The organism is Achromobacter sp. CSND-B12, from assembly GCF_052906545.1.
Map to the genome: position 1 here is coordinate 1127037 of NZ_JBREGJ010000001.1, position 55895 is coordinate 1182931.

51 protein-coding genes and 3 tRNA genes (1 of these 54 only partly in view) are annotated in these 55895 nt (G+C 68.6%); 35 read left to right on the forward strand and 19 right to left on the reverse strand.

Features of this window, described 5'->3' with window-relative positions:
• Nucleotides 1-1022, reverse strand: partial view of a GNVR domain-containing protein gene (locus tag ACUTAG_RS04990; RefSeq protein ID WP_054505768.1) — the beginning only. 1240 nt of this gene lie to the left of the window's left edge; the window shows 1022 of its 2262 coding nt (coding positions 1-1022); it begins with the start codon at nt 1020-1022; its stop codon lies off the left edge, out of view.
• A gap of 105 nt (nt 1023-1127) precedes the next feature.
• Nucleotides 1128-2264, reverse strand: coding sequence for a polysaccharide biosynthesis/export family protein (locus ACUTAG_RS04995; RefSeq protein WP_006387746.1), 1137 nt, complete (start codon nt 2262-2264; stop codon nt 1128-1130).
• Nucleotides 2265-2511: 247 nt separating this feature from the next.
• Between ACUTAG_RS04995 and ACUTAG_RS05000 the strand changes: the two genes are divergently transcribed.
• From ACUTAG_RS05000 to ACUTAG_RS05060, 13 genes are all read left to right on the forward strand, one after another.
• Entirely contained in the window at nt 2512-3921 is a 1410-nt protein-coding gene (locus ACUTAG_RS05000; protein WP_047991414.1) for an undecaprenyl-phosphate glucose phosphotransferase, read from the forward strand.
• Nucleotides 3922-3994: 73 nt separating this feature from the next.
• Nucleotides 3995-4456 (forward strand): GDP-mannose mannosyl hydrolase, encoded by a 462-nt coding sequence (locus ACUTAG_RS05005; RefSeq protein ID WP_202730709.1) that lies wholly within the window; start codon nt 3995-3997, stop codon nt 4454-4456.
• Entirely contained in the window at nt 4453-5883 is a 1431-nt protein-coding gene (locus ACUTAG_RS05010; protein ID WP_026384654.1) for a mannose-1-phosphate guanylyltransferase/mannose-6-phosphate isomerase, read from the forward strand. Before ACUTAG_RS05005 ends, ACUTAG_RS05010 begins: the two co-directional genes overlap by 4 nt.
• Entirely contained in the window at nt 5876-6283 is a 408-nt protein-coding gene (locus ACUTAG_RS05015; RefSeq protein ID WP_006387742.1) for a VanZ family protein, read from the forward strand. Before ACUTAG_RS05010 ends, ACUTAG_RS05015 begins: the two co-directional genes overlap by 8 nt.
• Nucleotides 6284-6293: 10 nt before the next feature.
• Nucleotides 6294-7403 carry a GDP-mannose 4,6-dehydratase gene (gene gmd / locus ACUTAG_RS05020; RefSeq protein ID WP_006387741.1) on the forward strand — a complete coding sequence of 370 codons (1110 nt, stop codon included), beginning with the start codon at nt 6294-6296 and terminating at the stop codon, nt 7401-7403.
• 6 nt (nt 7404-7409) lie between these two features.
• On the forward strand, nt 7410-8363 hold the full coding sequence (locus ACUTAG_RS05025) for a GDP-L-fucose synthase family protein (protein ID WP_026384655.1): 954 nt from the start codon (nt 7410-7412) through the stop codon (nt 8361-8363).
• Between the two features lie 29 nt (nt 8364-8392).
• Nucleotides 8393-9709: a lipopolysaccharide biosynthesis protein gene (locus ACUTAG_RS05030; protein ID WP_006387739.1), complete on the forward strand. Its 1317-nt coding sequence runs from the start codon at nt 8393-8395 to the stop codon at nt 9707-9709.
• Between the two features lie 20 nt (nt 9710-9729).
• Nucleotides 9730-10632: a glycosyltransferase family 2 protein gene (locus tag ACUTAG_RS05035; protein WP_446650009.1), complete on the forward strand. Its 903-nt coding sequence runs from the start codon at nt 9730-9732 to the stop codon at nt 10630-10632.
• 77 nt (nt 10633-10709) lie between these two features.
• Nucleotides 10710-12008, forward strand: coding sequence for an O-antigen ligase family protein (locus tag ACUTAG_RS05040; protein ID WP_446650010.1), 1299 nt, complete (start codon nt 10710-10712; stop codon nt 12006-12008).
• Nucleotides 12001-13131, forward strand: a complete 1131-nt coding sequence (locus tag ACUTAG_RS05045; protein WP_006387736.1) for a glycosyltransferase — start codon at nt 12001-12003, stop codon at nt 13129-13131. Before ACUTAG_RS05040 ends, ACUTAG_RS05045 begins: the two co-directional genes overlap by 8 nt.
• A gap of 13 nt (nt 13132-13144) precedes the next feature.
• Nucleotides 13145-14032 carry a glycosyltransferase family 2 protein gene (locus ACUTAG_RS05050; protein ID WP_026384657.1) on the forward strand — a complete coding sequence of 296 codons (888 nt, stop codon included), beginning with the start codon at nt 13145-13147 and terminating at the stop codon, nt 14030-14032.
• Nucleotides 14029-14589, forward strand: coding sequence for a putative colanic acid biosynthesis acetyltransferase (locus ACUTAG_RS05055; RefSeq protein WP_049053875.1), 561 nt, complete (start codon nt 14029-14031; stop codon nt 14587-14589). The genes ACUTAG_RS05050 and ACUTAG_RS05055 overlap by 4 nt, the downstream gene beginning before the upstream one ends.
• Nucleotides 14586-15860 carry a glycosyltransferase WbuB gene (locus tag ACUTAG_RS05060; protein WP_038504124.1) on the forward strand — a complete coding sequence of 425 codons (1275 nt, stop codon included), beginning with the start codon at nt 14586-14588 and terminating at the stop codon, nt 15858-15860. The genes ACUTAG_RS05055 and ACUTAG_RS05060 overlap by 4 nt, the downstream gene beginning before the upstream one ends.
• Before the next feature lie 12 nt (nt 15861-15872).
• Here the strand turns inward: ACUTAG_RS05060 and ACUTAG_RS05065 are convergent, their stop codons facing one another.
• The 3 genes from ACUTAG_RS05065 to ACUTAG_RS05075 all read right to left on the reverse strand — a co-directional run bounded on the left by ACUTAG_RS05065 (nt 15873) and on the right by ACUTAG_RS05075 (nt 19756).
• A complete protein-coding gene (locus ACUTAG_RS05065; protein ID WP_020928834.1) occupies nt 15873-16535 on the reverse strand; it encodes a response regulator transcription factor in 663 nt (220 codons plus the stop codon).
• A 308-nt stretch (nt 16536-16843) separates the two neighbouring features.
• Complete coding sequence (locus tag ACUTAG_RS05070; protein ID WP_026384896.1) at nt 16844-17590, reverse strand: response regulator transcription factor; 747 nt, start codon at nt 17588-17590, stop codon at nt 16844-16846.
• A 564-nt stretch (nt 17591-18154) separates the two neighbouring features.
• Nucleotides 18155-19756, reverse strand: coding sequence for a glucosamine inositolphosphorylceramide transferase family protein (locus ACUTAG_RS05075; RefSeq protein WP_076468142.1), 1602 nt, complete (start codon nt 19754-19756; stop codon nt 18155-18157).
• Between the two features lie 357 nt (nt 19757-20113).
• Between ACUTAG_RS05075 and ACUTAG_RS05080 the strand changes: the two genes are divergently transcribed.
• The 10 genes from ACUTAG_RS05080 to ACUTAG_RS05125 all read left to right on the forward strand — a co-directional run bounded on the left by ACUTAG_RS05080 (nt 20114) and on the right by ACUTAG_RS05125 (nt 34463).
• A complete protein-coding gene (locus tag ACUTAG_RS05080) occupies nt 20114-20785 on the forward strand; it encodes a TetR/AcrR family transcriptional regulator (protein WP_026384898.1) in 672 nt (223 codons plus the stop codon).
• Nucleotides 20786-20844: 59 nt separating this feature from the next.
• The gene (locus ACUTAG_RS05085) at nt 20845-23193 is read left to right on the forward strand and encodes an acyl-CoA dehydrogenase (RefSeq protein WP_446650011.1); all 2349 of its coding nucleotides are present in this window, start codon (nt 20845-20847) and stop codon (nt 23191-23193) included.
• 27 nt (nt 23194-23220) lie between these two features.
• The gene (locus tag ACUTAG_RS05090; protein WP_024069823.1) at nt 23221-24510 is read left to right on the forward strand and encodes an acetyl-CoA C-acetyltransferase; all 1290 of its coding nucleotides are present in this window, start codon (nt 23221-23223) and stop codon (nt 24508-24510) included.
• A complete protein-coding gene (locus tag ACUTAG_RS05095; protein WP_446650012.1) occupies nt 24510-26444 on the forward strand; it encodes a 3-hydroxyacyl-CoA dehydrogenase NAD-binding domain-containing protein in 1935 nt (644 codons plus the stop codon). Before ACUTAG_RS05090 ends, ACUTAG_RS05095 begins: the two co-directional genes overlap by 1 nt.
• Nucleotides 26445-26542: 98 nt before the next feature.
• Nucleotides 26543-27853, forward strand: coding sequence for an OmpP1/FadL family transporter (locus ACUTAG_RS05100; protein WP_024069825.1), 1311 nt, complete (start codon nt 26543-26545; stop codon nt 27851-27853).
• A gap of 60 nt (nt 27854-27913) precedes the next feature.
• The gene (locus ACUTAG_RS05105; RefSeq protein WP_054517113.1) at nt 27914-30304 is read left to right on the forward strand and encodes a 3-hydroxyacyl-CoA dehydrogenase/enoyl-CoA hydratase family protein; all 2391 of its coding nucleotides are present in this window, start codon (nt 27914-27916) and stop codon (nt 30302-30304) included.
• A 138-nt stretch (nt 30305-30442) separates the two neighbouring features.
• On the forward strand, nt 30443-31642 hold the full coding sequence (locus ACUTAG_RS05110) for an acetyl-CoA C-acyltransferase (RefSeq protein WP_054497599.1): 1200 nt from the start codon (nt 30443-30445) through the stop codon (nt 31640-31642).
• An 18-nt stretch (nt 31643-31660) separates the two neighbouring features.
• Nucleotides 31661-32209, forward strand: a complete 549-nt coding sequence (locus tag ACUTAG_RS05115; protein ID WP_006387720.1) for a DUF4442 domain-containing protein — start codon at nt 31661-31663, stop codon at nt 32207-32209.
• On the forward strand, nt 32170-32766 hold the full coding sequence (locus ACUTAG_RS05120; RefSeq protein ID WP_054448482.1) for a chalcone isomerase family protein: 597 nt from the start codon (nt 32170-32172) through the stop codon (nt 32764-32766). Before ACUTAG_RS05115 ends, ACUTAG_RS05120 begins: the two co-directional genes overlap by 40 nt.
• A gap of 2 nt (nt 32767-32768) precedes the next feature.
• Nucleotides 32769-34463, forward strand: a complete 1695-nt coding sequence (locus tag ACUTAG_RS05125; protein WP_024069828.1) for a long-chain-fatty-acid--CoA ligase — start codon at nt 32769-32771, stop codon at nt 34461-34463.
• A gap of 43 nt (nt 34464-34506) precedes the next feature.
• Here ACUTAG_RS05125 and ACUTAG_RS05130 read toward each other — a convergent pair whose 3' ends face one another.
• Nucleotides 34507-36075 (reverse strand): sulfatase-like hydrolase/transferase, encoded by a 1569-nt coding sequence (locus ACUTAG_RS05130; RefSeq protein ID WP_006387717.1) that lies wholly within the window; start codon nt 36073-36075, stop codon nt 34507-34509.
• A gap of 11 nt (nt 36076-36086) precedes the next feature.
• Nucleotides 36087-37049 carry a tripartite tricarboxylate transporter substrate-binding protein gene (locus ACUTAG_RS05135; protein ID WP_371318090.1) on the reverse strand — a complete coding sequence of 321 codons (963 nt, stop codon included), beginning with the start codon at nt 37047-37049 and terminating at the stop codon, nt 36087-36089.
• 141 nt (nt 37050-37190) lie between these two features.
• Here ACUTAG_RS05135 and ACUTAG_RS05140 point away from each other — a divergent pair, with 141 nt between their 5' ends.
• The 6 genes from ACUTAG_RS05140 (at nt 37191) to ACUTAG_RS05165 (ending at nt 43974) form a co-directional block, all read left to right on the forward strand.
• Complete coding sequence (locus ACUTAG_RS05140; protein WP_020928845.1) at nt 37191-37706, forward strand: MarR family winged helix-turn-helix transcriptional regulator; 516 nt, start codon at nt 37191-37193, stop codon at nt 37704-37706.
• A gap of 71 nt (nt 37707-37777) precedes the next feature.
• Nucleotides 37778-39631: an ABC transporter ATP-binding protein gene (locus tag ACUTAG_RS05145; RefSeq protein ID WP_006387714.1), complete on the forward strand. Its 1854-nt coding sequence runs from the start codon at nt 37778-37780 to the stop codon at nt 39629-39631.
• A gap of 150 nt (nt 39632-39781) precedes the next feature.
• Entirely contained in the window at nt 39782-40810 is a 1029-nt protein-coding gene (locus tag ACUTAG_RS05150; RefSeq protein WP_020928848.1) for a 2-keto-3-deoxygluconate permease, read from the forward strand.
• The gene (gene dtnK, locus ACUTAG_RS05155; RefSeq protein ID WP_053514683.1) at nt 40807-42027 is read left to right on the forward strand and encodes a D-threonate kinase; all 1221 of its coding nucleotides are present in this window, start codon (nt 40807-40809) and stop codon (nt 42025-42027) included. Before ACUTAG_RS05150 ends, dtnK begins: the two co-directional genes overlap by 4 nt.
• Nucleotides 42024-43076, forward strand: coding sequence for a 4-hydroxythreonine-4-phosphate dehydrogenase PdxA (gene pdxA / locus ACUTAG_RS05160; protein WP_020928850.1), 1053 nt, complete (start codon nt 42024-42026; stop codon nt 43074-43076). Before dtnK ends, pdxA begins: the two co-directional genes overlap by 4 nt.
• A gap of 4 nt (nt 43077-43080) precedes the next feature.
• Entirely contained in the window at nt 43081-43974 is an 894-nt protein-coding gene (locus ACUTAG_RS05165) for a GntR family transcriptional regulator (RefSeq protein WP_024069834.1), read from the forward strand.
• Nucleotides 43975-43984: 10 nt separating this feature from the next.
• Here the strand turns inward: ACUTAG_RS05165 and ACUTAG_RS05170 are convergent, their stop codons facing one another.
• From ACUTAG_RS05170 to ACUTAG_RS05195, 6 genes are all read right to left on the reverse strand, one after another.
• Entirely contained in the window at nt 43985-44755 is a 771-nt protein-coding gene (locus tag ACUTAG_RS05170) for a CoA-transferase subunit beta (protein WP_054482955.1), read from the reverse strand.
• Entirely contained in the window at nt 44748-45602 is an 855-nt protein-coding gene (locus ACUTAG_RS05175) for a CoA transferase subunit A (protein WP_026381997.1), read from the reverse strand. Before ACUTAG_RS05175 ends, ACUTAG_RS05170 begins: the two co-directional genes overlap by 8 nt.
• A 52-nt stretch (nt 45603-45654) precedes the next feature.
• Nucleotides 45655-46377, reverse strand: a complete 723-nt coding sequence (locus ACUTAG_RS05180; RefSeq protein WP_110135200.1) for an enoyl-CoA hydratase/isomerase family protein — start codon at nt 46375-46377, stop codon at nt 45655-45657.
• Nucleotides 46374-47537: a CaiB/BaiF CoA transferase family protein gene (locus ACUTAG_RS05185; protein WP_054445647.1), complete on the reverse strand. Its 1164-nt coding sequence runs from the start codon at nt 47535-47537 to the stop codon at nt 46374-46376. Before ACUTAG_RS05185 ends, ACUTAG_RS05180 begins: the two co-directional genes overlap by 4 nt.
• A gap of 131 nt (nt 47538-47668) precedes the next feature.
• Complete coding sequence (locus ACUTAG_RS05190) at nt 47669-48433, reverse strand: IclR family transcriptional regulator (protein WP_006387706.1); 765 nt, start codon at nt 48431-48433, stop codon at nt 47669-47671.
• Between the two features lie 62 nt (nt 48434-48495).
• The gene (locus ACUTAG_RS05195; protein WP_006387704.1) at nt 48496-49122 is read right to left on the reverse strand and encodes a cysteine dioxygenase family protein; all 627 of its coding nucleotides are present in this window, start codon (nt 49120-49122) and stop codon (nt 48496-48498) included.
• Nucleotides 49123-49319: 197 nt separating this feature from the next.
• Here ACUTAG_RS05195 and ACUTAG_RS05200 point away from each other — a divergent pair, with 197 nt between their 5' ends.
• The gene (locus tag ACUTAG_RS05200; protein ID WP_024069838.1) at nt 49320-50102 is read left to right on the forward strand and encodes an SIR2 family NAD-dependent protein deacylase; all 783 of its coding nucleotides are present in this window, start codon (nt 49320-49322) and stop codon (nt 50100-50102) included.
• Between the two features lie 114 nt (nt 50103-50216).
• On the opposite strand, the gene ACUTAG_RS05205 is transcribed toward ACUTAG_RS05200, so the two are convergent.
• A complete protein-coding gene (locus ACUTAG_RS05205; RefSeq protein ID WP_131727146.1) occupies nt 50217-50750 on the reverse strand; it encodes a hypothetical protein in 534 nt (177 codons plus the stop codon).
• Between the two features lie 364 nt (nt 50751-51114).
• Here ACUTAG_RS05205 and ACUTAG_RS05210 point away from each other — a divergent pair, with 364 nt between their 5' ends.
• Together ACUTAG_RS05210 and ACUTAG_RS05215 are read left to right on the forward strand one after the other, a co-directional pair.
• Nucleotides 51115-51714 carry a helix-turn-helix domain-containing protein gene (locus tag ACUTAG_RS05210; protein ID WP_006387701.1) on the forward strand — a complete coding sequence of 200 codons (600 nt, stop codon included), beginning with the start codon at nt 51115-51117 and terminating at the stop codon, nt 51712-51714.
• Nucleotides 51715-51825: 111 nt separating this feature from the next.
• On the forward strand, nt 51826-52053 hold the full coding sequence (locus ACUTAG_RS05215) for a hypothetical protein (RefSeq protein ID WP_020928858.1): 228 nt from the start codon (nt 51826-51828) through the stop codon (nt 52051-52053).
• Between the two features lie 36 nt (nt 52054-52089).
• Here the strand turns inward: ACUTAG_RS05215 and ACUTAG_RS05220 are convergent, their stop codons facing one another.
• Nucleotides 52090-53010: a LysR family transcriptional regulator gene (locus ACUTAG_RS05220; protein WP_035183235.1), complete on the reverse strand. Its 921-nt coding sequence runs from the start codon at nt 53008-53010 to the stop codon at nt 52090-52092.
• A 129-nt stretch (nt 53011-53139) separates the two neighbouring features.
• Between ACUTAG_RS05220 and ACUTAG_RS05225 the strand changes: the two genes are divergently transcribed.
• Nucleotides 53140-53736, forward strand: coding sequence for a short chain dehydrogenase (locus ACUTAG_RS05225; protein WP_446650013.1), 597 nt, complete (start codon nt 53140-53142; stop codon nt 53734-53736).
• 45 nt (nt 53737-53781) lie between these two features.
• Here the strand turns inward: ACUTAG_RS05225 and ACUTAG_RS05230 are convergent, their stop codons facing one another.
• Entirely contained in the window at nt 53782-54243 is a 462-nt protein-coding gene (locus ACUTAG_RS05230) for a GNAT family N-acetyltransferase (protein ID WP_045953281.1), read from the reverse strand.
• Between the two features lie 54 nt (nt 54244-54297).
• Between ACUTAG_RS05230 and ACUTAG_RS05235 the strand changes: the two genes are divergently transcribed.
• On the forward strand, nt 54298-54504 hold the full coding sequence (locus ACUTAG_RS05235) for a hypothetical protein (RefSeq protein WP_026385056.1): 207 nt from the start codon (nt 54298-54300) through the stop codon (nt 54502-54504).
• Between the two features lie 207 nt (nt 54505-54711).
• Here the strand turns inward: ACUTAG_RS05235 and ACUTAG_RS05240 are convergent.
• A tRNA-Arg gene (locus ACUTAG_RS05240) sits at nt 54712-54788 on the reverse strand.
• 311 nt (nt 54789-55099) lie between these two features.
• On the opposite strand from ACUTAG_RS05240, the gene ACUTAG_RS05245 reads away from it, so the two are divergent.
• Nucleotides 55100-55312: a DUF3079 domain-containing protein gene (locus ACUTAG_RS05245; protein WP_148318448.1), complete on the forward strand. Its 213-nt coding sequence runs from the start codon at nt 55100-55102 to the stop codon at nt 55310-55312.
• A gap of 165 nt (nt 55313-55477) precedes the next feature.
• Here ACUTAG_RS05245 and ACUTAG_RS05250 read toward each other — a convergent pair.
• Together ACUTAG_RS05250 and ACUTAG_RS05255 are read right to left on the reverse strand one after the other, a co-directional pair.
• Nucleotides 55478-55554: transfer RNA gene (locus ACUTAG_RS05250), tRNA-Arg, on the reverse strand.
• A 107-nt stretch (nt 55555-55661) separates the two neighbouring features.
• Nucleotides 55662-55738 (reverse strand) — tRNA-Arg (locus ACUTAG_RS05255).
• Nucleotides 55739-55895 lie beyond the last annotated feature (157 nt).

Below are 55895 nucleotides of genomic sequence, written 5' to 3' on the forward strand. Positions count from 1 at the left end.
TGGGCGTCGACCGACTGCGCCAGGATCAGCTTGGCCTCTTCGCTCAGGTCGATGGTGCCGCGCTTGTTGCGCAGCGAGTTGTACTTGGTCTCGGCCGCGTCCAGCTCGCGCTTGAGCTGCGGCAACTGCTCGTCCAGGAACGCCAGCGACTTCTCGGCCTGCGCCGATTTGCGGTTGACGTTCTGCTGCACGTATTCCTGGCCGATCTGGTTCAGCACCGCGGTGGTCAGCGCCGGATCGTTGCCTTCCAGCGTCACGCCGATCACGCCCGAGGTGCGGCCACGCTCGAAGATTCCCAGGCGCGACTGCACGTCCTCGATCGCGGCCAGACGCGAGGTGCGCGACACGGTGAACTCGGTGCCGGGCCGGCCGCTGAGCGCATCGATGTGCACGTCCAGCGCGCTGCCGCCAGGCAGCAGGAAATGTTCGGGCTTGCCGACCGTGCCCTTGAACGTGGCGCCGGTGATCTTGTCGCTCAGGGTATAGGCGCCATCACCCAGGGTGGTAATGCGAAAGGGCTTGCCCAGCCACTCGTTGGGCACGTCCAGCTGCGATACCTGGATGGTTTCGCCGCCCCAGGCATAGCCGCCGCGCGGCAGGCCCGACGGATACGGCAGGCTTTCGTAGCGCCGCGCCAGCCACTCGCCGAACACCGGGAAATAGCGCGGCTTGGCGTGGATGTACAGCATGAACTTGTCGACGGCGGGTCCCACCACCATGCGCGAACGCAGCACTTCCATTTCGCCCGAGGTCTCGGCCTTGGTGTCGAAGATGGCCGAGACGTCGCCCAGCAGGCTGCGGCTCTGGCCTTGCGGCATCTCCTCCTCCACCTGGACGATGATGTCGGCCGAATAGACCGAAGGCGTCACCATGACGTAGGTGACCGCGCCCAGCAGCGCGATAAGCGTGATGGCGATGATCAGCCAACGATTGGAGAAAATGGCGTCCACGTGCGAGGACAGCGGGGTTTCCTGCTGGCGAGCCGGGACGGAGGGCTCGAACGATTCGATAGGCAACGACATGCAGCTCTCCAAGAATAGGCGCCGCCGCGGTCGCGACGCCCCCAAAGGCGTGGGCCGGGACCCGCCGCGCGCGTCCAGCGACGCGAGGCGGGTTCCGAGGGTCGATTACTTGATTGAATGCACGGTCTGCACCGTTTGCGCGCTCGGGAACAGGTTGCTGATGAAGCGGTTCCACCGCACCAGCGCCGCCGTGTCCACGAAGACGACGTCCTTGGGTTGCAACTCGAACTTCTCCGCCACCGCGTATGCCTGCGGCGAAGCCGCGTTCAGATGGAACACCAGCGGCGTCGCCTGCTCGGTACTGCGCACCACAAACACCTGTGACGAGTCCGCGGTCAACTGGTTGGGGCCTCCCGCCTCGCCCAGCGCTTCGTTCAACGTCAGCCTTCCATCCCGCATCGTTATCGCGGCGGGCGTGGTCACTTCGCCCGTCACGAAAATCTTGCTTTCGTCGCGCGGCGTCACCCGGACGATGTCGCCCGACTTCAGCATCACCTGGTTCAGGTCCTGGCCACGCTCGATCAAGGCGGGCAGGTTGACGCGCGTCTTCCTGCCGTCGCGGATCACATAGACACTGCTGCGATCGCCGGTGGGCAGGATGCCGCCCGCGCGATTGATCGCTTCCAGCAGGGTCATGGGGATGTCGTTGATCGCGACGGTGCCCGGCGTTTTCACCTCGCCCTCGACGTAGACTCGCTTGCTGCGGTAACCCAGCACCCGCACCGTGATCTGCGGATCCTGGATGTACTTGCCTGAACTATTCACTATGAGATTGCGCGCCTGCAGTTCCGTCAACCCCGCCACTTTCAGCAATCCCGTATAGGGAAATTGGATGTATCCAGAGGATGAGACCGTATACCCCGGAATGCCCGAGGCGGTATCCCCGAAGGCTAGTTCGGTCACCCCGGTGCCGATGGCGTAGGTTTGCGTCGGAAGTACGAGTTCGGGGTGGTCCCAGACCACGATCGAAAGGATGTCCCCGGGGCCGATGCGGTAGGGCTCGGTCTTGTCGACCAGGCGCGAGACGCCATCATTGTCCAGCAGCGCCTGGCGGGCGCGGTGATCGGCAAGCACCAGCGAAGGCGTGATTTCCTTGATCTCGGCCACGGAATTCGGATCCAGCGGATCGACGAGATGCTTGGAATTGAAGGTCATGCCGGGAGAAAGGGCGCAAGCGCCCAGCGAGGACACGAGCGCGATGGCAGCGATGGCTCGGCTCAACGTTCCGAAAAATGTCGTCATGGCGGATCCACAGTGAATGACTTCGTTGCTTGGAAAGGAGCCCGATGCGTAACGGGTTGCGACATTCCACTCTCTTTTCACGCCCCCGCACATTCGACGGATGCCCTAAGCCTTCTCCTACATCGTTTGGAGGTTTCGGGTACGCCGGGCACTCAATAAGATTTCGACGGTAGCCACATGCTTTGCGGCGGTGCACCGCTGTTTTCCCCGCGGCCGCAGGGCGACTCCCCGAACAAAGGAGTACGCGATGGACCCGTCCCTTACGGACACGTCGGCGAGATCGAGCCGATCCAGCTATCTGTACCGCCTGCTGGATGCGGCGATCGTCATCATCTGCGGCCTGGCCGTGACCGAGCTGAAGTTCTCGGACGAGGCGATGATCGATCCGCCGCAGATCCACCTGTTCCTGATCTATCTCTGCGGCCTGGGCGTCATCGCCCTGTTCCCGGCGTTCAGCCTGTACGTGTCATGGCGCGGCCGCCGGCTGATGGACCTGGTCGTGCGCAGCCTGGCGGCATGGGCGCTGGTGTTCGCGCTCGGCATCCTGGTGAGTTTCCTCATGCACCAGAGCGCGTCGGTATCGCGCCTGTGGGCCGCGACCTGGTTCGGCTGCGCCGCCCTGGCGCTGGCCGGCGTGCGCCTGGCGGCCTACGCGGTGCTGGGCGCGGCGCGCGACCGCGGCCTGGACCGCAAGCGCGTGCTGCTGGTCGGCTTCGGCGCGCTGGGCCACGATCTGTGGCGCCGCGTGGAACGCTATCGCGAGGCCGGCTACGAAGTCGCCGGCATCTACGCCGAGCCCCACGAAAACCTGCCGCCGCAAGTGCGCCGGCTGCACGAGCTGGATGCCCTGCACGGCTTCGTGCGCGAACACAATGTGCGCGAGGTCTGGATCGTGCTGCCGATGGAGGCCGGCCAGGAATTGCGCGAAGTGCTCTATCACCTGCGCAACGACCTGGTGGACATCCGCTGGATTCCCGACGTGATGTCGATCCAGCTGCTGGGCCATCGCATCGGGGAATTCCTCGGCCTGCCCGCGATCCAGCTCAACAGCCTGCCCGCCGCCGGCGTGCGCGGCCTGGCCAAGGAAGCATTCGACCGCGCCTTCGCGCTGTGCGCGCTGGTGGGCCTGTCGCCGCTGATGCTGACCATCGCCTGCCTGGTCAAGCTGACCTCGCGCGGCCCGGTGCTGTTCACCCAGCCGCGCCTGGGCGTGGACGGCAAAGTCTTCCACGTCTACAAGTTCCGCACCATGACCGTGCACCAGGAGCACGGCGTGGTCACGCAGGCCACCCGCGACGATGCGCGCGTCACCCGCATCGGCGGCTTCCTGCGCCGCACCAGCCTGGACGAGTTGCCGCAATTCCTGAACGTGCTGCGCGGCGACATGTCGGTGGTCGGGCCGCGCCCGCACGCGCTGGAGCACAACGAGCTGTACAAGGACCTGGTGCAGCGCTACATGATGCGCCACCGGGTCAAGCCAGGCATCACCGGCTGGGCCCAGGTCAATGGCCTGCGCGGCCAGACCGATACGCTGCGCAAGATGAGCGACCGCGTCGAGCATGACATCTACTACATCCAGCACTGGACGTTCCGGATGGATCTGATGATCATCGCCCGCACGGCGATATCCGGATGGACGGGGCGAAATGTCTACTGAACCGCTGGGCTGGCCCCCCTTCGCCCCGCCACGCGCCCGCTGCGCGCCCGCGCCGGCGACCCAGCCGCCCGGCCTGCTGGCCGAGAACGATTTCCGCCGCGCGGTGGAGATGCTGCCGCTGGTGTCCATCGACCTGCTGCTGCGCGATGCCGCAGGCCGCTACCTGACTGGCTTGCGCAGCAATCCGCCGGCGCAGGGTTCGTGGTTCGTGCCGGGCGGCCGCATCCGCAAGAACGAGACGCTGCCGCGCGCGCTGCAACGCATCGTCCGCGAGGAACTGGGCCTGACGCTGCCGCCGCAGGCCTGGCGCCCCCGGGGCGTGTACGAACACTTCTATGGCACCAATTTTGCCGGCGAGGCCGGCCGCTCCACTCATTACATCGTCCTCGCCTATGAGGCGGAACTCACGCTGGACACCGCCAGCCTGCCGCTGGGCCAGCACCGCCGCTACCGCTGGCAGCCCGCGGCGGCCATCGCCGCCGATCCGGGCGCGCACCCCTACACCCAGGCCTACTTCAAGGAGTCAGCGCCATGACCAACCCCCATCCTCCGTACCGGGCCGTCATTCTCTGCGGCGGGTCCGGCTCGCGCCTGTGGCCGCTGTCGCGTGAGCTGCTGCCCAAGCAGTTCATCCGTTTGACCGATGACCGCAGCCTGCTGCAGAACACCCTGCTGCGGCTGGGATCCGCCGGCGCCCAGGCGCGCCCCATGCTGGTCTGCAACGACGCCCACCGCTACATCGCCGCCGAGCAGGCCCTGGAGCTGGACATCCACGACGCCGAGATCGTGCTGGAGCCGCATGCGCGCAATACCGCGCCCGCCATCGCCGCGGCCACGCTGCGGGCGATGCGCGACGGCGAGGATCCGGTCATGCTCATCATGCCTTCCGACCATGTGCTGGAGGACGGCCCGGTCCTGGCGGCGGCCTTCGCCGAGGCCTACCAGGCCGCGCGCCAGGGCGCGCTGGTGACCTTCGGCATCACCCCGACCGCGCCGCTCAGCGGCTACGGCTACATCCAGGCGGCCGAACCCGGCGCCATGGCGCCCGCCCGCAAGGTGCGCCGCTTCGTCGAAAAGCCCTCGCCCGAAGTGGCGCAGCGCTTCATCGAGGACGGCAGCTACTACTGGAACAGCGGCATGTTCGCCTTCCAGGCCTCGGTCTTCCTGGCCGAACTGGAACGGCTGGCGCCGCGCATCCTAGAACAGGTCCGGGCGGCGGTGGCCGCGGGACATGGCGAAAACGCGCTGTTCCAGCTGGACGGCCCGGCCTTCGAGGCCTGCCCGAGCGACTCGATGGACTACGCCATCATGGAACGCACCGACAGCGCGGTGGTGATTCCGCTGGCCGCGCCGTGGAGCGACGTCGGCGCCTGGGACGCGGTCTGGGGCATCGCCCGCAAGACCGCCGAGGGCAATTCCACCACCGGCGACGTGATGGTCGAGGACTCGCGCAACTGCCTCATCCATTCGACCAGCCGGCTGGTGGCCTCGGTGGGACTGGACGACATCGTGGTGATCGAAACGGCCGACGCCGTGCTGGTCGCCCACAAGACCCGCTCGCAGGACGTCAAGCGGCTGGTGGAGGCCTTCAAGGTGCAGCACCGCAGCGAACTGAACCACCACCGCGAGGTGCAGCGCCCGTGGGGCTCGTACGACTCGGTCGGGCAGGGCCCGCGCTACCAGGTCAAGCGCATCACGGTGAAGCCGGGCGCGCGCCTGTCGTCGCAGATGCACCACCACCGCGCCGAGCACTGGGTGGTGGTGTCGGGCACGGCGCGCATCTACAACGGCGACAAGCAGTACCTGCTGACCGAAAACCAGTCGACCTACATCCCGCTGGGCGAGGTCCACAGCCTGGAGAACCCCGGCAAGATCCCGCTGGAGATCATCGAGGTGCAATCCGGCGCCTATCTGGGCGAGGACGACATCGTCCGCTTCCAGGACATGTACGGCCGTGTCTGAGCCCCGGCGCGCGGCCTCATCCTTCTGGCGGCCGGGCCTGGCGCGCATCTGCCTACCGCTGGCGGCGCTGTTCTTCGCCACCCTGGTGACGGTGGGCAACCTGCCGGGCCTGGCCGCCGAGATGTCCGACGCCTTCGGTGACAAGCGCCTGCACCTGGCGGCCTACGCCTTCCTGACGGTGCTGGTCTACCTCTCGGTGCAGCGGCGGCCGGGCCTGACGGCGCTGCTGGCCGTTTCCGCCCTGGGCGCGCTGGATGAAGGAATCCAGTCCTTTTTTGCCTATCGACAGGCCGAACTCTTAGACCTTTTGGCCGATATCTCTGCGGCGGGTGCGACAGTAATCTCGTTGAACATCGGTTCCGCAGCCTTCGGCTCCTTTCGTGCAGTGACTAAGTCTTAAGGATAAAACCATGCCAAAACGGGCACTGATTACCGGCGTCACCGGCCAGGACGGCGCTTACCTGGCCGAGTTCCTGCTGGCCAAGGGCTATGAAGTCCACGGCATCAAGCGACGCGCGTCGCTGTTCAACACCGCGCGCATCGACCACCTGTACCAGGATCCGCATGACCAGCCGCGCAACTTCGTGCTGCACCACGGCGACATGACGGACTCGTGCAGCCTCATCCGCATCGTGCAATCGGTCCAGCCCGACGAGATCTACAACCTGGCGGCGCAGAGCCACGTCGGGGTGTCGTTCGAAGAGCCGGAGTACACCGCCAACGCCGACGGCCTGGGCACCCTGCGCCTGCTGGAAGCCATCCGCATCCTCAAGCTGGAGGACAAGGCGCGCTTCTACCAGGCCTCGACCTCGGAGCTGTACGGCCTGGTCCAGGAAACCCCGCAGAAGGAAACCACGCCGTTCTATCCGCGCAGCCCCTACGCCGCCGCCAAGCTGTACGCCTACTGGATCAGCGTGAACTACCGCGAGGCCTACGGCATGTATGCCTGCAACGGCATCCTGTTCAACCATGAATCGCCCAAGCGCGGCGAAACCTTCGTGACGCGCAAGATCACCCGCGGCCTGGCGCGTATCGTGCTCGGCCTGCAGGAATGCCTGTACCTGGGCAACCTGTCGGCGCTGCGCGACTGGGGCCATGCGCGCGACTACGTCGAAATGCAGTGGCTGATGCTGCAACAGGACACGCCGGAGGACTACGTCATCGCCACCGGCATGCAATACAGCGTGCGTGAATTCATCAATACGGCGGCGCGCGAGCTGGGCATCCTGCTGGCGTGGGAGGGCGAAGGGCTGGAGGAAACCGCCACGGTGCTGTTCAGCCCGGTGCACGACATCAAGCCGGGCCAGGTCATTGTGCGGGTCGACCCGCGCTACTTCCGCCCCACCGAGGTCGAGACCCTGCTGGGCGATCCGACCAAGGCGCGCGAAAAGCTCGGCTGGTCGCCGCGCACCAGTTTCGCCCAGCTGGTCAAGGAAATGGTGGAAAGCGACCTGAAGGACGCCCGGCGCGATGCGCTGGTGGAACAGAACGGCTACGAAATCTACGCCTACAAGGAGTAGTCCGCCATGAGCAACCTGGACCAACGCGTGTTCGTGGCGGGCCATCGCGGCATGGTGGGCGCCGCCCTGGTGCGCGAACTGCAGGAGCGCGGCTACCGCGACATCATCACGCGCAGCCACAGCGAACTGGATCTGGAAAACCAGAACCAGGTGCACCGCTTCTTCTCGACCACGCCGGTCGACGTGGTGTACCTGGCCGCCGCCAAGGTCGGCGGCATCCTGGCCAACCAGAACCATCCGGTGGATTTCCTGTACCGCAACCTGATGATCCAGTGCAACGTGATCCGCGCCGCCTACGCGGCCGGCGTGCGCAAGCTGCTGTTCCTGGGTTCGTCCTGCATCTATCCGCGCGAGGCGCCGCAGCCGATCCGCGAGGACGCGCTGCTGACCGGGCCCCTGGAAGCCACCAACGAGCCCTACGCCATCGCCAAGATCGCCGGATTGAAGCTGTGCGAAGCCTACCAGCGGCAATATGGCGCGCGCTTCATCTGCGCCATGCCGACCAATCTGTACGGGCCGCACGACAACTACGACCTGCACAGCAGCCATGTGCTGCCGGCCCTGATCCGCAAGTTCCATGAAGGCCGCGAGGCCGGCCAGGACAGCGTCACCCTGTGGGGCAGCGGCAAGCCGCTGCGCGAGTTCCTGTACGTGGACGACCTGGCGCGGGCCTGCGTAATGCTGATGGAAACGCCCGCCGCCGAGGGCATCTACAACATCGGCGCCGGCGAGGACCTGTCGATCGCCGAACTGGCCCGGGTCGTGGCACAGGTAGTGGGCTACCAGGGCCGCGTGGACTACGACGCCAGCAAGCCCGACGGCACGCCGCGCAAGCTGATGGATTCGTCGCGGGTGCGCGCGCTGGGCTGGAAGCCGGAGATATCGCTGATCCATGGCGTGACGCTGGCCTACGGCCACTTCCTGCGCGAGCAGGCGCGCCAACCGCTGCCCGTGGCCTGAGGCCACGCCTATCGAGAACAGGCATTCCGATGTACCGACTCATCAGGAAGCACGTCGCCGGCAATGCCTCGTTCTGGGGGCTGGTGGAATACGGCATCGGCCCGGTCGCGGCGCTGGTGGCGCTGCCCATCCTGTTCCGCCAGCTGGGCACGGTGGGTTTCGGCCAGTACTCGATGATCATCGCGCTGGCCGGCTTCGGCAATGCCGCCAACCTGGGCGCCGCCGTCACCGCCACCAAGCTGGTGTCCGAACGCATGCACGAGCCGGGCGGCGCCTACCGCGCGGCCGGCGTGGCCATGTCGCTGATCGGCTGCGCGCTCGGCGTGGTAACGCTGGCGGCGGCATTGCTGTGGCTGGCGGTGCGCTGGGGCTGGCCCGCCGCCACCTTCGGCGGCGTGGCGGTGACGCTGCTGGCGATGCCGGCGCTGGCGGTCTACCTGACCCAGCAGTACGACCAGTTGATGTCCGGCTGCCTGAAGGGCCGCGAGGATTTCCGCGCCACCGCGCTGTGCGAAGTCTTCAGCCGCAGCGGCACCATGGGACTGGCCTGCGTCGCCGCCTGGCTCACCGCCTCGCCCACCTGGACCGGCCTGGCCCAGGCCGCCGGCCTGCTGCTGGCCGGGTCGGTCAAGATGCGGGTGTTCGCGCGCCGCTATGGCCACGTGCTGGTGCGGCCGGTGCGCGACCGCGGCGCGATGCTGGACGCCTTCCGCTTCTCGCGCTGGTCCTGGCTCAACAGCCTGAGCGCGCTGGCCTTCGGCTCGGTCGACCGGGTGCTGGTGGGCAGCCTGATGGGACCCGCCGCGCTGGCCATCTACACCGTCGGCGTGCAGGTCGGCCAGATGATCCACACGGCGTCGGTGGCGATTTTCCAGAAAGCCATGCCGCGCGTCAGCCGCCTGTCCGCCGCGCCGCCGCATCCGGGCGCGGCCGAAGAGGAAATCCGCCGCCTGATGCTGTGGAACCTGGCGCTGTCGGCCGGCGCCACGGTCGCGGTGCTGGCGGTCAGCCGGCCCCTGCTGGACCTGCTGCTGGGCCACGCCCTGGCCGACGGACACCTGGGCACCTTCCGGCTGCTGATCGCGGCGTCGGGGCTGCTGTCACTGAACGCCGCGGCCCATTTTTCGCTGCTCGGGCTGGGGAACTCCCGCGCCGTGGCGATTCTCAATGGCCTGGGCGGCCTGGCCATGCTGTGCATCATGGCCGCCCTGGTGCAGGCGGCGGGCGAGCATGCCGCGGCCTGGGGCCGCATGGCCTACGCGGCGATCACGCTGGCCGGCGTGGCGCTCGCCATCCGTCAATCCCGGCCAGACTACCCCGGCGCCCTGCCTGCGGCCACCCGGTAGCCACCATGTTGAGGTCATATATGCGCAAGCGTCACACCGAATACTCGCGCCAGCTCATCGATTTCGTGCGCGAGTTGCGCCCGCCCGCCCCCATTGCCGCTGGCCTGCTGCCCAAGCTGACCATCGTGACCCCCTCGTACAACCAGGCTCGCTTCCTGGAGCGAACCATCATCTCGGTGCTGAACCAGGGCTATCCGCGGCTGGAGTACATCATCATCGACGGCGGCTCGACCGACGGCAGCGTCGACATCATCCGCAAATACGAACGCCATCTGACCTATTGGGAAAGCGTGCCGGACCGCGGCCAGTCGCACGCCATCAACAAGGGCTTCGAGCGCGCCACCGGCGACTACGTCGGCTGGCAGAACTCCGACGACCTGTACTATCCGGGCGCGCTGCGCAAGCTGGGCGCGGCGGCGGCCCGCGGCCGGGCGCCGATCGTCAGCGGCAACCTGTTCGTGGCCGACGCCGACAACCACATCTTCCGCAAGATCCACTACACCCCGGTCAACCGCGGCACGCTGACCGTGGTCAAGGCCTCGATCCCGAACCAGTCGGCCATCTTCCGCCGCGACCTGCTGCGCAAGCACGGCCTGCTGCAGGAGAGCATGCGCTACTGCATGGACCTGGAATTGTGGAGCCGGCTGCTGCGCGAAGGCAGGAACCTGATCGTGCCCGACGCCATGGGCGTCTACACCGCCCACGACGAGACCAAGACCGCGCTGATGCAGGACGTGCTGCTGGAGGAACGCGAACAGATCGTCGACCGCATCCGCCGCACCGAGCCGGGCATGGGCAAACTGTACGGCCTGTCGTGCCGCGCCTCGCAGGTGGCGGCGCATGCGCGCCAGGGCGACCTGTCCTACCTGGTGGAGAAACTGGCGATCAAGCTGTTCGGGCGCGACGACTGGGCCGCGCACTAGGGCCCGTTGGCACTGAAAGGAGCCTCGCGCAAGCCCGCGACATCCCCGACCCAGCCTCTTCCCGCCATGGAGCCGTCATGCATCCGCACCGCCGCCTTTCCACGCTGCACCTGCTGGGCCTGTTCGCGTTCACCGCGCTGGCGCTGAACGACGACCATTTCATCCTGGGCGTGGGCAGTTTCAAGCTGTCGCCCTTCGACCTGCTGTTCGTGGCCATCCTGGTGGTCAAGGCGCTGCGGCTGGCGGACCCCGCCGCCTATGCCCTGCCGCGCGGCGCGCTCGGCATGCTGCTGGGCCTGCAGGTGCTGTCGGTGATTTACCTGGTGCTGGTGTCGCTGCACCATCCGGGCATCGAGACCGGCGACGTCGCGCGCGACCTGCGCATCGTGTTCTATTTCCTGTGCACGCCGTTCCTTTGCTACAAGGACATCGACGGGCCCGCCGCCTACGCCGTGTTGCAGAAGTACATCGTGGCGGCCTGCCTGGCGGTCGCCACCCTGATGCTGCTGGAACAGTTGCAGGGCTTCAGCGTCGCCAACCCGTTGCGCAACGTCCGGCTGGGGGTATGGGCGATTCCGTTCGGCGTGGTGTCGCTGCTGTACTTCCGCAAGACCCTCAACGTGTCCGGGCCCAAGGCCTATGCGCTTACGGTCTACATGCTGCTGGCGCTGGTGTTCTCGCTGAACCGCAGCCAATACCTGCAGCTGATGGTGGCGGTGCTGATGGCGGTGATGCTGGCCTCGGGTTCCGAGGTGCGCCGCCGGGTGGTGCTGATCTTCGCCCCGGCGGCGGTCGCCGGCATCCTGGTGTTCGCCAGCATCGGCTACCTGGACGTACTGACCAACCGCGTCTTCAGCGTCGAGCGCCTGGACGAGGATTCCAGCTACGGCGCCCGCATCCAGGAAATGCAGGGCCAGATGGATTCCTTCGCCGAGAGCCCCGTGTTCGGCAAGGGCGCCGGCTTTCGCAGCTGGGTGATGGGCGAGAACGGCTTCGAACTCAGCACGTTCGCGCACAACTCCTGGGCCTTCTACCTGATGAAGTTCGGCATCGTCGGCACCGTGATGATCATGCTGCCGCCGCTGCTGATCCTGCTGCTTTCGCTGTTCCGGCGCTACGCGCACCCGGGGCTGGAGCTGCATCGCCGCTACCTGCTGGCCACCGCGCCGATCTATATCTTCGTCGACTCGCTGTCCGGCGGCCTGGCCTACGCGCCCAAGACCGCCTTTACCGGCTTCCTGCTGTGCTACTGCCTGTCGCTGATACGCAATGCCCGGGCGCTGCCCGTGCCCCGGCCCGCGGCCGCGGCCGCGGCCTCCAGCCAACGCCCGGTCGCCGCGCGCCGGGCTCCACCGCGAGTAATTCCCCATGCCTGATGTCCTGTTTGTCGCGCCCGACCTGCATGGCGGCGTCGGAAGATGCGTCGCCTTCATCGCCGACGCCTTGCCCGAACGCGGCGTCGACGCCTCGCTGTTCCTGCTGCGCTCGCGCAACCGCGAATATCCGGTCGCCAACCCGCGCGTGACGCGGGCGCTGCCCGTGGTGGAGTCGCCCGCCTCGCTGCGGCTGATGCTGCCGCTGGCGTTTGCGCGGCTGCTGGCGCAGATCCGCCGCGAGCGGCCGGCCATCGTCTGCTCGCACGGCCTGCTGTGCAACATGCTGGTGGTGCTGGCCAGGAAGATCCTGCGCGGCAACTTCGCCACCGTCGCCTTCGAGCACAGCAGTCCGGCGATCCACTATGGCGCCTCGCGCATGCGGCGCCTGAAGTGCTTTCTGGTGAGCCAGACCTATCGCCGCCATGACGCCGTCGTCGGCGTTTCGCGCGGGGTCAAGGAAGACCTGGTCAGCATGTTCCCGCCGCTGCGCGGCAAGGTGCGCACCATCTACAACGGCGTGCCGCTGGACGACGTGCGCGAGCAGGGCGCGGCGCGGCCGGCCCCGGCATCCGACGCGGCGCCGTATCACGTCGTCGCGGTCGGTCGGCTGGAGGCGGTCAAGGACTACGCCACCCTGATCGACGCGGCCGCGTTGCTGGACGATCCCGGCATCCGCTTCACCATCCTGGGCGAAGGCTCGGAACATGCCGCCCTGCAACGGCGCATCGACGCGCGCCCCTCGCGCAGCCCGGTGACCCTGGCCGGCCATATCGACAACCCGTTTCCGGTGATCGCCGGCGCCGGCGCCTTCGCCCTGACCTCGGTGCGCGAGAGTTTCGGCAATGTGCTGGTGGAGGCCCTGTGCCTGGGCATCCCGGTCATTTCCACAGATTGTCCGCACGGGCCGGCGGAGATCCTCGACGCCGGCCGCTACGGGCTGCTGGTGCCGGTGGGCGACGCGGCGGCCCTGGCCGCGGCGGTGCGCCGCCTGGCTTACGACGGCGACATGCGCGCCAGGCTGGCGGCCGACGGCCCCGGCCGCGCCGACGCCTTTTCACTAGAACGGCATTGCCGCGACGTCATCGAGCTGTTCCAGCCGCTGATGCAGCGCGGCGCGTCCTGAACAGGAAAGCATCATGTCCAAGATACCGGTATCCGTGGTCGTCATGACCAAGAACGAAGAACGCAACATCGTCAAGTGCCTGAAGGCGCTGGCCGACTTCGACGAAGTCTTCGTGGTCGACTCCGACAGCACCGACGCCACCTGCGCCCTGGCCACCGCGCTGGGCGCCAGGATCAGCCATTTCCAGTGGAATGGCAAATACCCCAAGAAAAAGCAATGGTGCCTGGAACAGCTGCCCTTCACGCATCCGGTGGTGCTGTACGTGGACGCCGACGAAGAGATGACGCCCGAGCTGGCCGCGGAGATCCGCGCCACGCTGCCGCGCTTTGCGGCCGGCGCCGGCGGCGCCTTCGTGCCGTTCGACTACGTCTTCTGCGGCCGCAAGCTGCGCCATGGCCATCGCGTCTACAAGCTGGCGCTGCTGGCGCGCGAGCGCTCGCGCTTCCTGGACTACGATGACCTGGACGTGGCCCACATGTGGGAGGTCGAGGGCCACTACCAGCCCCAGGTGCAGGGCGAGACCTTCGCGCTGCGGGCGCGCATGGTGCACAACGACCATGATTCGCTCTACCACTACTTCGACAAGCACAACCGCTACTCTGACTGGGAAGCCAATCTGCGGACAAAGGGCCTGATGAACGATCCGCGCGAGGCCAACGTGGGCGCGCGGGCGCTGCTCAAGCGCCTGTTCCAGGCCATGCCGTTCAAGGCGCCGGTGTCGTTCCTGCATTCCTACCTGCTGCGCCTGGGCTTTCTCGATGGCCGCGCCGGTTTCGACTACGCCGTGGCGCGCGCCATGTACTACTGGCAGATCCGCATCAAGACCGAGGAAATCCAGCAGGCGCGGCGCGCCGCCGCCGAAGACTCGCAAGGCGACGCCCTGCCCGGAGCCGCCAAATGAGCGCGCTGCAGCGGCTCGACCGGTTTTCCCTGGCGCCCGGCCAGCGCGGCCGGTCCGCGCTCACGGTGCAACTGTGGTGGCTGGTGCAGGGCACGCTGTTCCGCTGGTCGCCGCAGGTCGCCTATGGCTTCCGGCGCTGGCTGCTGCGCTGCTTCGGCGCGCAGGTCGGCCGCAAGGTGCTGATACGGCCCAGCGCCACCGTGACCTATCCCTGGAAAGTGGACATCGGCGACTACGCCTGGATCGGCGACGACGCGGTGCTCTACAGCCTGGGCCCCATCCATGTCGGCGCGCACGCGGTGGTCTCGCAACGCAGCTACCTGTGCGCGGCCGACCACGACGCGGCGCAACCGGATTTTCCGCTGCGCGAGCGCGCCGTGCGCATCGAGGACGGCGCCTGGGTCGCGACCGACGTGTTCGTCGGCCCGGGCGTCACGGTGGGCCGCGAGGCGGTGGTGGGCGCGCGCAGCTCGGTATTCCGCAGCCTGCCGCCCGCCATGGTGTGCCTGGGCAACCCCTGCCGCCCCGTCAAACCACGCGTGGCGCCGCCGGCATGAAGATCCTCCTGTACGGCATCAACTACGCGCCGGAACTGACCGGCATCGGCAAATACAGCGCCGAACTGGCCGAGTGGCTGGCGGCCCGCGGCCATGACGTCAGCGTGGTCACGGCGCCGCCCTACTATCCGCAATGGCGCGTGCATGACGGCTACCGCGCGGGCCGCTACCGCAAGGAAACCCGCGCCGGCGTCACGGTCAGGCGCGCGCCCCTGTGGGTGCCGGCCCGGCCCGGCGGCGCCAAACGCCTGCTGCACCTGGCCAGCTTCGCCCTTTCCAGCCTGCCGTCGCTGTTGCGCGCGGCCGCCGGCCGGCCCGACCTGATCCTGGTGGTCGAGCCCGCCCTGTTCTGCGCGCCGGCCGCCTGGCTCGCCGCGCGCCTGTGCGGGGCGCGCGCCTGGCTGCACATCCAGGACTACGAGGTCGACGCCGCCTTCGACCTGGGGCTGCTCAAGGGCGCCTGGCTGCGCGCCGCCGTGCGGCGCGCGGAACGTTGGCTGATGCGGCGCTTCGATCGCGTGTCGACCATTTCGGGGCGCATGCTCGACCTGGCCTTGTACAAGGGCGTCGAACCGGACAAGGCGGTGCTGCTGCCCAACTGGATCGATGTCCACGCCATCGCGCCGGACCGCGCCGGCGACCTGCGCGCCGAACTCGGCATCCCGGCCGATGCGGTGGTGGCGCTGTATTCCGGCAACATGGGTGGCAAACAGGGCCTGGAGACCTTGGCGCAGGTGGCCCGACTGCTGGAAGGCGACGAACGCCTCTGGTTCGTCTTCTGCGGCCAGGGCCCGGCGCGGGCGCCGCTGCAGGCGCAGTGCCAGGGACTGGCGCGGGTGCGCTTCCTGGACCTGCAACCCGCCGAGCGCCTGGCGGCGCTGCTGAACACCGCCGACATCCATCTGCTGCCGCAACGCGCCGGCGCCGCGGACCTGGTGATGCCGTCCAAGCTCACCGGCATGCTGGCCAGCGGCCGTCCGGTGGTATGCGGCGCGGCGCGCGGCACCGAGCTGGCGGGGGTGGTGGCGCACTGCGGCCTGGTGACGCCGCCGGAGGACGCCGTGGCCATGGCCGAGGCGGTGCGCAAGCTGGCCGGCAATGCCCAGGTCCGCGAAACGCTGGGCGCCGCGGCCCGCCGCCATGCGCTCGATCACCTGCACGTGGACGCGGTGCTGGCGGCCGCCGAACGCGAATTCGCCGCGGTCATCGGCCCCCGCGCGGCGCCCGCGCCGCAAGCGGCCGACGCCGCGCGCCGCGACGCCGGCCGCTGAAACCGCGGCCCGCTACGGCGTGTCGTCGCGCTTGCCCGCCGCCGCGTCGTTGCCGCGCACCAGGCCCATCTGTACGGCGATGTAGGCCGCTTCGGCCTGATTGCGCGCATTCAGTTTCCAGTACAGCGTGCGCGCGTGGCTCTTCACGGTGGCCACGGAAATTCCCACCTGCTGGCCGATTTCGCGCATGGTCTTGCCCTGCACCAGCAATTGCAGGATCTCTTCCTGCCGCTGGGTCAGCTCGCGCAGTTCCTGCAGCGGCGCATGCGCGGTCGCCAGCGGGCGCGCGGTGGGTTGCGGATAGCACTCGCCTCCCGCCAGCACCAGGCTGACCGCGGCGGCCAGCGCGTCGGGGCTGGAAGCCTTGGGCAGATAGCCGGCCACTCCCGCGCGGGCGCAGGCCGCCATCACGCTCTGGTCCAGCACCGAGTACAGGGCCAGCACCAGGCGCGGCATGAACAGCGCCATGGCCTGCGACAGCAGGCCGATGTCGGGTTCGGCCACGCCGCTGCAGCCGATCACCAGCAATTCCACCGGCCGGTTGATCGAACCGGGCATGTTCACAAGATGGGCTGGCGAGATCGCCAGAATGTCCTCGGCGTTCCGTACCCGCTCCAGCACATGCTGGATGGCGACACGAAGCAGAGCGTAGTCTTCGATTAGAACGGTTGTCATCCCGGGGGGAACCTTGTGACGCAGGGCCCAGACACGGTTCCCATGGCCGGGCTGCGCACGGCTGCGACGCTGGTTCCAGCGCGTCGCCAGGCTCACGGGAATCTCGTCCGCCGCGCGGCATCGTCAGGGCGGGCATTGTGATTCGCCATTTCGATCCATGCTTGCGGACACGACCCATGCTATCAGCGGCTACGTTCGCTGAATCTCGTTCAGGAGGATGATTGGAGGAGGAATGCTGCGGCACGGCGACCGCCGATGCTGCAGGATCTACGCCCTAGGCGGGATGGCGGGGCCGGCCCGCCAGGCCCCTATCCCAGCTTGCGCCCGTAAAGCTGGCCCGCGTCGACTTCGCGGCCGTTGGGCTCGTGCCATTCCAGCGTGGCGCCGCGTTGCAGGGCCGCGTACACGGCTTCGCCCTTGTTCTTGACGTGCAGGCGCTGATACAGCGTGCAGGCATGCGTCTTGGCCGTTGCGACCGAGATATTGAGCATGCGGCTGACCGTCTTGATCGGATAGCCCCGTGCCAGCAGCACCAGCACTTCGTACTGGCGCGGCGTGATCTGCAGCAGCTGGGCGCCGGCGCTGACCGGCATGGTGCCCTTGGCGCCCTCGTCGACATCGCGCGCCGGCAAGGCGCACGCCGCCTGCGAAGGCGACTGCAAGGCCTGTTCGCTTGGAAAGCACTGGCCGCCCGCCATGACCAGGCGGATCGCCGCTTCCAGGATTTCCACCGATGCCGTTTTCATCAGGCAGCCGTAGACGCTGGCGCCGGGCAAGCCCTGCACCGGCATCGGCAACGGCATGACATCGGTCAGCAGCAGAATGCGCTTCGGGCTGAGTTCGCGCTGGATTTCATGCAAGGTGCTCCAGGCTTCCTCGCTGTCCACGGGCAGGCCGTAGATCAACAGATCGGCGCCCGCATGCGCGCCGTTGGCCTTGGAAACATCGGCCAACCCCATCCCCTCGATTTCCCACACATCGTCCAACTTGCTCAGAATCTGCCATAACCCCAGCCGCAAGAGCGGATGGGCTTCAATCAGGACCATCTTGGCCATGGTGTCCTCCCGGTTGTTCAACAGGCCTAGAAGGGATCTTCGCTGTGCTGAAGACTATTTTTTTCCAGCCCTCGCGGGGGTGGTCCGCAATATCCCGGAATATCTAATGACGCTGCACCGGGCCATTTGGGCTGGGAGACTTTCGTAGCCAACATAACGGATGGCATGAACCCATCTTATGGTTCGAAATTGGCAAAATCAAGACGCTTGCAGGCGATATAATCCGACAAAAACAGAAATCATTCGTTAGCCTTAATCACCCTCGTAAATCAGGATGAGGAACCGCCATCATCCTTTCATCCGCTAGGGTTTTTACCGAGATTCCCGGGCAGACCACGGCGCCCCGCCCTCTGTGCCGCCGGGCAAAGGCCCCGCCGGGACGCCGCGCTCAGGCCGGCGCGCGGCGCCGGCAGGCGCCATCGCCGCGGACCGCGGGAACGGCGGGAAGAGGTGGAATTCGCCGGCAGGCTTGTCGATATGTTTCCGCTGACACATTAAGCCCGGACATCGCCATCGCAATCGAAATATAGGTAACACTTTTATTTTCGCCCATCACGACGTCATTTACTCCATATAGGCGAAGTCGAATACCGTATGACCGCCCTGGTGGTGCCAATGGTGCATTGAAGCATGGCGTTTTCTCAAAAAGCTGGCGTAATGGATTTCGCCATCCGTCTCGACGTAGGTGGACGGCGACAGCTCCTCGATCCGGTTCAGCGAGACGCCCTTGCCGTAGTGGCAGAAGCCTTGGTACTGGGCGCAGCGGATCACCTCTCCGCCAGGCGAGACAACGATTCCCGCGTTGCGGGCCCGCATGGGGTTGCGCACGATGGGGTTGCAGGCGTGCGGCGTCCAATGGCTGGACCGCGGCGAGTCGGCGAAAAAGGCGAACAATTCGTCGCAGTGGCTCTGGCCGTCCGTGCGATCGATATTGGTTAACAGCCACCAATATTCGCCGCGCTTGAAAATAATGGTATCGACGGCGGAAATATTCGTCATCAGGGTTAAGTCCAACTCCCATTTCAACGGAAAATCGGTGCATTTCCATAATTCTATGCTGCGATTTCCGCAGGTTTCCGGAACCATGTAGGTCACGCCATCGTATTCAAAAATATACGGAAACGATAAATGGTAGGGCAGATTCAAAGCCGTCCCCAACAGCCGGAAAGCCCCGTCCGAGTAGGTCGCGACCGAAATCGTGCCCTTGCGGGAATTGAAATCGTAATCCTCGAAAAATATATATGGATTCTTGTCCTTGGTATATACAAAGGGATCCGCGAAAAATCGGCCCTTCGGTGGCTGCAATACCATCGCTTCGGAAATCACCGCCTGCTGCCGGGTCGAGGGAAACATACCAATGCGCCAGCGCACATTGCGTTTCATGACGCGCCGCACAATCAAATCGCCCATTAACCAGGCCTGGCGCGCGATGTAGGCGGCGCTGTCCCATTCGGCCGGATCGTCGCGGCGTTCGCCGCTCATGATCTGCATGCCGGGCGGCGCGGCGCCCGGCCGCGCCCGCGCCAACGCCTGCAAGGCGTCGTAGATCATGAAGTTGCCCAGGCTGAAGGCGCGGGTCTGGTTCTTGAGCCAGAACACTTCGGTATTGAAGCTGCGCTGGTCCAGCAACGCGTCCTCCTCGGCGCTGGCCCCCATGCGCCACAGTTTCACCGTGGTGTGGTCCGCGCGCTGGTAGACCTCCCAGAATCCCGCATAGCGGCTGGTGGACACGGCGATATCGGAATAGCTCAGCTGCCATACCCCCAGCCGCGCCCAGCCGGCCATGCGGGCGCGCAGCGATGGCAGGCCGCCCAGCATGATCACCAGGTCCAGGCCGAGCGCGGCCACGCCGTCATCGCGTCCGCCGTCGTCGGGATCGGCCGGCAGGGTCAGCAACGCCGTTGACGGCGGCAAGCCGTCGCGCATGTCGTGGCAGGCCAGCATCTGCCGTTGCCGGACGGGTAGCAGCCGCGACTCGAGCCGCGACAAGGTGCCGAACAGCGCCTTGGCGCTCAGGCGCGGCGCGGGACCGGTGGTCGCCTTTTCCAATACCAGCAAGGCCGAGAAATCGAAATCCTGGCTGCGCGCGAGCCACTCAGCCATGTCGTGGATCCAGCCGGGCTGGTCGGTCCCGTCCACCAACAGCCCCACTCTGTAGGTCGTCATGTCTCCTGCTCCTGTGTCAGGGCGATCTGGCCTGCGCCACCGGAACGGCGATCGGGCTCGCCAGCCGCATCCACGGTGCAACGCTCTCAAGTCCTCGCGCTGATACTGCGGCGTTTCGGCGAGGTCTTCCAGACGGCTTTCAACCTAGGGCGCTCGTCCGAGGACAAACGGCGCAGTGCCGTTTGGGCGAGGCCCGGCGCCCGTCCTCGGCCAACGGAACGGCCTCTCGTGCAAAGGAACGAGGCGGGTCGTCCGGGCCGCCTCGGGATTCAGGCGCACCAGCTAGGGATAACCACTATCGCCTGCCGGCACCGGGGCGCGCATACTCCTTTCAAACGAACGTTTGAATTCAACCTAATGCAAGAACTCAGATCCTCCAGCACCCGCGAATCGATCCTCGACACCGCCGAAGCGCTGTTCGCGCAGCAGGGCCACGACGGCACGTCCATGCGACAGATCACCGGCGCGGCCGGCGTCAACCTGGCATCGGTCAACTATCACTTCGGCTCCAAGGAGTCGCTGGTGCAGGCCGTGCTCAAGCGCCGCCTGGAAGTCCTGAACCGCGAACGGCTGCGCCTGCTCGACGAACTTGAAGCCCAGGCCCAGGGCAAACCGCTCAAGCCGTCGCAGATCGTCGACGCCTTCTTCGGCACGCTGCTGCGCCTGGCGGCCGATCCGGAGCAGGCCGGCAGCACTTTCCTGCCGCTGCTCGAGCGCACCATGACCGACCCGGCCGGCTTCATTCGCGCCCTGTTCGCCGAGGAATACGCCGACGTGCTCGAGCGCTACCGCAATGCCCTCTTCGCCGCGCTGCCCGACGTGCCGCGCGCCGAGATCGTGTGGCGTTTCCAGTTCATGCTGGGCGCAACCTCCTACGCCATCATCGGCACCGACCTGCTGCGCTCGGTGACCGGCTGGACGCTGGACGAAGCCGAGCAACCCGACAACCCCGAGCTGCTGCTGCCCCGCCTGATGAGCTTCCTGCTCGGCGGCCTGCGCGCTCCCCTGCCGCAGCATCCCGCCACTTAGGCCCCAGGGGTCAGCGCGGTGCGGCGGTTCCAGAAGATATCGAGAAAGGAGACAAGGAAATGAACGCAGTCATCGTCGCGCTGGTCGTCATCGCGCTGCTGGCCGTCGTCCTGCTGGGCGTGCGCCCGGTCAGGCGGGCCTTGCTGTCGGCGCCGATCTTCAATCTCTACCGCAAGGTGCTGCCGCAGATGTCGGACACCGAGCGCGACGCGCTCGAGGCCGGCACGGTGTGGTGGGAAGGCGAGCTGTTCCGCGGCCGCCCCGACTGGAAGCGCATGCTGGCCTATCCGCGCCCGCGCCTGACCGAAGAAGAACAGCATTTCCTCGACCACCAGGCCGAAGAAGCCTGCCGCATGGTCAACGACTGGAACATCACGCAGGAACGCTTCGACCTGCCGCCCGAGGTCTGGGACTATCTCAAGCGCAGCGGCTTCCTGGGCATGATCATCCCCAAGGAATACGGCGGCCTGGCCTTCTCGGCCTATGCCCACTCCGAGATCGTGACCAAGCTGTCGACGCGCTCGTCGGCGCTGGCGGTGTCGGTGATGGTGCCCAACTCGCTCGGCCCCGCCGAGCTGCTGCTGCACTACGGCACCGAGGAACAGAAGAACCACTACCTGCCGCGCCTGGCGCGCGGCGAGGAAGTGCCGGCCTTCGCGCTGACCAGCCCCTGGGCCGGTTCCGATGCCGCCGCCATCCCCGACAGCGGCATCGTCTGCAAGGGCGAATGGCAGGGCCGGGAAGTGATCGGCATGCGCGTCAGCTGGGACAAGCGCTACATCACGCTGGCGCCCGTCTGCACGCTGCTGGGCCTGGCCTTCCGCCTGTACGACCCGGACGGCCTGCTGGGCGGCAGGAAGGACATCGGCATCACCTGCGCGCTGGTGCCGCACGACCATCCGGGCGTGGACACCGGCCGCCGCCACTTCCCGCTGAACGCCATGTTCATGAACGGCCCGACCCGCGGCCAGGACGTGTTCATGCCGCTGGACTTCATCATCGGCGGCCCGGCCATGGCCGGCCAGGGCTGGCGCATGCTGATGGAATGCCTGGCGGCCGGCCGCTCGATCTCGCTGCCGTCTTCCAACACCGGCATGTCCAAGCTGACGGCCCGCGCGGTCGGCGGCTACGCCCGCGTGCGCAGCCAGTTCCGCACCCCGGTCGGCAAGTTCGAGGGGGTCGAGGAAGCGCTGGCCCGCATCGGCGGCCACACCTACATGATGGACGCCGCGCGCAGCATGACCGCCGGCGCCGTCGACCTGGGCGAGAAGCCCTCGGTGGTGTCGGCCATCGTCAAGTACCACGTCACCGAACGCGCGCGCCAGGTCGTCAACGACGGCATGGACGTGATCGGCGGCAAGGGCATCTGCCTGGGGCCGTCCAACTTCCTGGGCCGCGCCTACCAGCAGATCCCCATCGGCATCACCGTGGAAGGCGCCAACATCCTGACCCGCAGCCTGATCATCTTCGGCCAGGGCGCTATCCGCTGCCATCCGTACGTGCTGGCCGAGATGCGCGCGGCGCAGTCGCCCGACCGCAGGCAGGGGCTGGATGATTTCGACCGCGCCTTCTGGGGCCACGTCGGCTTTGTCGCGCGCAACAAGCTGCGCGCGCTGGGCACCGCCCTGACCGGCGGCCGCTTCGTCGGCATCGACGCCGACGTCGCGCCCGAAATGAAGCGCTACTACCAGTTGCTGAGCCGCTATTCGGCCGCCTTCGCGCTGCTGGCCGACACTTCGATGCTGGTGCTGGGCGGCAGCCTCAAGCGCCGCGAGCGCCTGTCGGCGCGCCTGGGCGACATCCTGTCGCAGATGTACCTGGCCAGCGCCGCGCTCAAGCGCTTCGAGGACGAAGGCCGCCAGAGCGCCGACGCGCCGCTGGCGCACTGGTCGGTGCAGGATGCGCTGTTCCGCCTGCAGGACGCCATCGACGGCGTGCTGGAAAACTATCCCAACCGCCTGGTGGCGTGGAGCCTGCGCCGCATCGTCTTCCCCTGGGGCCGGCCGCAGTCGCTGCCGTCCGATCAGCTGGGCCAGGACGTGGCGCGATTGCTCATCAACCCCGGCGCGACCCGCGACCGCCTGACCGCCGGCTGCCACCTGCCCGCGACCGCCGACGAACCGGTCGGCGCGATCGAACAGGCGCTGGCCGCCACGCTCGAAGCCGAACCGATCGAATCGAAGATCCGCGAATTCGAGAAAAGCGGCGCGCTCGAAGGCAACCCGCAGGCCAACGTGCGCGACCTGGCCGACGCCGTCTTTGCCGCCGGCGGCATCACCGCCGAAGAATATGCGGTGGTCAAGCGCCGGAATACCTTGCGCGACACCGTGGTGAAAGTGGATGATTTCCCTTTTGATCTCGGCATCACCGGCGCGGTCAAGCCCGTGGCCGAACGCAAGGCGGCCTGAGGCCCGTCCTCATACCAAGGAGATCGGATGGCATTCAAACCGGTATATGTGGTCGACGGCGCCCGCACCCCCTTCCTGAAGGCGCGCTCGGGCCCCGGCCCATTCGCGGCCGGCGACCTGGCGGTGCAGGCCGGACGCGGCCTGTTGTTGCGCCAGCCCTATGCGCCCACGGACCTGGACGAGGTCATCGTGGGCTGCGCCGCGCCCTCGGCCGACGAAGTCAACATCGGCCGCGTGATCGCCCTGCGCCTGGGTTGCGGCAACAAGGTGCCGGGCTGGACGGTGATGCGCAACTGCGCATCCGGCATGCAGGCCCTGGATTCCGCCATCGCCAACATCCAGACCGGCCGCTCGCAGCTGGTGCTGGCCGGCGGCACCGACGCCCTGTCGCACGCGCCGGTGCTGTTCTCGGACGACATGGTGCGCTGGCTGGCCAGCTGGTACGCGGCCCGCGGCATCGGCGCCAGGCTGGCGACCCTCGGTCGCCTGCGCCTGCGCCACCTGGCGCCGGTGATCGGCCTGCTCAAGGGCCTGACCGACCCCGTGGTGGGCCTGTCCATGGGCCAGACCGCCGAGAACGTCGCCACCCGCTTCGGCATCAGCCGCCAGGCCATGGACGCCTATTCGGCGCAGAGCCACGCGCGCGCGCTGGCCGGGCGCGCCAACGGCGCCTTCGCCGAGATCACGCCGCTGATCGACACCCAGGGCAAGCTGTACCCGGACGACGACGGCGTGCGCGAGGACTCCACGCCCGAAAAGCTGGCCAGGCTCAAGCCGGTGTTCGACAAGCCCTGGGGCAACATCACCGCCGGCAACAGCTCGCAGGTCACCGACGGCGCCGCGATGCTGGTGCTGGCCTCCGAGGAAGCGGTGCGGCGCTGGAACCTGCGACCGCTGGGCCGCATCGTCGACAGCCAGTGGGCCGGCCTGGATCCGGCCATGATGGGCCTGGGGCCGGTGCATGCCGCCACGCCGATCCTGCAACGCCACGGCCTGGGCCTGAATGACCTGGACTTGTGGGAGATCAACGAAGCCTTCGCCGCGCAGGTGCTAGGCTGCCTGGCCGCCTGGCAGGACGAGGCCTATTGCCAGGAACACTTCGGCACGCCGGCCTGGGGCGCGCTCGACCCGGCCCGCCTGAACGTGGACGGCGGCGCCATCGCCATCGGCCATCCGGTCGGCGCCTCGGGCGCCCGCATCGTGCTGCACCTGCTGGAGGCGCTCAAGCGCCGCGGCGCGCGGCGCGGCATGGCCGCCATCTGCATCGGCGGCGGCCTGGGTGGCGCGATGCTGGTCGAAACCTTGGAGAACCGCTAATGAACGCGCTGGAGACGCTCTCGCACTGGCGCCTGGAGCGCGACCCCGACGGCCTGGCGTGGCTGACGTTCGACCGCGCCGGCAGCGCCGTCAACGCCCTGTCGGCCGACACCATGGCGGAACTGGCGACGGTGCTGGACGCGCTCGACGCCCAGCCGCCCAAGGGCCTGGTGATCCGTTCCGGCAAGGCCACCGGCTTCATCGTCGGCGCCGACGTCAATGAATTCGCCGAACTGAACACGCCGGAACAGGGCCGCGCCCTGGTGGCGCGCGGCTGGAACCTGTTCAACCGCCTGGCGGCGGTGCGCTACCCGACGCTGGCGCTGATCCAGGGCCACTGCCTGGGCGGCGGCCTGGAGCTGGCGCTGGCCTGCCGCTACCGCCTGGTGGAAGACACGCCTGGCGCCTCGCTGGCGCTGCCGGAAGTCATGCTGGGCATCTTCCCCGGCTGGGGCGGCATGCTGCGCCTGCCCGCCGTGATCGGCGCGCCGGCCGCGCTCGACATGATGCTGACCGGCCGCGGCGCCGATGCGCGCCGCGCGGCGGCGCTGGGCCTGGTGGATGCGCGCGTGCCGACCCGCCTGCTGCAGGCGGCGGCGCGCGGCATGGTGCTGTCGGGCAAGCCGCCGCGGCGCGCGCGCGGCCTGGGCGCCTGGCTGAACCGCTGGCCGCTCAAGGCGGTGGCCGCCAACCGCGCCCGCAAGCAGGTCGCCGCCAAGGACCCGCTGGGCCACTACCCGGCCGCGCCGGCCATCATCGAACTCTGGGAAAAGCACGGCGGCAACGCCTTGCAGGCGCCCGCGCTGATCGACACCATCATCGCTTCGGACACCGCCCGCAACCTGCTGCGCGTGTTCCGGCTGCAGGAACGCCTGAAGGCCAACGGCCGCCAGGCCGGCATCGCCCCGGTGCGCCACGTGCACGTGGTCGGCGCCGGCGTGATGGGCGGCGACATCGCCGCCTGGTGCGCGCTCAAGGGCCTGACCGTGACACTGCAGGACCAGGACATGACCCGCATCGCGCCCGCCATCAAACGCGCCGCGTCCCTGTTCTCGCGCCGCCTGAAGGACCGCCGCGCGGCCCGCGCCGCCTTCGACCGGCTGGTGCCCGATCCCGCCGGCGGCGGCGTGCCGCTGGCCGACGTGGTGATCGAGGCCATCAGCGAGAGCCCCGAGGCCAAGCGCGGCTTGTACCAGTCGCTGGAGCCGCGCATGAAGGCCGACGCGCTGCTGGCCACCAACACCTCCAGCCTGTCGCTGGAAACGCTGGGCGCCGGCCTGGCGCGGCCCGAGCGGCTGGTCGGCATCCACTTCTTCAACCCCGTGGCCAAAATGCCGCTGGTGGAAGTGGTGCATGCGGACGGCACCGCCGCCGACACGCTGGCGCGCGCCAGCGCCTTCGTCGGCCAGATCGGCAAGCTGGCCCTGCCGGTGCGCAGCGCGCCCGGCTTCCTGGTCAACGCCGTGCTGGCGCCCTACATGCTGCAGGCCATGCGCAGCGTCGACGAAGGCGTGTCGCCCGCCGCCGTGGACGCGGCCATGGTGGCGTTCGGCATGCCCATGGGGCCGCTGGAACTGGCCGACACCGTCGGCCTGGACATCGCCCGCGCGGCGGGCCAGGAACTGGCCGGCGGTGCCGAGCCGCCGCGCTGCCTGGCCGAGAAGCTGGCGCGCGGCGACCTGGGCAAGAAGAGCGGCCGCGGCTTCTACACCTGGCGCGACGGCAAACCGGTAAAGGACGGCCAGGGCGCCGCCCGCGCGCCGGCCGGCCTGGCCGAACGCCTGATCCAGCCCTTGGTGGACGCCACCCGCGAGCGGGTCGAGGCCGGCGTGGTGGCCGATGCCGACCTGGCCGACGCCGGCGTGATTTTCGGGACCGGGTTCGCGCCGTTCACGGGCGGACCCCTGCATTACCAGAGCAGTCGCAGTGCGTAGCGCAGTAGAGAACCGGCGTATGCCGAGAGATTAGACCGGGCCGACGAGACCGGCAGTGCCATAGAGACACACATATCCAACATCGAGGAGGCAGTACCATGAGCAGACGTTCATTGTCCCTGAGCACCCTGTCCGCCATTGTGGTCGGCCTGGGCGCCACCAGCGCCGCCCACGGCGCCGGCTTTCAGCTCCTGGAGCAGAATGCCAGCGGCCTGGGCAACGCTTATGCGGGCTCGGCGGCAAATCCGGAAAACGCCAGCATCATCTACTACAACCCCGCAGGCATGACCTACCTGCCCGGCATCAATGTCTCGGGCGGCGTCAACCTGATCAAGCCGTCGTTCAAGTTCTCGGACAACGGTGACAGCCGCAATCCCACCGCGCTGGGCGGCACCCGCCCCACCGGCGGCGACGGCGGCGACGCCGGCAACCTGGGGGTCGTGCCCAACCTCTACGGCTCGTGGCAGCTGAGCGAAAAGTGGTTCATCGGCCTGGGCATCGGCGCGCCGTTCGGCCTCATGACCGAATACGACGACGGCTGGGCCGGCCAATACCACTCGAACAAGTTCGAGATCAAGACGATCAACATCAATCCCTCGATCGCCTACAAGGTCAACGAGAAATTCTCGATGGGCTTCGGCGTGAACTGGCAGCACATCGACGCCAACTACAAGAAGAAGACCGTGGTGCCCGTGGCCCTGCCCGGCGGCCGCACGGTCTTCACCAATGGCGACGCCGACCTCAACCTGAAGGGCGATGCCTGGGGCTGGAACGTGGGCTTCATGCTGCAACCCACCGAAGACACCCGCATCGGCCTGTCGTACCGTTCCAAGATCAAGCACACCGCCAAGGGCGACACCGATATCGACCACATCGGCCCCACCGGCCAGTCGGTCTCGTTCGACGCCAAGGCCTCGGTCGACCTGCCCGATACGCTGATCCTGAGCGCCACCCATCAGCTCAACGAGAAGTGGGAACTGCTGGGCGACATCTCGTGGACCGGCTGGAGCAGCATCCCCGACCTGAAGATCCGCAACTCCGGCACCGGCGCGCGCGATGACGACCTGCCGCTGAACTTCCGCGACACCTGGCGCATCGCCGTGGGCACGACCTACAAGTTCGCGCCGGACTGGAAGTGGAAGTTCGGCCTGGCCTACGATCAATCGCCGGTCCACAAGGCCGAGGACCGGCCCACCTCGCTGCCCGACAACGACCGCTACTGGTTCTCGACGGGCGTGCAGTGGCAGGCCACCAAGAGCACCACGCTGGACCTGGGCTATACCTATCTGTACCTGCGCAAGACGGATATCGACACCACGTCCGGCAACGCGCTGACGAAGGGCCGCGTCGCGGGCACCTATGACAGCAGCGGCCACATCTTCGGCCTGCAGCTGTCGTCCCGCTTCTAGCCTTGCCGGGGCGGATGACGGGCCGGTCCCGTCTTCCGCCCGCATTTTCAGGAGACTTCCTTGAGCAAGTTCGTCGTCAAACACGTCGCCGTGCTGGGTGCCGGCGTCATGGGCGCGCAGATCGCCGCCCACCTGGCCAACGCCGGCGTGCCCGTCACGCTGTTCGACCTTGCGGCGCCCGAAGGCGACCGCAACGGCATCGTCAAGAAGGCGCTGGCCGGCCTGAAGAAGCTCGAGCCCGCGCCGCTGGCCAGCCCCGCCCGCCTGGCCCTGATCACCCCGGCCAACTACGACGACCATATCGAACAGCTGCGCGGCTGCGACCTGATCATCGAAGCCATCGCCGAGCGCATGGACTGGAAGACGGCGCTGTACGAGCGCATCGCGCCGCACGTCGCGCCCGGCGCCATCATCGCCTCCAATACCTCCGGCCTGTCGATCGACGCGCTGGCCAACGCCCTGCCGGCCGCGCTGCGCGACCGCTTCTGCGGCATCCATTTCTTCAATCCGCCGCGCTACATGCGCCTGGTGGAAATCATCGCCACCTCGCACACCCAGGCGCCGGTGCTGGACCAGCTCGAGACCTGGCTGACCTCCACCCTGGGCAAGGGCGTGATCCGCGCGCTCGACACGCCCAACTTCGTGGCCAACCGCATCGGCGTGTTCTCGATCCTGGCGGCGATGCACCACACCCAGCGCCTCGGGTTGGGCTTCGACGAAGTCGACGCCCTCACCGGCCCCAGGATCGGCCGCCCCAAGAGCGCCACCTACCGCACCGCCGACGTGGTCGGCCTGGACACGCTGGCCCACGTGGTCGGCACCATGGACAAGAACCTGCCCGACGATCCCTGGCACCGCTATTTCACGCTGCCCGCCTGGCTGTCGGCCCTGATCGCCAAGGGCGCGCTGGGCCAGAAGAGCGGCGCCGGCGTCTACCGCAAGGCCGGCCGCGAAATCCAGGTACTGGACCTGCAGGCGCAGGACTACCGCCCCAGCGCCGGCAAGCTGGCCGACGAGGTCGCCGCCCTGCTCAAGGAACGCGATCCGGCCAGGCGCTTCGCCGCGCTGCGCGCCAGCGACCATCCGCAGGCCCAGTTCCTGTGGAGCCTGTTCCGCGACATCTTCCACTACAGCGCGGCGCAGCTCGGCCAGGTGGCCGACAACGCCCGCGACCTGGACCTGGCCATGCGCTGGGGCTTCGGCTGGGCCCAGGGCCCGTTCGAGACCTGGCAGGCCGCCGGCTGGCAGGCCATCGCCCGCGCCGTGGCCGAGGACATTGCCGCCGGCCGCGCCATGAGCGACGCGCCGCTGCCGGCCTGGGCCCTGGAACCGGACCGCCAGGGCGTGCACACGCCCGCCGGCTCGTATTCGGCGCGCAGCGGCAAGCTGCACCCGCGCTCGGCGCTGCCGGTCTACCGGCGCCAGCTGTTCCCCGAGCGCGTGTTCGGCGAAGGCCCCGACGACCGCGGCACCACGGTGTGGGAAAACGAAGGCGTGCGCCTGTGGAACCTGCCCGAGGTCGACGCCGGCATCGCCATCCTGTCGGTCACGTCCAAGAACCACACGCTGGGCGCCGAGGTGCTGGAAGGCATCCTGCAGGCCGTGGCGCGCGCCGAGCGCGAGTTCGATGGCCTGGTGATCTGGCATGACGCCCCGTTCGCCGTGGGCGCCAACCTGCAGCAGGTGTCCGAAGCCTGCGCCGCCGGCCAATGGGACATGCTGGAAGCCACCGTCGAGAAGTTCCAGCGCACCTCGCAGGCCTTCAAGTACGCGCAGATCCCCACCGTGGCGGCCGTGCAGGGCATGGCGCTGGGCGGCGGCTGCGAATTCCTGATGCATGCCTCGCACCGCGTGCTGGCGCTGGAAAGCTATATCGGCCTGGTCGAGGCCGGCGTCGGCCTGATTCCGGCCGGCGGCGGCAGCAAGGAATTCGCCGGCCGCGCCGCGGCGCTGGCGGCGAAGACCGCCACGCCCGGCGAGGTGTTCCCGTTCCTGCAACCGGTGTTCCAGACCATCGCCATGGCGCGGGTCGCCAAGAGCGCCATCGAGGCCGTGGACCTGGGCTTCGCGCGCGAGCAGGACATCGTGCTGTTCCATCCGGGCGAGCTGCTGTTCGTGGCCATCGGCCAGGCGCGCGCCGCCGCCACCGCCGGCTACGCGCCGCCGCCGCGCCTGCAGGACGTGCCCGTGGCCGGCCGCAACGGCATCGCCAACTTCGAGATGGTGCTGGTCAACATGCGCGAAGGCGGCATGATCAGCGCCCACGATTACCGCGTGGCCCGCAGCGCCGCCGTCGCGCTTTGCGGCGGCGAGGTCGAGACCGGCGCCAAGGTCGACGAGGAATGGCTGCTGGCGGTCGAACGCAAGGAGTTCGTGGCGCTGCTGCGCACGCCCGAGACCCAGGCCCGCATCCGACACACGCTCGACACGGGCAAGCCATTGCGGAACTGACTCCCCCCCGAGGCGCCTTGCGGCGCTTCCCCCCAGGGGGCGCCGGTGGCGGACCGGCAAAGCCGGATCCGCGCGGCCCCGCTTGTGGGGGACCGTGGTGTGCATAGAGGGTGATCGTTATGGATACGAGGAAATGATATGAGCAAGCAGATTCAAGAGGCTTACATCGTTGCGGCGACGCGGCTGCCGGTGGGCAAGCGCAATGGGGTGTATGCCACCACCCGGCCCGACGACATGCTGGCGGCGGCGCTGCAGGGCGTGTTGAAGCAGACGCCGTGGCTGGATCCGGCGCGCATCGACGACGTCATCACCGGTTGCGCCATGCCGGAAGCCGAACAGGGCATGAACGTGGCGCGCATCGGGCTGTTGCTGGCCGGCCTGCCGCAAAGCGTGGCCGGCGTCACCGTCAACCGCTTCTGCGCGTCGGGCCTGCAGGCGGTGGCCGACGCCGCCGCCCGCATCCGCAGCGGCGAGGTCGACATCATGATCGGCTCGGGCACCGAGTCCATGAGCGCCATGCCGCAGATCATGGGCAACAAGGTGTCGCTCAACCCGGCCATCTTTTCGCATCCCGAGAACGTCGGCATGGCCTTCGGCATGGGCCTGACCGGCGAGAAAGTGGCCGAGCAATGGAAGGTGTCGCGCGAAGACCAGGACGCCTTCGCGCTGGCCTCGCAGCAGAAGGCCAACGCCGCCATCGCCGCCGGCCACTTCCGCGCCGAGACCACGCCGTTCGAGGTGGTGACGCGCCTGCCCGGCGGCTCCAAGGGCGACGTGCGCGAAACCCGCCGCCTGGTCGAGGTCGATGAAGGCCCGCGCCCCGACAGCAGCGCCGAGGGACTGGCGCGGCTCAAGCCCGTGTTCGCCGCGCGCGGCAGCGTCACCGCCGGCAACAGCTCGCAGATGTCGGACGGCGCCGCCGCCGTGGTGCTGGTGTCCGAGCGCGTGCTGCGCGAGTTCAACCTCAGCCCGATGGCGCGCTTCGTCAGCTACTCGGTGGCCGGCGTGCCGCCGGAAATCATGGGCATCGGCCCCATGGCCGCCATCCCCAAGGTGCTGGCGCGCGCCGGCATCGCCCAGGACGACCTGGACTGGATCGAACTGAACGAGGCCTTCGCCGCGCAGTCGCTGGCGGTGATCCGCGAACTCAAGCTCGATCCAGCCAAGATCAACCCGCTGGGCGGCGCCATCGCGCTGGGCCACCCGCTGGGCGCGACCGGCGCGATCCGCACCGCCACGCTGATGCACGGCCTGCGCCGCACCGGCGGCAAGTACGGCATGGTGACGATGTGCATCGGCACCGGCATGGGCGCGGCCGGCCTGTTCGAGGCCATGTGACCGAGGCGATGTAAAGCGGTGAAGCCCTATTGGTTCAAACGCCTGTCGCCGGCCTGGCGCGCGCGCCTGATGCGGGTGGGATTCAACCTGCATCCGGCGTTCCGCGCCACCGGCGGCCGGGTGCTGCACGTGTCGCACGATTTCCAGCACATCCGCATCAAGCTGCCCCTGCTGCGGCGCACGCGCAACATCGTGGGCTCGATGTACGGCGGCTCGCTGTTCGCGGTGACCGACGGCGCCCATCCCACCATGCTGATGGCGGCGCTGGGCGCGGACCACATCGTGTGGGACAAGGCGGCATCCATCCGCTACCGCAAGCCCGCCTATACCACGCTGTATGTGGACTTCCGGCTGCCGCCGGGAGAAATCGCGGACATACGCAAGATCCTTGCGCGCGACCACGAGACCACCCGGACCTACACCGTGGAATTGAAAGACAAGGACGGCGTCGTCTACGCCGTCGTGGAACGCACGATCTACATCGCCGACAAGAAGTACTACAAGCAGAAAACCACTGGAGGAGACCCATGCGTGACATCATCCCCGGAGGGCGCGCCGCCGCCCTGAGCCTGGTCCTGGCCGCCTGCCTGGCGGCCGCCCCCGCGCTGGCCGCCGACGTGGAAGTGGCCGGCGTGCGCGTCCCCGCGCAGTTGTCCGAAGGCGGCCAGGCGCTGGTGCTGAACGGCGCCGGCCTGCGCACCAAGTTCGTCGTCAAGGTCTACGTGGCGGCGCTGTATGCCGGCGCCAAAAGCCAGGACGCCGCGGCCTTGATCAACAGCAACGCGCCGCGCCGCATGCGCCTGCAACTCTTGCGCGATGTCGACAGCAAGAGCCTGGACGCGGCGCTGCAGGAAGGATTGCGCGACAATACGTCCAAACAGGAACTCGCCGTCCTGCAATCGTCCGCCGCGCGCCTGTCCGCCCTGATGGCCGAGATCGGCTCGGCCCGCGAAGGCGACGTGATCGACCTGGACTTCGATGCCCGCGGCGTGACGATCACCGACAACGGCAGGCAGCGCGGGCGCATCGACGACCCCGCCTTCGGCCGCGCGCTGCTGCGTGTCTGGCTGGGCGACAATCCGGCGCAATCCTCCCTGAAAAAAGCCCTGTTGGGAGCCCCGTAAAGATGGAACGAATCTGGCAAAAGAGCTACCCCGCGGGCGTGCCCAGGGACATCGAGCTCGACAGCGCCACCACGCTGGTCTCGATCGCGCGTGACAGCTGCCGGCGGTTCGCGGACAAGCCCGCGTACCTGAGCATGGGCAAGACCATGACCTACGCCGAACTCGACCGCCTGACGCGCGACTTCGCCGCCTGGCTGCACGCCAACGGCCTGCGCAAGGGCGACCGGGTGGCGCTGATGATGCCCAACCTGCTGCAATATCCGGTCTGCCTGTTCGGCACGCTGCGCGCCGGCTGCGTCGTGGTCAACTGCAACCCGCTGTACACCGCCCACGAACTGGAGCACCAGCTGGCCGACGCCGGCGCGCGCGCCATCGTGGTGGCCGACAACTTCGCCGCCACGCTGCAGAAGGCGTTGCCCAACACACCCGTCGAAAAGGTGCTGGTGACCTCGATCGGCGAACTGCTCAGTCCGCTCAAGGGCCGCCTGGTGGACTTCGTGGTACGGCGCGTCAAGCGCATGGTGCCGGCCTGGTCGATCCCCGGCGCCCTGCGCCTGGGCCAGGCGCTGCGGGCCGGCCGCGACGCGCCCTTCGAGGAAGTCGCGCTGACCCAGGACGACCTGGCCTGCCTGCAATACACGGGCGGCACCACCGGCGTGGCCAAGGCCGCCATGCTGACCCACCGCAACCTGGCCGCCAACGTCACCCAGGCCCACGCCTGGATCAAGCCGCTGGTCAAGGATGGCGAGGAATGCATCGTCACGGCGTTGCCGCTCTACCATATCTTCGCGCTCACGGCGAACTGCCTGGCCTTCATGAAGATCGGCGCCAGCAACCTCCTCATCATCAATCCGCGCGACATCCCCGGGCTGATCAAGGAGATGGCCAAGGTGCCCTTCAGCGCCTTCACCGGCGTCAACACACTGTTCAACGCCCTGCTCAACCATCCCGACTTCGCCAAACTGGATTTCTCGCGCCTGCGGCTGACCATGGGCGGCGGCATGGCGGTGCAGCGCGCCGTGGCCGAGCGCTGGCTGGCCGTCACCGGCCGCTCGCTGGCGCAGGCCTATGGCCTGACCGAGACCTCGCCGGCGGTGACCATCAACCCGCTCGACGTCAAGGCCTTCACCGGCTCCATCGGCCTGCCGGTGCCATCGACCGACCTGTCGATCCGCGACGATGACGGACGCGAACTGGGCGTGGGCGAACGCGGCGAGATCTGCGTGCGCGGCCCCCAGGTGACGCAGGGCTACTGGAACCGGCCCGACGAGACCGCGCTGGTGATGACGCCCGATGGCTACCTGCGCACCGGCGACATCGGCTACGTCGACGAAACCGGCTACGTTTTCCTGGTCGACCGCAAGAAGGACATGATCCTGGTGTCCGGCTTCAACGTCTATCCCAACGAGGTCGAGGATGCCGCGGCGCTGCATCCCGGCGTGCGCGAAGTGGCGGCCATCGGCGTGCCCGACGAACGCTCGGGCGAGGCGGTCAAGCTGTACGTGATCCGCAAGGATCCGAACCTGGACGCCGAAACGCTGATCGCGCATTGCCGCACCCAGCTCACCGGCTACAAGGTGCCGCGCTACATCGAGTTCCGCGACGACCTGCCGCGCACCAACGTCGGCAAGATCCTGCGGCGCGAACTCAAGCCGGCCACGGCCGACGCGCCGCACAAGGATACGGCCGGCGCCTGACGCCGGCCCGGGCGCGGCGGCGGGCGCCGCCGCCCCTGCCCGCTCACCACTGCCCGAAGAACACCCCGGCGCGCTTGTGCGCATTGGTGCCCTGCTCGACCGCCGCGTCGCTCATGGTGGTGCGGCGCTTGCCACGCAGCATCCAGTCCAGCAGGCGCTCGCGCAGCTGCGCCCGCACCGGCGCATGCGCTGCGCTGGCGCCCAGGTCCTGGAACTCGTCGGGATCGGCCTGCAGGTCATACAACTGCTCGGGCTCGTCCAGCCAGTACACGTAGCGCCAGCGGTCGGTGCGCACCGACCAGGCGCGCGCGTTCTGTGGGGTCTTGCCGCGCAGGATGCGGGCCTGGCGGAAACTGTAGTCCAGCTCCGAGAACACGCAGTCGCGCCACGGCTCGTCCGCGCCGCGGCCATGCAGAACGGTCTGCAATTCGCGCCCTTCCAGCCGGTGCCAGGGCCGCGGCGCCTCCAGCGCGCGCAGCACCGTGGGCACCAGGTCCACGCTTTCCACCATGTCCGCCAGCGCCTGGCCGCGGGTGGCGTCGGCCGCCGCCGACGGGTCCATGACGATGAAGGGCACCCGTTGCACGGTGTCGTAGAACAGTTCCTTCTCGCCCAGCCAATGGTCGCCCAGGAAATCGCCATGGTCCGCCGTGAACACGATGAGCGTATTACGCATCAGGCCCGCGCCTTCCATGTAGTCGAACAGCCGCCCCAGGTGGTCGTCGAGCTGGCGGATCAGGCCCTGGTAGGCCGGGCGCACCACGCGCACGCACTCGTCGGTCGAGAAGCTGACACTTTCCTCGTGCTGGCGATAGGCCGCCACCACCGGATGCGCGCCGGCCAGTTCCTCGCGATTGCGCCGCACCGGCAGGCATTGGTCGGCCGTGTAGCGCTGGTGGTAGGGCGCCGGCGCCATGTAGGGCCAGTGCGGCTTGACGTAGCTCAGGTGCAGCACCCAGGGCTGGCCGCCGCGCTGCTGCATGAAGCGCAGCGCCTGGTCGGTCATGTAGGCGGTTTCGGAGTGCGGCTCGGCCACGCGCGACGGCAGGTGCGCGTTGCGCATGTTCCAGCCGCTGACCACCTGGCCGCGCGCGTCGACGCCGGCGATGACGTAGTCGGTCCAGGGGTCGGCGCTGTCGTAGCCCTGGCTGCGCAGGAAGGCGGGGTAGCCGCTTTCCTTGCCCGGCTCGTGGTGGCCGTCGTAGCGGTCGACCTCGATGAAGCCGCCGCGCGACAGCAGCGCGCCCAGCTCTGAGCCGCCGTCGATCGACAGGCGCTCCATGCCGGCGCGGTCGGGAATGACGTGGGTCTTGCCCGCCAGCGCCAGGTCGCGCCCCTGCCCCGCCAGGTATTCGCCCAGCGTGATCTCGTTGACCGACAGCGGCACCCGGTTCCAGGTGGCGCCGTGGCGCGAGGGGTAGCGCCCCGTGTAATAGCTCATGCGCGACGGGCCGCACACGCCGGAATTGACGAAGGCGCGGTCGAAGCGCGCGCCGCGCGCGGCCAGCGCGTCCAGGCTGGGCGTCCGCAAATAGGGATGGCCATAGCAGCTCAGGTGGTCCGCCCGCAGCTGGTCGGCCATGATGAACAGCACATTCTGCACGGTACTCATCGTCGCCCGCCCTATTGCGTCGCGGTGAAGCCGGAGGCCTTCACCACCGGTTCCCATTGGGCCCGGTAGGCATCCAGGTCGCGTCCGGTGGCCGCCGCATCGGCCGCCACCGGCTCCAGGTACGAGTCGCGCACCGCCTGCTGCATGGCGGGCTCGCGCATCACGGCCGCGATATCCTCGCCCAGCCGGACGGCCTTGGCCGGCGCCATCGCGGACGAGGCGAAGAAGGCATTCCAGCCATCGGCCGCCAGGTCCACGCCGGCCTCGCGGAAGGTGGGCACGTCGGCCAGCTCCGGGGCGCGCGCCTCGCCCGAGGTCGCCAGGATGCGGATCTTGCCGGCGCGGTGTTGCGGCAACAGCGTGTCCAGGGTGTCGACGGCCTGCGGCAGGATGCCGCCGATGAGCTCGGAAATCAGCGGCGCCGAACCGCGATAGCCCACCACCTCGGGTTCCTGCTTGAGCTCGCGGCCCAGCATCAACGCGAAGAAATGCGGCAGGCTGCCGGTGGCGGGCACGCCCACCGTGAACTGGCGCGGGTGGTCGCGCAGCCACTGGCGCAATCCGGCCACATCGTGGATCGGCGAATTGGCCGCCACCGCCAGCGCGAACTTGTAGCGGCTGACCAGCGACACCGGCTGGAAATCGCGGCGGGCATCGTAGCCCGGCTCGGCATAGACCAGCGGCGCCACCACCATCACCGCCGGATTGGCCAGCATCAGCACGTTCTGGCGCGCGGCCAGCGCATGCAGGCCCTGGGCCGCGATGCGGCCGCCGGCGCCGGTCTTGTTCTCGACCACCACCGTCACGCCGAGCCGGTCCTTCAGGCGGTCGGCCACCAGCCGCGCGACGCGGTCGGAACTGCCGCCCGGCGGATAGCCCACCACGATGGTCAAGGCGCCGTCCAGCGGCGCCTGCTGGGCACAGGCCGGCGCGGCCGAAGCCGCCGCAAGCGCCGCGAATGCGACGCGGGATATCCAATTACGCACGCTAGTCTCCCTGGTGACAACGGCCCGCTGTCGGTTATGTTTGTGCTTGCCGGGCCTGGGCCTGGATAGGCGAGACGACTGTAGCGCCGCGAAGATTGCTTGATCTAATCCAGTACTTGCCATAACGATATGACCCACCCCGTCGAACACCCCCTGGCCGAGATGCTGATGTACCAGCTGTACCAGGCCTGGGCGCAGTCCAACCCCGTTTTCGTGCGCCTGTGCGAAGGCCGTTTCGGCATCACCCGGCGCGAATGGCGCCTGCTGGCCTGTGCGATCGAGGGCGGCATCATGACCTCGGCCGAACTGGCGGCCGCCGCCAAGCTCGACCTGGCCCGCACCTCGCGCACGCTGGGTTCGCTGTGTGAAAAGGGCTGGCTGCGGCGCCTGCCCGACAGCGCCGACCGGCGCGTGGTGCGCATCGAGGCCACCGCCGAGGGCCTGGACCGCTACCGCGCCCTGCTGCCGGAGGTCCTGCGCCTGAACGACCTGCTGGTGCAGGACCTGGACGCCGCCGAGATCGCCCTGCTGCGCGACCTGCTGACCCGTATCGCCGGGCGCGGCCAGCGCATGGCGCAGGACAACCTCATCACCGACAAGGCGAGCCGGCGCGAAGGCGGAACGCGGCGCGCGCAATACGGATGACGGCACCCAGCCCCTTTATTTTTAAGGGGTTACCCTGATACGCTTGGGCGGCCTCCTTCTACGGACCTGCCATGCCCGGCGCAAAATCGAACCCCGTCTTTCGCTACTTCGAAAACCTGATCGACCCGTTCCGCGACGCCCCCGACATCACCCCGCCGGGACGCGTGCTGCGCTTCTACGCCTATTACCTGTGGCAGGTCTGGCCGATCTTCGCCATCCTGCTGCTGGTGGGCCTGGCGGGCGCGCTGGTGGAAGTGGCGCTGTTCAGCTTCCTGGCCGACCTGGTCGACATGGCGCAGAACACCGCGCCGGCCGACTTCTTCCGCGAGCACGCCTACACGCTGGTGTGGATGGCGTTCGTGGTGATGGTGCTGCGGCCGCTGTCGATCGCCGCGCACGACCTGCTGTCGCACCAGACAATCTCGCCCAGCCTGACCACGCTGGTGCGCTGGCAGAACCACCGCTACGTGCTGAACCAGGGCCTGGCGTTCTTCCACAACGACTTCGCCGGCCGCGTCGCCAACCGCGTGCTGCAGACCGGCAATTCGCTGCGCGATTCGGCGGTGCAGTCGGTGGACGCGCTGTGGCACGTGATCCTGTACGCCGCCAGCGCGCTGTACCTGTTCGCCGAGGCCGACTGGCGCCTGGTGATTCCGCTGGTGCTGTGGATCGCGATCTACTGCGGCATGCTGGCGTACTTCGTGCCGCGCATGCAGTCGCGCGCCGTCATCGCCTCGGAGGCGCGCTCCAGGCTGATGGGCCGCATCGTCGACGGCTACACCAACATCTCCACGCTCAAGCTGTTCGCCCACGCCCGCCGCGAAGAAGACTACGCGCGCCAGGCCATGACCGAGCAGACCGAAAAGCAGCGCCTGTCGACCCGCGTCATCACCGCCATGGACGTGTCCATCAACACGCTCAACGGCATCCTGATCGCCAGCACCGCCGGCCTGGCGCTGTGGCTGTGGAGCATCGGCAGCATCAGCCTGGGCGCGATCACGCTGGCGCTGGGCCTGGTGATCCGCATCAACAACATGTCCGCCTGGATCATGTGGGAAGTGAACGGCATCTCGGAAAACGTCGGCATCGTGCAGGACGGCCTGGCCACCATCTCGCAGCCGCGCCAGGTGCTCGACCGGCCCGACGCCGTGCCCTTGCGCATCACGCAGGGCGAGGTGCGCTTCGAGGACATGTCGTTCCACTACGGCAGCGGCCGCCAGATCATCCCGCACCTGGACCTGACCGTGCGCGCCGGCGAGAAAATCGGCCTGATCGGCCCGTCGGGCGCCGGCAAGTCGACCCTGGTCAACGTGCTGCTGCGACTGTACGACCTGGAGGGCGGGCGCATCCTGATCGACGGCCAGGACATCGCCGGCGTCACCCAGGAAAGCCTGCGTTCGCAGATCGGCGTGGTCACCCAGGACACCTCGCTGCTGCACCGCTCGATCCGCGACAACCTGCTGTACGGCCGGCCCGACGCCAGCGAGGCGCAGTTGCGCGACGCCATCGACCGCGCTCGCGCCGCCGAATTCATCGACGCGCTGGTCGACGGCGACGGCCGCCGCGGCCTGGACGCCCACGTCGGCGAGCGCGGCGTCAAGCTGTCGGGCGGCCAGCGCCAGCGCATCGCCATCGCCCGCGTGCTGCTCAAGGACGCGCCCATCCTGATCCTGGACGAAGCCACCTCGGCGCTCGATTCCGAGGTCGAGGCCGCGATCCAGGAAAGCCTGGAGGCGCTGATGCGAGGCAAGACCGTCATCGCCATCGCGCACCGCCTGTCCACCATCGCCCGCATGGACCGGCTGGTCGTGCTGGACGGCGGGCGCATCGTCGAATCCGGCACCCATGCCAGCCTGATCGCCCAGGGCGGGCTGTACGCGCGGCTGTGGAGCCACCAGACGGGGGGGTTCGTCGGGCTGGACTGAGCCGGCGGGCGGACGTCGCGCTGGCGCCACACGGGAAGACCCTGTACGTACATGCTGTACGTACAGGTGTACACTGGCGGCTTTCAACCCCCTGACAGACGCACGCATGAACGTCTGCGCCGCGAGAAAATCCCCCTGGAGACTCCGATTGTGACGACCGCAACCACCCGTTCGCCCTTCTTTGGCACGATGCAGAAAATCCCTGGCGGCCTGATGCTGGTACCGCTGATCCTGGGTTCGCTGCTCGGCACCTTCGCGCCCGACGCGCTGGCCATCGGCGGCTTCACCACCGCCCTGTTCAAGAACAGCGCCCTGCCGCTGATCGCGCTGCTGATCTTCGCCACCGGCACCCACGTCAATGCGCGCACCGGCGGCCCGATCCTGGCCACCGCCGGCACCATCCTGCTGATGAAGACGCTGGTTCCGGCCACCCTCATCATCATCCTGGGCAGCTACGTCGGCCTGGACGGAGTGCTGGGCGTGTCGATCCTGGCCATGCTGGCCGCCTTCGACAACAGCAACGGCGGCCTGTGGCTGGCCTACACCGGCCAGTACGGCGACGCCCGCGACCGTGGCGCCTACGTCGCCAGCGCGGTCAACGACGGCCCCTTCTTCAGCCTGCTGTTCCTGGGCGCCTCGGGCCTGGCCGACATCCCCATGATCGCCCTGGTGGCGGCGCTGGTGCCGTTCCTGCTGGGCGTGCTGGTCGGCAACCTCGATCCCAAATGGCGCGACGTGCTCAAGCCCGTGCCCAACATCGTCATCCCGTTCTTCGCCTTCGCGCTGGGCACCGGCATCAACCTGGGCGCGGTCGTCAATGGCGGCGTCACCGGCCTGATCCTCGGCCTGATCATCAGCCCGATCACCGGCGGCCTGGTCTACCTGGGCTATCGCCTGATCCTGCGCCGCGGCGGCAAGAGCGGCCTGGGCTTCGCGGCCGGCACCACCGCCGGCAACGCCATCGCCACGCCCGCCGTGGTCGCGGCCGCCGACCCCAACTTCCAGCAATACGTCTCGACCGCCACCGCGCAGGTCGCCGCCTGTGTGCTGATCAGTTCGATCCTGGCGCCGGTACTGGCCTCGTACTTCCTCAAGCGCGCCGGTGAACTCAAGTCCGAGGATGCCGCCGACGACGCGGCGGCCGGCGGCTACCGCGAGGCGCGCGGGGAGGCCCTTTGAATCCCGCCATCGCCATCGTCGCCGACGACCTGACCGGCTCCGGCGACACCGCCGTGCAGTTCGTGCGGGCCGGCTGGACCACCCGCCTGTCGATCGACGGCGCGCACGAGGCGCTGGCCGCGCCGGCCGCCGACGACGTCGACGTGCTGGCGGTCACCACCCACAGCCGCGCCCTGCCCGCCGCGCAGGCGGGCGCGGTGATCCGGCGCAACGTCGAGCGGCTGCGCGCCGCCGGCGTCTCGCGCCTGTACAAGAAAGTGGACTCGACGCTGCGCGGCGCCTTCAAGGCCGAGATCGACGCGGCGCGCGAGGCCTGGGGCGCGGATGCCATCGCGGTGGTGTGCCCGGCGTTCCCCGCCACCGGCCGCACCGTGGAAGACGGCGTGCTGATGGTGGGCGGCCAACCCGTCACCGCCACGTCGGCCGCCACCGACCCGGTCACGCCCGTGACCGAAAGCCATATCCCGACCCTGCTGGGCTGCGCCCACGTCGCGGCCAAGGCGGGTGAATCGCCCGAATCGCTGGCCGCGCGCATCGCGCAGGCCGGCGCCACGGTGGTGGTCGACGCCCGCGACGACGCCGACCTGGAACGCCTGGCCCGCGCCATCGGCATCCTGGGGCCGCGCGCCCTGCCGGTGGGCGCCGGCGGCCTGGCGGTGCCGCTGGCCCGTGTCTGGGCCGGCGCCGACCAGACCGCCCCTGTGGTCGTGGTGGTGACCTCGCAGCACAGCGCCGCCCGCGCGCAGGCCGCCGCGCTGCAAGCCGCCGGCGCGCGCACCTGGGCGCCGCAACTGGCGGACCTGGCCGATGATGCCGCCTGGCGCGGCTGGTGCGAACCGCTGCTGCGCGCCCACGCGCAGGACGGCGCCGACGCCGCCGGCACCCTGCTGTTGCTGGCCCCGGCCGGCCAGCGCGAAGGACTCGATTCCGACACCGTGGCGCAGCGCCTGGGCACGCTGGCCGCGCAGGCCATCGGCGCCTCGCGCGCCGCCGGCGTGGTCGCCACCGGCGGCGACGGCGCGCGCCAGGTGCTGCTGGCGCTGGGCGCCAGCGGCATCGCCCTGGTGGATGAAGTGATGGGCGGCGTGCCCCTGGGCACGCTGACCGGAGGCACGGCCGACGGCCTGCCCGTGGTGACCAAGGCCGGCGGCTTTGGCGCCGAAGACGTACTGGTTCGCGCCGTGCGCGCGATCCGCGACAGGAGATTCAAGCGATGACACAAACCCCCGCCCCCAAGCTGCCGCTCTTGGCCGTCACCCTCGGCGACGTGGCCGGCATCGGGCCGGAGATCACGGCCAAGATGCTGATGGGCCATGACGAACTGCGCCAGAAGGCGCGCCTGGTCGTGATCGGCGATGTCGACGTGATGGCCAACGCGGTACGCAGCCTCGGCGGCGATCCCGCCATCGTGCGCCGCGTCGAACGCCCCGCCGACGCCACCAACACGCCCGGCACCATCGAAGTGCTGCAGGCCGGCCCGTCGCTGGGCCACGTCAAGCTGGGCGAGATCAGCGCCGACGCCGGCGACGGCTCGGTGCGATTTGTCACCACCGCCTGCGCCCTGGCGCGCGCCGGCGAGGTCGACGGTATCGTCACCGCCCCGCTCAACAAGGCCGCCATGCACGCCGCCGGCCACAAATGGCCCGGCCACACCGAATTGCTGGCGCACGAATTCGGCGTCAAGACCTTCTCGCTGGTGCTGTCCGCCGGCGACCTCTACATCTTCCACGCCACTACCCACGTGTCGCTGCGCCAGGCCATCGCGGACCTGACCCCGGCGCGCATGCGCGCGGTGCTGCGTCTGGCCGGCTCGTTCGCCAAGGCCCTGGGCCGCGGCGACCGCCCGGTGGCGGTGTCGGGCCTGAACCCGCACGCCGGCGAAAACGGCATCTTCGGCACCGAGGACGCCGACATCCTGGCGCCCGCCGTGGCCGAGGCCAACGCCGCCGGCATCCTGGCCGCCGGCCCGATCCCGGCCGACGCGCTGTTCCCGCAGGCGGTGCGCGGCAAGTGGCAGTTCGTGATCGCCTGTTACCACGACCAGGGCCACGCCCCCTTCAAGGCCGTCTATGGCGACGACGGCGTTAACATCACCGTCGGCCTGCCGGTGGTGCGCGTGTCGGTCGATCACGGCACCGCGTTCGACATCGCGGGCCAGGGCATCGCCCGCGAAGACAGTCTGATCCTGGCCGCCGAGCGCGCCGCGCATCTGGCCCCCGGCTGGACGCATGTATGGGAAACTGCGCGGGCTCAAACAGGAGGTTGATTGCATGGCGCCCGCCAACGCTGAAGATTTGCCCGCGCTGGACCGTTCCGGCGACGTGCCGCTGCACGCCCAGGTGGCGGCGCTGCTGCGCGGCTACATCCGCACCCGCAAGCTCGGCGCCGGCGCGCTGCTGCCCAGCGAAGCCGCCTTGTGCGAACGCTTCGGCGTGGCCCGCAGCGTGGTGCGCCAGGCCTTGTCGGCGCTGGCGGCGGAAGGGCTGATCCAGCGCGAGGCGGGACGGCCCGCGGTCGTCGCCACGCCGCGCGAGCATCGCCGCCTGGTGCAGCGTTCCACCGGCCTTTACGAACAGTTCGCGCAGTCCGGCGTGGCGCTCAAGACACGCGTGCTGGGCCTGGCGCCGGGCGAAGCGCCCAAGGCCGTGATCGAGTTCTTCGGCACCGCCGATCTGCTGCTGCTGGAACGGCTGCGACACGTGGCCGATGCGCCGTTGGCCTATGTGCGCACGTGGCTACCCGCCGCCGCCGTCCCCGGCCTGCGCGCCGACGACCTGGCCGATGCCTCGCTGCACGGCGTGCTGACGCGGCGTTTCGGCCTGCATCCCGGCGCCGGCCGCAACCAGATCCGCGCGGTAGCCGCCGATGCCGCCTTGGCCGCGCTGCTGCAGACCGACACCGGCACGCCGCTGCTGATGCTGGAAGGCCAGGGCATGGATCAGCATGGCAAGCCGCTGGAATGGTTCAGCACCTGGCATCGCGCCGAACAGCTGGTGTTCGACGTCGACGTCAGCGTCGGCCACGAAAGCGTGCAGCCGCGCCTGCGCGACGCGGCCGTGGCCGGCGTCGAGGCGGCGGCCGACAGCCACGATCCGCTGGCGCGCGCCCAGGCGCTGGTGGCCGAACTCTCGGCGGAACTGGCGCGCCTGCGCGCCGGCTCCTAGCTCCTGGCGGCTAGCGGGCGCCAACGCCCTTGTCGGCGGGCGCGTCGGGACGCAACGTCACCGCCGCGTCGCGCTCGAAGCGTCCATCCGCATCCAGTTCGCGCAAGGCACGCCGCTCCGCCTGCGTCGGCGGCGGCGTCGGGCCGGCGCCCTGCGCGTCGAAGTCGAACGCCGTGCGCTCGCGCACTTCCTCCAGGCTGGATTCGGGGTGCCAGGACTGCAGCGCCAGCCGGCCGTCGCGCCTGACGAACACCGCGATCGGCGTCGCCACGCCGGCGAATCCGCCGCCCGAGGTCACGAAGTCCAGCCTGTCGACGAACACCCGGCGCGAATGCTCGGTACGCCAGGTGCAGCAACGCCGCGCCGTCGGCGTCATCACCGCGCCGCCGCCCCCTCCGGGCAGGCGCACCTTGGGCGCGTGCCAGTCGCCGATGCAGGAATTGTTGGCGCGGCCCGCGCCATCGATCTGGGCCGCGCCCAGGAACGCCAGGTCCATGCGGCCGCGCGTGCACAGGTCGTAGAAATCCTCGTTGGCGAAGATCGACGCGCTGTGCTCGGCCAGCACGGGATCGGAGCTGGACAAGGGGATGTGCGAGGGCCGCGGATCGACCCCGCCGGCCACGTTAATGTAGACGTAATCCCAGTCGTAGGCGCGCTTGGCCAGCAGGCAGGCCAGCATCGGCAAGGTCGAATTCACGCCGCTGAAGGTGATCTCGTCGGGCCGGATGAAGCGCGCCAGATTGGTGACGATGTACGAAAACCCCGACCATTGCTCAGCCATTCGCCTCTCCCGCGCTCGCCCGCGCCCCGGCCTGCATTTCCGGCGCCGAGGCCAGGTGCGCCGCCAGGTCGCCGTCCTTGTCCATGTAGGCCTGCACCGCCGGATAGTCGATGGCATAGTCCGGCCAGCATGAGCCGGGCCAGGCCGAGCGCGGCAGCACCGTGTACGCCTGCACCATGAAATACGGCACCAGCGTGGCTTCGGGCTGCGCCTCGAACACGGCGCTGTCCACCCGCTTCTCGGCCACCACCAGCACGCTGCCGGCGGCGCGCGACATGATGCGGTCCCAGTGCGCCGTGCCGTGCACCCGCACATTGCCGCGCGCATCCACTTCCGAGGCCTGGATCACGGCAAAGTCCGGCCGCACCGCCGGGATCACCCAGGTGCGCTCGCCGCTGCCATAGGGATCGTCCAGGCAGTGCCAGCCGTTCAGCGCCGGCAGGTCGCTGCCGTGCAGGCCGCCGCAGGGCTGGAACGGCACGCCATAGGCGGCGGCCCGCAGGCCCGCCGTCAGGCTGGCGCAGGCGTGCTCCTCCAGCTCGACCTCGCCGCGCTCGATGGCCTTGCGGTACCACGGCGCCAGGCCGAAGTTGCCTTCCATCGCCACGATGCCCGCGCGCACGCGCCGCAGCGCGCCGGCGCGGCAAAGGATGTCGACGTCATAGCCCGGCGACTGTTTGACCAGTTCCAGGTTGCGCCGCCCTTGGCGGACCAGTTCGCGCACGAAGGCGAACGGCCCCCGGTGCAGGAAGCTGCCGCCCAGGGCGATCGACGCGCCGTCCGGCACCAGCGCGGCCAGTTCGGCCAGCGAGCGCTGCTTGTGTGCCTGATTGAATCCCGAACCCATGCCGTCTCCTCGCCAGGGCCTGTTCACACTAAAAGGAGCCGGGCCGGCGTGCTCAGCGCGCCTGCAGGTAGGCCGCCACCCGCGCCTTCAATCCCGGTTCGGCGGCAGACCGCACCAGCCGCGCCAGGTCCGTATCGGGCTGCTCGGCCGACAGCGCCGCGTACAGCTGCGCGCGGCTGGCGCCGGTCAGGGCGCCCGCGGCGTCACCCGCCTGACGCTCGATCCCGGGCCACGAGTCGGGCGCCGCCAGGTGGCTGACGAAGCCGTCGCGGTGGGCCTGGGCCGCGTCGAACACGCTGGCCTGCTCCAGGATGGCGCGGGCGCGCTCGGCGCCCACCAGGCCGGCAAAGCGGCGCGTGCCCAACACCAGCCCGAACTTCAGGCCCGGCATGCGAAAGCTCGCGTCCGGCGCGGCGACGCGCCACTTGCAGGCGCCGAACAGGTCGACGCCGGCGCCGAAGTTGCGGCCGTGCGCCAGCCCCACCGTCAGGCAGGGCGAGGCCGCCACGCGCTGTAACAGCGTCTCGATGCGCACGAAGCGCAGCAGCAGGTCGCCCTCGCTCTGCGCTTCCCAATCGCCGAAATCGAAACCCGCGCTGAAATTGCGGCCCTCGCCTCGCAGCACGATGACGTCCGCGCCCTGCGCCGGCGCGGCGTCCACCGCCGCGATCAGGGCCTCGACCAGCTCGGCAGACAATGCGTTCATCTTCTCGGGCCGCGCCAGCATCAATACCTGCGCCGAGCCATGCCGCTCGACCCGTAGCGCCGCGCTCATGCGCCCTTCCCCTTGTTGCGCAACGGCCCCAGCACCGCGTCGTTGTGCTCGCCCAGCGCGGGCGGCGGGCGGCGCAGCGCGGTGGTCTGGCCATCGAAGCGCACCGGCAGGCCGAAGGTGCGCGTGCGCACGCCGTTCGGCAGTTCCAGCGGTTGCACCCAGCCCATATGCTCGACCTGCGGGTCCGCCAGCACTTCGGAATAGGTGTTGATGGGCGCGCACGGCACCCCGGCAGCGCGAAAGCGCGCCAGCCACGTCGGCGCGTCAGCGTCCGCGAAGATCGCTTCCAGGATCTCGCGCAGCGCGTCCTGGTTGCGGGCGCGCGCGCTGGTGTCGGTAAAGCGCGGGTCGGCCAGCAGGTCCTCGCGGCCCACCGTCGCGCACACGCCCTTCCACAAGGCGTTGTTGCCCGCCGCCATGCCGAAATAGCCGTCCTTGCAACGGAACGCCTGGTAGGGCGCGTTGCGCGGGTGGGCCGAACCGAGCTTGACCGGGTCGCGCCCGCTGCCGAAGAACTCCGAGGTCTGCAGCGCCGCGATGCCCAGCGTGGCGCCCAGCATCGGCACGTCGATGTGCGTGCCCTGGCCGCAGGCCTGCGCGGCGCGCAGCGCCGACACGATGGCGAAGGCGCCATACAGGCCGGCCGAGAAGTCGGCCACCGGCACGCCGCACTTGACCGGTTCGCCACCGGCCTCGCCGGTAACGCTCATCAGGCCGCTCATAGCCTGGATGGTGAGGTCGAAGCCGCCTTCCTGCGCGCGCGGACCGGACTGGCCATAGGCCGAGATCGAGCAGTACACCAGGCGCGGATTGGTTTCGCGCAGCGCCGCGTAGCCCAATCCCAGGCGATCCATCACGCCGGGCCGGTTGTTCTCGATCAGCACGTCCACGCCGGCGGCCAGCTCGCGCGCCAGCGCCAGGTCGGCCGGATCCTTCAGGTTCAGCGTGACCGAGCGCTTGTTGCGGTTGAGCGAGGCGAAGTTCTCGCTGTAGCCCTGGCTCAAGGGCGGCCAGCTGCGCAGCGTGTCGCCCCCTTCCGGGTTTTCCAGCTTGATCACATCGGCGCCCATGTCCGCCAGCAACATGCCGCAGAACGGCCCCGCCGCCACGTTGCAGATCTCGAGCACGGTAATGCCGGCCAACGCCGAGCCAGGAGTCATGGACGACCTCTCGTTATACGAATCCGGCGCCCAGCATAGCACCGGGCAGAATGCCCGGTAAACCATTAATTGAAATTCAAATCCTATTAAATAGGATTTTCTTGATCTCCCTGACGGTCCGGCCCCGAGCGTCATTCCCCCAGGAAACCGCGTCGGTAACCCATGCCCCGCGAGATTGCCTGCGCGCACGCGGCGACGTCCGGCGCCAGCTGCTTCATGCGGGCCGCGCTCAGGCGATCCAGCGGTCCGGAAATGCCCACCGCCGCCACCGGCTGGTCCAGGCTGTTGAACAGGGCCACGGCCAGCCCGCCCACGCCTTCCCGCCATTCGCCGCGATTGACCGCATAACCCGCGCGCGCCACCTTGCGCAGTTCGTCCTTCAACAACGGCATCGACACGATGGTGGCGGGCGTATGCCGCAGCAGCTTGTCGGCGTAGCGTTCCACATATCCGTCCGCCTGGTAGGCCAGCAGCGCCTTGCCGGTGGCCACCGCGTAGGCCGGCGCGCGTCCGCCCACCATCGAATAGGCGCGGATCGGCTGCGGACTGTCGATCTTGTCGACGTAGACCACATCAAGGCCATCCAGCACGGACAGGTGCACGGTCTCGCCGGTCTGGTCGGCCAGCGTGCGCATGAACGGCGCCGCCAGCTTGCGCAGGTCCAGCTGGCCGAGCTGCCGCGCGGCGAGCTCGAACAAGCGCACCGCGCCGCGATAACCGCCGCCATCCTCGTCCTTGATGACGTAGCCGGCGTGGATCAGCGTCTGCAGTGTGCGATGGGTGTTGCTGCGCGTCAGCCCCACGCGCGCGGCCAGCGCATCGATGGTGCGCGGCGGGTCGTCCACGTCGGTGACCGCCTCCAGCACCATCAGCCCCTTGAGCAATGTCTTGTCCATTTTCTGGGTTTCCCATTATTTAGGACGCGAACATAGCACGGGCCGCGCGCCGCGAACAGGCCTCAGGCGGGCCCCGCCGGCAGGGCCGCCCGCACTGCCGCGGAGCGGTCCCACAGGTTCGGCACGCTGGCCGCCGAATAGCCCGAGACGAACGGCTTGGCCTGGCCCGTGGCCGGGTCATAGACGTGGCGCGACACGGCGCCGATATTGCCGCCATACATGTGCACGCTGATGGACACCTTGTCGTCGAAGGCGTTGGACACCCGGTGGATATCGCCCGCCTGCGGCGACAGGCATTCGACGTCGCCGGGACGCAGCGTTTGCGGCGCTCCCTGCGGCGCCATCCGGCCATCGGCATCGCGCGCGTAGCGCTGGTTCACCTCGGCGCCACGCAGCATGCCGACATAGCCCCAGACCTCGTGATCATGCACCGGCGTCTGCTGGCCCGGCCCCCAGACGAAGCTGACCAGGGAGAAACGCTCCAGCGGATCGCAATGCAGCAGGTATTGCTGGTAGTACTGGGGATGCGGCGCCGTACAGGCTTCAGGCAGCCAGTCGTCGTGCGCGATCAGCGCCGCGAACGCGGCCTGCAGTTCGGGCGACTGCGCCAGGCCGGCGGGCGTGGCCAGGCGGGTGGCGGTGGCGATGAAATGGCGCAGCCGGTCCAGGCCGGCAAGGGCGTCGGGCATTGCGTATCTCCGGGTCGGACACGCCCCCGTGGGGGCAGGTCGGTTTGGCATCCCAATTGGGGTTTCCAGTATCCATGATTTGGGATGATCGCCGCAATGGCCGCCGCCCCGCCTCCAGGCGGCCTCCCACGCCGCGCTTGACAGACGCGGGCCCGCGCGTGCAGCGTAGCGGACTCTCTCATTACCGGCCGCACGGCATGGCAATCGTCAATCCTCCCATTCCGCCCGCGCTGGCCGACACCTTGGCGCGCGCCTCGCGCGTGACCGTCTTCACCGGCGCCGGCGTGTCGGCCGAAAGCGGCATCGCCACATTCCGCGATCCCCTGACCGGCCTCTGGTCGCGCTTTGACGCGCAGGCCCTGGCCACGCCCGAGGCATTCGCGGCGCAGCCGGACCTGGTCTGGGGCTGGTACGAGTGGCGCCGGGCGCAGGTGGCGCGCGCCGAACCGAACGCGGCCCATCACGCCATCGCGGCGCTGGCGCGGCGCATGCCCGCGCTGACGCTGATCACCCAGAACGTCGACAACCTGCATGAACGCGCCGGCAGCCAGGGCGTGGTCCATCTGCATGGCAGCCTGCACGCACCGCGCTGCGCCGCCTGCGGCGAACCCGCCGAATTCGCGGCCGCGGCCACGGGCCGCGGCGACGAACCGGAAACCGGCCGCGCCATCGTCCCGCCAGCCTGCGCGCGGTGCGGGGCGGCGGTACGTCCCGGGGTGGTCTGGTTCGGCGAAAGCCTGCCCGCCGACGCCTGGCTCGCGGCGCGCGAGGCCGCCAGCCAATGCGACCTGTTCCTGAGCATCGGCACATCGGCCATGGTCTACCCCGCCGCCGAACTGCCGCTGCGCGCGTCGCGCGCCGGCGCGACCGTGGTGCAGGTCAATCCGCAGGCCACGCCGCTGGACGCGCATGCCGATTTCAACCTGCGCGGCGCGGCCGCCCAGGTCCTGCCACGGCTGCTGGCCGCCGCCGGCTTCTGAAGGCCTCAAGGCGCTCCCACGCGCGCCGTCTTCTTCTCGCGTATCGCAAGGCGTCGCCCACGGCGTTGCCTGCCCCGCCTTCGCCCTGTCTTGACCCTCACCCGGTCTTGACCTTCACCATTTGCAGCCGCCGTCGCGCACCGTGTCGGCCAGCAGGAACGGGACCGCAAGCAATCCCAGGTGCGCATGCGCTTGCCGGCAAGGCGGCCGCGCGCTTTGCGCAATGCCCTTGGCCAGCGCGGACGGTTCGGCCGGCGCCTTGGGCGCCAGGTCCACCCGCGCCTGGCCGCGCGCGCGCGGCGCGCCCAGGGCCGCCGCATCTTCGGCGCGCCAGCGAAAATCATGCGCGGGCGCGGCGGCGGGCGCCGACGGGGACGAAGGCCCGGCATCGCGCGGCGGTGACGCCCGTTGCCGCGGCGATGCGCCGGCCGGCGCGGCATGCGGCGCCGGCCTGGAGCCTGCCGGCGACAGCCCTTGCGGCGCCGCGCCGGCAGCGTCCGATCGCGCCGGCGCGGCCACCGCCGGCGGCGCGGGCATGGATGGCCGCGGGGCTGGCGGCGATGGCTCCGCGGGCCTCGCTTGCGGCGGCCCGTCGGCGTAGGTGGGACGCGCCGTGGGCGCGGTGGCGGGCGGGGGCAACAACGTCACGAAAAAATCGTCTCCGCGCCCGGACGCGGGGCGCCGATCATCGGCGGCCCGCCACAACAGGCAGGCCACCAGCACGTGCAGGCAGCAGGCAAGCCCCGCCGCGCCCCACGCCATCGCGCGACCGCGGGGCGCGGCCGATGCCTCCCGCAAAGCGCCCGTCACAACAAAAACCATTACGCCGACTCTGGCCTCGAATCCCTCATCTTGCGGGCTTGCGGCCATTCAAAGCCGATGGCGACGTGAAGATTTGTGAAGATGTTTTGAGTGGATCGGGACTACCATGAACGAACGTCCGCGATGCAGGGGAAACCCCAAATTCCATCGCGCACGCAGAGGGATACAGTGGTAGCGAACCAGTGCAGCCATGGAGATCATCATTCCGTTTTCCTGGAGACTTCCCGACGTGTTCGTGCGCTCGCCAGACGGTGTCCTGCATCGCGTGGTGCGGCACGCCACGACCACGGAAACCATCGCCAAGCTCGAGAGCATTCCCAGCAATTACCACCTGGATTGCGAATGCATGCTCGACAACGGCGAGGCGCTGGCCTGGATCGGTGAAAATCGCTACCGTCAGCTCAATGGCGGCGCGATCTTCACCGCCGAATCCGGCGCCGCGCCGCCCATGGCCGAAGCCCGCAAGAATGCGAAGGCCCGCAACACCCTGCGGGACGTCCGCCCCGCCACCGCGCGCCAACCGCACGCGGCGCGGGAAAACGTCGTACCATCTGCTGTAGCAAGTCTAAAAACCGGCAACGATTGGAGCCTGATACGCGCCTGGCGCGAGCACCTCAATATCAGCACCACTGATATGGCTGCCCGGCTTGGCGTGGACCACTCCATCTACATCGAATTGGAAAGGCCCCGCCCGCGGCCCCGCCAGATCATCCTGGACCGCATTTCGGAAGCCCTGGGCGTATCGCCCGACCAGCTCGATGATTCATCGTTAGGAGGACATTTTCATTGACGCCTGGCGGCAACCGCCTGGGCCGATGAATAATGTTCGAACAACTTTGGCGCCGCGCAAGAACGGCCCGCGCATGGGGAGGTATCAAAAATGCTCGGAACCGCAAGACGATTGACCGATGTACTGGCCACGGCCCCGGACGGCACGCTGTATCGCATCGAGCGATTCGTGTCGGACCCTGACGCCTATTCCGCGCTGGGCACATCACGCTTCGACCCCAAGACCCACTGTGTCTGCCGCACCAGCTCGGGCGAGAAAGTCGCCTGGCTGGGCGGACAGGCCTATCAACTGCTCAAGACCGGCCTGTCGCTCACGGCGGTGGACCGACGACGCGCCTGACCGTCCTTCCCTCCGCCCGCGCGGCGGCTGACGGCGTCACCGGCCCGCCGGGCCCTGACGCCGTTTCGCGCCGCCGGTGAAGCGCGCCACGACGAACTCCACGAACGTGGTGAGCTTGGGCAGCGCCTGCCTGTCTTTCGGATAGAGCAGCGTCACCGGCCGCGCCGCCGGCCAATAGGACTGCAGGATCGGCACCAGCCGACCGGCGCGCACGTCCTCGGCCAGCAGCAGTTCGGGTTGCAGCACGATGCCGAATCCGGCCAGCGCCGCCTGCCTGAGCGCCTGCCCGTTGTTCGCGATGAAACGGCTGGTGGGCGGAAAGTCGGCATCCGCGCCTTCCGGCCCGCCCAGGCGCCAGCCGGTGCGGCGGCTCCAATAGGAAAAGTCCAGGCACTGATGGCGCGCCAGGTCGGCGGGCGCTTCGGGCGTGCCATGGCGCGCCAGGTAGGCCGGCGCGGCGCAGATGATCATCTGGTAGGTGCCGATCGGGCGCGCCACCAGGCCGGAATCACGCGGCTCGCCAATGCGCACCGCCAGGTCGTAGCGGGACGCGACCAGGTCCTCGACGGCGTCGCTCAACGCCAGCTCCACACTGACGTCGGGGTAGAGATTCAGGTAGTCGGCAATCGCCGGCGCCAGCGCGAACGAGCCGAACGACACCGTGGACGTGATCCGCAGATTGCCGCGCGGCGCGACTCGCAATGCCTCGGCGCCCTGCTCGGCCTCGCGGATGTCGGCCAGGATCGCCTTGCAGCGCGAGTAATACGCCTGCCCCGCCTCGGTCAGGCTCTGGCGCCGCGTGGTGCGGTTCATCAGGCGCAGTCCCAGCCGCGTCTCCAGACCCTTGATGTGCTTGGCCGCCATGGCCGCGGACATCTCATGGCGCGCGGCCGCGGCGGTCAGGCTGCCAAGCTCGACCACCGCCACGAAGATCTCCATGCTGAGCAGACGATCCATTGAATTACGCACCCTGGGTATGAAGAGTTCCAACCATTCGTGGATTTTTCCACAGGAATGGAATCCGCAGAATGCTTGCATGCGCCGGCACCCCGTCCGCGCCCCCCAACCCGCATACCAGGAATCCCCATGAAAATCGCACTTATCGGCGCCAGCGGCACCATCGGCCGCGCCGTCGCCCAGGAACTCGGCCAACGCCACGAAATCATCGCCGTGGGCAAGACGCAAGGCCAATACCAGGTCGACATCACGCGCAGCGACAGCATCCGCGAGCTGTTCGAGCGCGTGGGCAAGGTCGACGCCATCATTTCGACCGCCGGCACGCTGCACTTCGGCCCGCTGGCCGAGATGACCGCGGACCAGTTCAGGATCGGCCTGCATGACAAGCTGTTGGGCCAGGTCGACCTGGTGCTGATCGGCCAGCACTACCTGAACCAGGGCGGCTCCATCACGCTGACCAGCGGCATCGTCAGCGACGAACCCATCCGCTTCGGCGCCAACGCCTCGGCCGTCAATTCGGCCATCGACGGCTTCGTGCGCGGCGCGGCCGTGGAATTGCGCAACGCGCGCATCAACTCGGTCAGTCCGACCGTGCTGCGCGAATCGTGGGAGGGCTACGGCCCTTACTTCGCCGGCTTCGAAGCCGCGCCGGCGCAACGCGTCGCGCTGGCCTACAGCCGCAGTGTGGAGGGCGCGCAGACCGGCCGCACCTACCGCGTCTGGTAACGCCGTGCCGCCGTTGCCGCGCGACGCACGACAGCAATGGCGGCATCAGGCGACCAGGTCGAGGTTGTAGGCAAGGAAAACCTGGTCCTGCCGCCAGCCCAGGGATTCATACAGGGCCTGCGCCGGCAGATTGGTCCGGGCGGTGGTCAGATCCATGCGGGCGAAGCCGCCCGCGCGCGCATGCGCCTCGGCGCGCTGCAGCAGGGCGCGTCCGATGCCGCCGTGGCGCGCGGCCGGCGCCACGAACAAGTCATACAGCACATAGATGGGCGCGGCGAGCACCGAGCAGAACGAGGGGTACAGCTGGCAGAAACCCAGCGGCGCGCCGCTGTCGGCGTCCTCGGCCAGGAAGATCACCGATTCGCCGCGCGCCAGGCGCGCGCGCACGAATTCCAGCGCGGCCGACGGATCGGCCGGTTGCGCATAGAACTGGCGATAGGCATCGAACAACGGCGCAACGCGGACGGCATCTTCAAGGGCGACAAGTCGGATATCGAGGCGGATCATGGCGGCGGCGCAAAGGGCTGAATGTACACTCGGCCCATCCTTGGGAGAACCCCTATGCGTCATGCCCTGCTATTGGCCTGCTTGGCCGCCTCCGCCCTGACCAGCGCCTGCACCTCGCGCCAGGCCTACGATACCGGCCAGGCCTGGCAACGCAATGAATGCGGCAAGATCGTCGACATGCAGGAACGCCAACGTTGCATGGGATCGGCCTCCACCTCCCATGACGACTACCAGCGCCAGCGACAGGACCTGCGGCAATAACCCGCCCCCGGTGCCGCGCCATCGCCCGCCCGCGCGCCCACAATGACAAAGGCCTGGCGAGTGACCGCCAGGCCTTTTCCAGTGCTTTTCGCAATGCTGTTCGCGCTGTGCTTTCCCAGCGCTGCATCAACCGTTGGTTTCACCACTGGTCTCAAACTCACTGTCTGGTGCAATGAAGAGCGTGCAGTGGCGCTGCCCGAAATGAGGTGGCGCGCCCGGCAGGATTCGAACCTACGACCCCCTGGTTCGTAGCCAGGTACTCTATCCAGCTGAGCTACGGGCGCGCTAAAGAGGCGTGTTTATAACATGAAGCGGCTGGGCTCGGCAAATCGGCCCGCCCGTGCCGGGTTCGGAGGCAACACGGGAGCGACATTCGGGAGCGGCGTCCCTCGGACCCGGGGACCGATGCGCCGGACAGCATGGCCCAGGCCGGCACGCTCCCACGCGCCTTGCGCCAGATCAATTCCCGCACGGACCAACGGCGCTACGCTGAAGCCATCAATGCGCGGCAGCAAATCCGCGGCCCCCCGGAAGAAAAACCGGGCGAGCCCGAACTTGTCGCGCACCCTCCGGCAGCCTGGATGGAGGCATCAGCATGTCCAAGAAATTTCCGTTGCATCCCAAGCACCCCGAACGCATCTGCTGGGGCTGTGACCGCTATTGCCCGACCGACGCGCTGGCCTGTGGCAACGGTTCCGATCGCACCATGCATCCGGCGGAACTGCTGGGCGACGACTGGTACACGGTTGGCAACTGGGACCTGGAAGACAGCGAGGAAAAAACCGTCGCGGCCACCACCGCGGGCTGAACCCGCCGCGAGGTGTTTCAAGGCCTTCCCCCGCCCTGCGGCTTCACTTCGCGCCGCCTCGTTTCCCCTCGCACACCCACGCCTCACCTCACCACGCAAGCAAGGCGTCGCCGGAAAAACAAAAAGGCCTTCGATTAAAAAATCAAAGGCCTTTCGTTTTTACTTTGGCGCGCCCGGCAGGATTCGAACCTACGACCCCCTGGTTCGTAGCCAGGTACTCTATCCAGCTGAGCTACGGGCGCTCCGGCAAAGAGGCAAAATTATATCAGAATAATTTCACGCTCGCACTGCAGGTTTTTTTGCACTGCTTTTTTTGCATTGCTTTTTTACTGCTGTCTTGCATTTTCAATGGCGCGCCCGGCAGGATTCGAACCTACGACCCCCTGGTTCGTAGCCAGGTACTCTATCCAGCTGAGCTACGGGCGCTTGAAAAAGCAAGCCTTGAATCATAGCGTTGTTTCGCAAACCGCGCAAGTTGCGTGCCGCGATCGCCTGCACGGCATGCCGCCCGCGGGCGTGCTTATACCAAGCATGGCCTTGCCGGCGGCAAGGGGCGTCGCATTCTGCGCACTGTTTGACAACA

Excerpts from the sequence above, each read along its gene's own strand:
- ACUTAG_RS05050 (WP_026384657.1), top strand. The coding sequence starts at position 13,145 with ATGTCCAAGATACCGGTATCCGTGGTCGTCATGACCAAGAACGAAGAA.
- ACUTAG_RS05145 (WP_006387714.1), top strand. The coding sequence starts at position 37,778 with ATGCCCGGCGCAAAATCGAACCCCGTCTTTCGCTACTTCGAAAACCTG.
- ACUTAG_RS05220 (WP_035183235.1), bottom strand. The coding sequence starts at position 53,010 with ATGGATCGTCTGCTCAGCATGGAGATCTTCGTGGCGGTGGTCGAGCTT.
- ACUTAG_RS05170 (WP_054482955.1), bottom strand. The coding sequence starts at position 44,755 with ATGGCTGAGCAATGGTCGGGGTTTTCGTACATCGTCACCAATCTGGCG.
- ACUTAG_RS05110 (WP_054497599.1), top strand. The coding sequence starts at position 30,443 with ATGAGCAAGCAGATTCAAGAGGCTTACATCGTTGCGGCGACGCGGCTG.
- ACUTAG_RS05075 (WP_076468142.1), bottom strand. The coding sequence starts at position 19,756 with ATGACGACCTACAGAGTGGGGCTGTTGGTGGACGGGACCGACCAGCCC.
- ACUTAG_RS05130 (WP_006387717.1), bottom strand. The coding sequence starts at position 36,075 with ATGAGTACCGTGCAGAATGTGCTGTTCATCATGGCCGACCAGCTGCGG.
- ACUTAG_RS05195 (WP_006387704.1), bottom strand. The coding sequence starts at position 49,122 with ATGCCCGACGCCCTTGCCGGCCTGGACCGGCTGCGCCATTTCATCGCC.
- ACUTAG_RS05200 (WP_024069838.1), top strand. The coding sequence starts at position 49,320 with ATGGCAATCGTCAATCCTCCCATTCCGCCCGCGCTGGCCGACACCTTG.
- ACUTAG_RS05120 (WP_054448482.1), top strand. The coding sequence starts at position 32,170 with ATGCGTGACATCATCCCCGGAGGGCGCGCCGCCGCCCTGAGCCTGGTC.
- ACUTAG_RS05055 (WP_049053875.1), top strand. The coding sequence starts at position 14,029 with ATGAGCGCGCTGCAGCGGCTCGACCGGTTTTCCCTGGCGCCCGGCCAG.
- ACUTAG_RS05095 (WP_446650012.1), top strand. The coding sequence starts at position 24,510 with ATGAACGCGCTGGAGACGCTCTCGCACTGGCGCCTGGAGCGCGACCCC.
- ACUTAG_RS05225 (WP_446650013.1), top strand. The coding sequence starts at position 53,140 with ATGAAAATCGCACTTATCGGCGCCAGCGGCACCATCGGCCGCGCCGTC.
- ACUTAG_RS05230 (WP_045953281.1), bottom strand. The coding sequence starts at position 54,243 with ATGATCCGCCTCGATATCCGACTTGTCGCCCTTGAAGATGCCGTCCGC.
- ACUTAG_RS05165 (WP_024069834.1), top strand. The coding sequence starts at position 43,081 with ATGGCGCCCGCCAACGCTGAAGATTTGCCCGCGCTGGACCGTTCCGGC.
- ACUTAG_RS05090 (WP_024069823.1), top strand. The coding sequence starts at position 23,221 with ATGGCATTCAAACCGGTATATGTGGTCGACGGCGCCCGCACCCCCTTC.
- gmd (WP_006387741.1), top strand. The coding sequence starts at position 6,294 with ATGCCAAAACGGGCACTGATTACCGGCGTCACCGGCCAGGACGGCGCT.
- ACUTAG_RS05025 (WP_026384655.1), top strand. The coding sequence starts at position 7,410 with ATGAGCAACCTGGACCAACGCGTGTTCGTGGCGGGCCATCGCGGCATG.
- ACUTAG_RS05190 (WP_006387706.1), bottom strand. The coding sequence starts at position 48,433 with ATGGACAAGACATTGCTCAAGGGGCTGATGGTGCTGGAGGCGGTCACC.
- ACUTAG_RS05175 (WP_026381997.1), bottom strand. The coding sequence starts at position 45,602 with ATGGGTTCGGGATTCAATCAGGCACACAAGCAGCGCTCGCTGGCCGAA.
- ACUTAG_RS05185 (WP_054445647.1), bottom strand. The coding sequence starts at position 47,537 with ATGACTCCTGGCTCGGCGTTGGCCGGCATTACCGTGCTCGAGATCTGC.
- ACUTAG_RS05035 (WP_446650009.1), top strand. The coding sequence starts at position 9,730 with ATGCGCAAGCGTCACACCGAATACTCGCGCCAGCTCATCGATTTCGTG.
- ACUTAG_RS05065 (WP_020928834.1), bottom strand. The coding sequence starts at position 16,535 with ATGACAACCGTTCTAATCGAAGACTACGCTCTGCTTCGTGTCGCCATC.
- pdxA (WP_020928850.1), top strand. The coding sequence starts at position 42,024 with ATGACACAAACCCCCGCCCCCAAGCTGCCGCTCTTGGCCGTCACCCTC.
- ACUTAG_RS05085 (WP_446650011.1), top strand. The coding sequence starts at position 20,845 with ATGAACGCAGTCATCGTCGCGCTGGTCGTCATCGCGCTGCTGGCCGTC.
- ACUTAG_RS05040 (WP_446650010.1), top strand. The coding sequence starts at position 10,710 with ATGCATCCGCACCGCCGCCTTTCCACGCTGCACCTGCTGGGCCTGTTC.
- ACUTAG_RS05070 (WP_026384896.1), bottom strand. The coding sequence starts at position 17,590 with ATGGCCAAGATGGTCCTGATTGAAGCCCATCCGCTCTTGCGGCTGGGG.
- ACUTAG_RS05180 (WP_110135200.1), bottom strand. The coding sequence starts at position 46,377 with ATGAGCGCGGCGCTACGGGTCGAGCGGCATGGCTCGGCGCAGGTATTG.
- ACUTAG_RS05235 (WP_026385056.1), top strand. The coding sequence starts at position 54,298 with ATGCGTCATGCCCTGCTATTGGCCTGCTTGGCCGCCTCCGCCCTGACC.
- ACUTAG_RS05080 (WP_026384898.1), top strand. The coding sequence starts at position 20,114 with ATGCAAGAACTCAGATCCTCCAGCACCCGCGAATCGATCCTCGACACC.
- ACUTAG_RS05140 (WP_020928845.1), top strand. The coding sequence starts at position 37,191 with ATGACCCACCCCGTCGAACACCCCCTGGCCGAGATGCTGATGTACCAG.
- ACUTAG_RS05210 (WP_006387701.1), top strand. The coding sequence starts at position 51,115 with ATGGAGATCATCATTCCGTTTTCCTGGAGACTTCCCGACGTGTTCGTG.
- ACUTAG_RS05060 (WP_038504124.1), top strand. The coding sequence starts at position 14,586 with ATGAAGATCCTCCTGTACGGCATCAACTACGCGCCGGAACTGACCGGC.
- ACUTAG_RS05045 (WP_006387736.1), top strand. The coding sequence starts at position 12,001 with ATGCCTGATGTCCTGTTTGTCGCGCCCGACCTGCATGGCGGCGTCGGA.
- ACUTAG_RS05125 (WP_024069828.1), top strand. The coding sequence starts at position 32,769 with ATGGAACGAATCTGGCAAAAGAGCTACCCCGCGGGCGTGCCCAGGGAC.
- ACUTAG_RS04995 (WP_006387746.1), bottom strand. The coding sequence starts at position 2,264 with ATGACGACATTTTTCGGAACGTTGAGCCGAGCCATCGCTGCCATCGCG.
- ACUTAG_RS05245 (WP_148318448.1), top strand. The coding sequence starts at position 55,100 with ATGTCCAAGAAATTTCCGTTGCATCCCAAGCACCCCGAACGCATCTGC.
- ACUTAG_RS05000 (WP_047991414.1), top strand. The coding sequence starts at position 2,512 with ATGGACCCGTCCCTTACGGACACGTCGGCGAGATCGAGCCGATCCAGC.
- ACUTAG_RS05010 (WP_026384654.1), top strand. The coding sequence starts at position 4,453 with ATGACCAACCCCCATCCTCCGTACCGGGCCGTCATTCTCTGCGGCGGG.
- ACUTAG_RS05100 (WP_024069825.1), top strand. The coding sequence starts at position 26,543 with ATGAGCAGACGTTCATTGTCCCTGAGCACCCTGTCCGCCATTGTGGTC.
- ACUTAG_RS05030 (WP_006387739.1), top strand. The coding sequence starts at position 8,393 with ATGTACCGACTCATCAGGAAGCACGTCGCCGGCAATGCCTCGTTCTGG.